The sequence below is a fragment of the Roseibium album genome (genome assembly GCF_965233825.1).
Lineage (GTDB): Bacteria > Pseudomonadota > Alphaproteobacteria > Rhizobiales > Stappiaceae > Roseibium > Roseibium album.
In genome coordinates this window covers 5605685-5662409 of the sequence record NZ_OZ247583.1, presented here as the reverse complement: position 1 = coordinate 5662409, position 56725 = coordinate 5605685, and the positions used below count along the sequence as shown (strand labels likewise).

Below are 56725 nucleotides of genomic sequence, written 5' to 3'. Positions count from 1 at the left end.
AGTTTCCTGGACTGGAGCCCTAGCCAGAGGATCGGACAGGCGGAATTCATCGGATTTCGCAACTACGTCAATCTTTGGGGGGACGAGGCGTTCCGCGAAAGCTTCTGGGTGACAATTCGTTTTGCCGCAATTGTCGTCACGCTTGAAATGGTGCTGGGCGTTGGTCTGGCCTTGCTGCTGGACCGGAACATCAAGGGCATGGCGATGCTTCGGACGGTTTTCATCCTGCCGATGATGATCGCACCGATCGTTGTCGGCCTGATGTGGCGCTACATGTATCACCCGACCGTCGGTATCTTCAATCGAACGCTCAAAAATTTCGGTTTCGAGGGAATTCCCTGGCTCTCCGACAGCACGTGGTCGTTCATTGCCATTGTGATCGCCGATGTCTGGCAATGGACACCTTTCATTTTCATTCTGGCCCTGGCCGCCATGCAGTCGCTGCCGCGCTCGGCTCTTGAGGCTGCCGAGATCGACGGTGCGAACGAATGGCAGAAGATTGTCATGATCAAGCTGCCCCTGATGATGCCGGTTCTGATCGTCACGCTTTTGTTGCGGCTTATCGATGCGTTCAAGGTGCTGGAAGTTATCCTGGTGCTCACAAACGGTGGGCCAGGCCTTTCAACGGAAATTCTTGCGCTCAGGATTTTCCGTACGGCGCAGGAGTTTCAGGAACTGGGCGAAGCTGCAGCCATGTCCAACCTCCTTCTGATGATGCTGATGGCGTTGACCATCGGAATGTTCGCCTACAGCCGTGTTCAGGAAGCCCGGCTGGCCCGGCAACGTGCCGCTGTTGAAAAGGATGCCGATTGATGGCTGTTCAAAAGGAAACCCAAAACCCGGCTTTCTATGCGCTGATCGTCGCCCTGGTGGTCATGAGCGTTGGTCCGATCGCCCTAATGCTGGCTACATCATTCAAGACGAATGTCGATGTCTATGATGTATCCGTACCGGCATTCTTCTTCTCGCCGACCATCAAGAATTACGAAACAGTCCTTTGTAATTTTCTCTGGTACGAGCCGGCACATGTGGACTACTGCGATCCGACCTTCGGGCGCGCACTCGTCAATTCGCTCATCGTCGGACTGATCTCGACCGGGTTGACCCTGACAATTGGCTGCATGGCTGCCTATGCGCTGGTACGCTTCCGTTTTATGGGGCGTGGAACAGTCTCGATGACCACTTTGCTGATGCGCATGGTTCCGCCAGCGGTTCTTCTGGTGCCGGTGTTCGGAATCTGGACGTTTCAATACGGGCTTGATCAGACCTACACCGGGATCATTTTGATCTATACGGCGATGAACCTGCCTTTCGTGATCTGGATCCTGCAGAGCTTCATCGTGCAGGTGCCCATACAGCTGGAAGAAGCAGCGCGCATGGACGGGGCCAACCCGTTTCAGGTTTTCTTTCTGGTTGTCTTGCCGATCATCCAGCCGGGTCTTGCTGCCGCTGCAATCTTCACATTCCGCATTGCCTGGAATGAGTTCCTGCTGGCCAACGCCTTGTCCGGCCGATCCACCAGAACGGTGCCGGTCACGATCGTCAATTCGATCACGGAATACGACATCAACTGGGGTGTCATCATGGCGACGGGGATGCTGCTCGCCATTCCGCCGATCCTGTTCACTTTCGTTGCGTCGAAGCAGATCATTACGGGCATGACCGCCGGAGCCGTGAAGGGATGATACTGGAGTGGCTGATATCCCCCCTTGATCCGGCGCGACCGCACGAAGTCGGCATGGCATTGTCATGGCACGCCCGGTTCATGGTTCTCGGATGGGGCGTACTTGCGCCACTAGCAGTCATGATAGCCAGATTTTTCAAGGTTCTCCCTGGTCAGAACTGGCCACGCGACCTGGACAGCACCCTGTGGTGGCGAAGCCACTGGATGACACAGACACTCGTTCTTGTTCTGTCTGCTGTGGCGCTGACCCTGGTTTTGATCTCGCCGCAAAACAGCGGGACAGCGGTTGTGCATCGTCTCTTCGGCTACGCCGTCCTGGTCCTGGCCGCAATCCAGGGGCTGTCAGGAATTTTCAGAGGGACGAAGGGTGGTCCGACCGACCCGGGTCCCGACGGGTCCCTGCACGGTGATCATTATGACATGACGCCTCGCCGTCTGCTTTTCGAGCGTTTTCACAAAAGTTGCGGGTACCTGGCACTGGCGCTTATGGTTGGGGCAATCGCGACCGGCTTGTGGAATGCGAACGCACCCAACTGGATGTGGTTGTTCCTGACTGCCTGGTGGGCTGTTCTGATGAGCTTTTCCGTTTATCTGCAACGGCGGGGATGTGCGGTGGATACCTACCAGGCGATCTGGGGCCCGGACCCGGAGCACCCGGGGAACAGGAAGAAAAAGCAGGGGTGGGGTATGACGAGGCCCGAATTCCCTCAACGGTCATTTGATAAGCAACGGGAAACATGATGTTTGGCGTTTTGGAAGGAACCGGCTTCGAAGTCATTGAGCCGGAATTTGAAGCCTGTTTTGTCGGGCATGCGCGGGTTGAACGCCTGTGGACCGGAGCACGCTGGTCGGAAGGGCCCGCCTGGTTTCCCGCCGGGCGCTACCTGGTCTGGTCGGATATACCGAACAATCGCATAATGCGCTGGGATGAAACCGACGGCTCGGTTTCGGAATTCCGGGCCGGTTCCAACAATGCCAATGGCAACACGGTCGATAACCAGGGCCGCCTGGTAACCTGCGAGCATCTGACACGCCGCGTCACGCGTACCGAACATGATGGATCAATTTCGGTAATCTCGTCGCACTGGAACGGCAAGCGCCTGAACTCTCCGAATGACGTGGTGGTCAAATCCGATGGATCAGTGTGGTTCACGGATCCTTCCTACGGCATTTTGATGGACTATGAAGGAGAGCGGGCAGAAAGCGAAATCGGTGCGTGTCATGTCTACCGAGCCGATCCGGAAACCGGAGATGTCACTGTCGTAGCCAGGGATTTCTACAAGCCGAACGGTCTGGCTTTTTCTGCCGACGAGGAGTGGCTGTTTGTCTCTGATACAGGCATTACGCATGACGAAGACGGTCCTGCGCATATCGAAAAAATCAAGGTCGGCGCTGACGGAAAATCCCTGGAAAACCGGAGTGTGTTCGCGACCTGCACCAGTGGCATTTTTGATGGTTTCCGGTTTGATCGCGACGGCCGGGTCTGGAGTTCTGCGGCCGATGGCGTGCATTGTCTCAATCCCGATGGCGTCCTTATCGGCAAGGTTCGCATTCCGGAACTGGTCGGCAATGTCTGTTTCGGCGGCCCCAAGCTCAATCGCCTGTTCATCGCCGGCACGAGCTCGCTCTACTCGATCTTCCTGAATGTGAATGGTGTCAAATAGACGGTAATTCTGAAACAAGCTGCCAAAGTCGATCAGGTCCGGGAAACAGGATCCTGCAAGGGTCTTGGAGCAGCCTGTTGCCTTGAGAGACGGTCGGATTTGCGGGCTATTGCGACCGGCGGGTGTAGAGCATTCTTTCGCGGTAAAAGATGATCAATCCGGACAGCACAATGATTGCGGCTCCAGCCACGGTCCATTGATCCGGCAATTGATCGAATACAAGGTAACTGGAAACCGTCAGATACAGAATGAAGACATAGCCGAATGGCATGAGCAGGTTGGCGGGTGCGAAACTCATGGCATTTGTCAGGAACTGGTGTCCTACCCAGCCCAGAACGCCCAGTCCGACCAGAACACTCCACTGGAAACCGGTTGCAGGGTTCTGCCATTCGGCGATAGCGAACGGTGCCAGTGCAACCGTGCCAACAAGCCCGGTATAGAACTGCATCGTGTCCGGTACGACGACCCCGGCCAGCTTCCGGGTCAGTACCGAATAGAGTGCGAAGCAGAAAGCTGCCGTCAGTGACATGAAAACAGCGACGTGAAATTCGTCATCAAACGGTTTGATGGCGATTGCCACCCCTGCAAATCCGAGGGCAACAGCCGACCAGCGCACCAACCCGACCCGCTCGCGCAACAAGGGCCAGGACAGTACGCAGACCATGATTGGCGCGGAAAACAGAATGGTCGAGGTGAGGGTCAGCGGAAGGTAGCGAAGAGCTGCAAAGTTGAAGACAGTGGATGCGGTCAGAAGGGCTCCCCGCAGTAGAACCAGCCAGATTTTTTCGCAGCGCAACTGTCTGAAGTCGAACTCGCTCGCTGCGAACAGTCCCATGGAAATTACAAAATGCCCGAAATACCGCATGAAGGACAGTTGCAGGGCACCCAGTCCCAGGATGCCCAGCCACTTCGAGCTCGTATCGATGCATGCAAACAGAAGATAGGCGACCAGTATCAGCAGGATGCCGGCAAATGGCTTGTCCTCAATGGCCCTGGATGCAAATCGCGCCATCTCCTTCGGGCTAGTCTTTCTTGCCGGTCTTGAAAAGATCGACGAAGAAATCGACCTGCAAGGGAACAAACTCGTCTCCCCGCCCGGCTGCAATCGACATGTCCAGCGCCTGCTTTGCGCCGTTCGCCATCAGGGAATCAACACCAAGGCTCTCGGCCATGTCGGTATAATATCCCACATCCTTTCGGGCGTTCCTGATCGAAAAGGCGAGCTTGTTCGGATCACCGTCGATCGCATAGGACTTCACAAAGTCCATCATGCCGGAATGGAGTGGACCGGCCGCCATCACATCATAGACTTTCTGGCGGTCGACACCAGATTTGTCAGCCATTGCGAACGCTTCGGCCATGCCGTTGGCGACGGTCTGCGCGAAGAAATTGTTGATCAGCTTTACGGTGTGCCCCGTTCCAAGGTCTCCGAGGTGAAAGACATTTTCGCCGAGGTCCTTCAGGACAGGTTCAACACGCGCATAGGTGTCCGCATCGCCTGAACACATCAGATTGAGTTTGCCCTCCAGGGCGTGGGAAGGCGTGCGCCCGATCGGACAATCAAGATAGATCGCACCGGCATCTGCAACTGCGGCACCGATGGTCTTGGTAGACGCGGGCAGGGAGGTCCCGAAATCGATGACAATCGCATCCTTTCCAAGGCCGGCAATGACACCGTCCGGGCCATACATACGGCTTTCGACCGAGGCGGATGTGTCCATGCAAAGCATGACGATATCGCTCGCCCCGGCGATTTCCCGCGCGGTTTTCACTTCGCTTGCCCCACGCGATACCAGGGCATCAACCCGTTCGCGCGAACGGTTGGCAACCACAGTCACCGTGTATCCAAGGTCCAGCAGGCGATTGCACATGGCGGCACCCATAAGTCCGATGCCGATAAATCCGATCTTCGGTTTCGTCATTTCGAAGTTCCTCAACTTTAGAATTTTCAAACTGCGTTTGACGTCGATAATGTTTGATCGACGAAAAATGGTTGACCTGTCCGGGCTGCGGTGCGAACCGCCTCCACAAGGCGCAATGCCTCGAGACCATCTCGACCCGAGATCTTGGGCTTGTCCACCTGGCCTCTTATGAGCTGTGCAAAATGGGTGAGTTGTTCGTGCAGCGGGTCGACTCTTGCCGTCTCGATTGTTTCATTTTTCAAGGGGCGGGACCAATCACCTTCGTCACCTTGTGCATCGGTCCAGACACGCAGGCCCGGAAACTCGAAACTGCCGGCCGTGCAGCCGATCCGCCAGGACGAAATGCCGGTTTCCGCGATTGTCGGGTTCTCTCCGCTTGCGCCTTCAAAACTCCAGGGAGAAAGCGCGGCGTCCGTCAGCATAACGGTCGCGATAACTCCACTGGCAAAACGCACAAGGATGGCGGCGCTGTCTTCAACCGTGCTTCCGCGGGCGTGGCTGGAAACCATGGCCTGGACTTCGTCAACAGGTCCGAAGAGACCAAGCATCAGGTCCGCTTCATGAATGAAATTGATCAGAAGCGGGCCGCCGTCACTGTCTCTGCGCCAGGCGCCGGCCTTGAAATAGCTGTCAGGCTTCCGAACCGCCCAGATCAGTGAAGCAGAAATCAGCGGACCAAGCGCCGCCGAGGAAATCATCTCGTTGGCCTTGTCAAACGAGGGATGGTAGCGGCGATGGTGACCAACCAGCAGGGGGAGACCTGCAACCTCGAAAGCGCTGACCAGCTTTTCACCGCTTGCAATTGTTTCGGCGACGGGTTTTTCAACAAGTGTTGCCCAGTTTCGGGCCAGGCAAGTCAGACCGCTCGGCAAGTGATCGGCATTTGGTGTCGCGATGATTGCCGCATCGCAGTCTCCTGCTGGTACGTCTTCGAGACTTGCTGCCCACCGGCACTCCAATTGTTGCGCCATTTCCTGTCTGGCTTCATTCGGATCGACAATCCAGGCCAGGTCGAAATCCTGATGGGAAAAGGCGTGGCGTGCATGGCGCTGACCGACAAGGCCCGCACCGATGACCACAAGGCGTATGGGATCATTCCGGCTCAATTCCCGACTCCAGGCTGGACAGTTCTTTTCATGCAATGTTCAGGCGCAATAGGGTGCGTCGTTGCCCCAGCGATGCTGCGGAATATGTGTGCTATGTGCCAGGTGATGGCGCGTGTCTTCCCACATCTGTTTCCAGAGGCGCCAATCCTTCAATTCCGACCCCGGGTCGGTTCGCGAACGGGCGACGAATTCCGGAAAATGGCTTCTTCCCGAAGGTTGCCCGGTCACGTGATAACGCAGATCGAATGACCAGCGATAGCTGTCACTCTTGTTGGCAAGCGAACCATGTGGTGTCAACGGATGAAAGATGATGGCGCCACCGGCTTTCACCGGCGCCGGTGTGGCGTTGTCCTTCGGCAGAAACTTCTCGGCGATACCGACCTGGGATCTGGAGCAGTGCGGCAGCATTTCCTCGTAAGCGCCTGATGCGACCTGCAAACAACCATTTTCAACTGTAGCATCCGTGATTGCCAGCCAGACGGTGACAAACGTGGTGTCGTCAGCCTCCTGCAGCGTGACACCCTGGTCCTGATGCCAGTCCGTCGCAACGACGTGGGCTCGGCTTTCGGAGGCCGCGACCGCGCGCTGCGGCGGCTTGATACGCACATGCTGGATCGGATTGGAGGAAATCTCCGGTCCGATGAGGGCTTCGACGCAATCCAGGATGTTCCGGTGTGTCGCCATTGCGAAGACGGCCGGACCAAAATGCATGGGCGTTTCATCCGTGATGCCATCGTGGGGAAGGCTGATATCGAAGGGTTGGTACCAGTCAAAACCGCCTTTGTAGCAATGGTCCAGCTTGTCCCAGAACCCCATATCCGCGCCTGCTTCGGGTACTTTGCCCTCTTGCAGCCAGCCGTCGTAAAGTTCGTCCATCAAGGCACTGTATTCACTGCGGATATTTTCCAATGCCACGTCGTCCAATAGATTCTCGACGACAAGATAGCCTTGCTTTTGAAACAGATCGATATCGCTTTGTTTCAGCATCTTTCCAGTCCTCAGAGCAGCAGGGTGACGATTGTCGGCCAGATCAGCAGAACTGCGAGCGCGACCAACTGCACCCCTATGAACGGTAGAAAACCGCGGAAAATATCGGTCAGCGAGATATGCGCAGGAGCGACCGATTTCAGATAGAACGCGGCGGGTCCGAATGGTGGCGAAAGGAAACTGACCTGCATGTTCATGCAGAACAGGACCCCGAACCAGACTGCGACATGCTGGGGTGACAAAGTGCCGATGAATCCGATTTCGTCGATCGGCAATCTTTTCACGATAGGCAGGAACACGGGAATGATGAGCAACACGATGCCGACCCAGTCCATGAAGGCACCCATGAACAGCAGGATCAACATCATCGTGAGGATCACCAGCATGGACGGCATATCTGCGCCGATGATGAGCTGTGCAATATAGGTTGGACCGCCAGCAAGCGTATATGCACCGGCGAGCGTTGCCGCGCCGATTGTCACCCAGATGATAGTGCCTGTCGAACGCAGTGTGCGCATCATGGAGACCCAGAGCAGGTCAACGGACGCTTCGCCGCGGAAAACGGCAATCAGGAAGACCGCAACCGCACCCATGCCGGCAGCTTCGGTGATCCCGGTGACACCACCATAGATCGACCCAAGGACGATCCCGATGACCAAAAGCGGTGGAACAAGTCCCTTGCCATGTTCCCACCCGGAGGCGGTTCTCTGTCGCCCTGCAACCAGGAATATGAACGCAAGGGCGATCACTGCTATCCCGATAAGCCAGGGGAGGTCATTTGTCATACCTACAAGGGGCGCTTCGAAACCCTCAACACTTGGATCGTTCCGCCCCATTACCGTCAGGAACGCGGTCCAGGCGATCAATACCGCCATGATACCGGTCGTGACGACGCTCACGAAACCGCCGAACATAAGCAGCTTTTCGCCGCCCTCAGGATCACCTTCCCGAGGTTCGGGCAGTGGCGCCTGCGATGGGTCCAACTGGGTACGGACGATGATGTAGAGCATGATGAAACTGGCGAGCATGAAGCCCGGAATGAATGCACCGGTGAACAGGGCCTTGATCGACGTTTCCGTGATCAGGCCGTAAATGATCAGGACAATCGACGGTGGGATCATCGTGCCGAGCGAACCGGACGCACAGATGGTGCCGATTGCGAGGTTCTGATTGTAGCCTAGGCGCAGCATCTGCGGCAGGGCGATCAAACCCAGCAGCACGACCTCGCCACCGATGATGCCGGACATGGCCGCCATCAACACCGCCATTATGGAGGTTACGATGGCAACACCGCCACGCGCCCGGCTCAGCCAGAAATCGAGACTGTCATACATTTGCTTGGCGATGCCGGAGCGCTCCAGAAGCGCTGCCATGAAAATGAACAGGGGCACCGAAATCAGGACATATTCCGTCATCAGGTCGAAGATCTTCTGAGTGAGAAGATAAAGAGGACCTGTACCCGGATTACTTGTCAGCAGACCCGTGCCGAAACTTGCCGGATCAGTCAGAAGAGTGGGTTCGAACTTCATGATCATGACCAATGCGGCCAGTATCGCCGAAGCAAACCCGAGCGGCATGCCTATGCCGAGCAGAAACAGGAGCCCGAAAACCAGGACAATTGAGATCGTGCCGACATCCATTATTTCGCACCCACGCTTTTCTTGATTGCTTCCAGCTCTTCTTCGTCGATGATATCCGGCTCTTCCATTTCCGCAGGTTGCTTGTTCCAGTCGGCAATAAGATTGGCAACGGATTGCAGGGCGACGAGCACGACGACAATGAGGATCATCGGCTGGATCGTTGCAGGGATCGGTGGGTCAAACGCTGTTCCGAACATTTCCCAGCGATGAAACTTGATGCCGAACACCTGATTGTAACTGCCGAAAACCAGCAGAAAGGCGAACAGGCAGATCAGAGCAACCGAAATGACGTCGCAGGCATGGCGCAGCGGTCTCGGCAGGAAGTCATAGAGAATGAAGATGCGGATGTGACAACGCTGCTGCATCGCGTATAGGCCTGACAGCAGGAACACGAATCCGGCGATCCAGAGCGTCAGCTCGTTGGCCCATTTGGTTGGCGCTTCAATGACATAACGCAAGAACACTTCGTACAGCATGACCAGCGTCATGATGATGATCAGCAGCATGACAACGCGGCCGATGAACAGCGCAAAATAGTCAAATCGCGTGTAGTCGGCGTATTCCATCTGGGCATGAACGACGCTGCGCATACCGACCACCAGCAGGACGGGAAGAAGTAACAGGGCCGCCCAGTCGATGAAATCCATGGTGCCGCCGAACAGGCCTGACATGCCGGAAGACACATCCTTTCGCTGGTGAAGCTCCGTGATCTGAGCCGTCATGCTTTCGTTTGCGTGTGGAAAGAAATCGAGAATGTAAGCCGGGCCGTGCCAGATGACCCAACCTGCACAAATAGCGAAGGCGACCGGGATCACCCATTCCCGCAGTCCGCCGGGTTTTTGCTTCGCCATCATTTCCCCCCTGGAGACAGACACCGATGCGCAATCGTTGCCCTGACCATATTGTTTGCCTCGTTCCCATCGACGGCGCGCAGGACAGCTGCCACGCTGATTGTGTCTGGGGTGCAATTTCTCTGCGACCTGCCAGTTCAATGACAATTCGCTTTAGCCCCGCGTGCCGACAGACAATGGAATTCATCTTACACGCCGGATGCGGAGTTGAAAGTGGCGGCAAGAACCGGGTCTTGCCGCCATTGTTTTTCATACGAGCGCTATGGCTTACTGCATTGCGCCAAGATCACGCAGGAAGTCCAGGTGGCTCTGCAGCAGCTCCTTGGATTCCGGGGTTGTCGCGAATTCAACCCAAGACTCCTGAACAGCCTGGCGATAGACAGCAAGATCTTCATCAGACCAGGTGTTCAGCTTGATGCCTTTTTCGCGAAGCTCTTTCGCTGTCTGGGCATTCTTCACTTCGTTGATAGTGGAGTTTTTCAAGCCAAGAGCCTGCATGCCGACTTTCAGGATCGCCTTGTGGTGATCCGGCATGGCTTCCCAGACGTCCTTGCGGCAGGCAAGGTGGTCGGCTGGCATCGAGTGGAAACCGGGGTAGTTGGTTTCGGTCGCGATGTCATAGAGGCCGAGGCCGACATTGTTGGTGATGTTGGCGGCGTCTGCGCCGTCAATGATACCTGTTTCGAGCGCCGTGAAGATTTCGTTGAAGTCCATCACGATTGGCGATGCACCGAGCTTTTCGAAAATCAGAGTGATGACGCCTGGAGGTGAACGGAACTTCCAGTTCTTCAGATCGTCAACGCCCTTGAAGGACTTTGTGGAAGACAGGGACTCCGGACCAGGGATCCACCAGCCGATGAACTCCATGTTGTTCGCGTTGTAGAGTTCGTTCAGCTTGTCGTAGCCGCCACCGTGCAGCAGCCAGGCATATTGCTGATAGGGGTTCTGATAGCCACCGGTCAGATCGCCGGCGAACTGGAAGGCCGGGTTTTTACCTGTCTGATAGGCACCACCGGTCATGTCGCAGTCCAGAATGCCGGTCGCTGCCGCATCGAAGGTTTCTGCCGACTTGACAACCGAAGACGCAAAGAACATCTCGATTTCGATTTCACCATTGGACATGGCGGAAACGTCATCAATGAATTCCTGCGCCATCTGTCCGGAAAGTGTTTCCGTCGAGAAGTGCGTTTGAATGCGCAGTTTGGTCTTGTCGCCATCAGCGGCATTTGCATCGATCGCAGTGCCCATGGACATGGCAAGACCGACTGTCGCGACCCCTGCAAGCATGTTTCTTGTCAGTTTCTTGAGCATACTCTTTATCCTCCCAAGTTGCTCCAAAGGCCGGCAGCCAAAAATAGCGTCCGGCCCAATGCGCTGGTTTTCCAGCCATTTCATCCGCCGCGCCCGTAGGCGATGGCGGATCTTCAGTCCCCTCCGACGTTGTTTCCCCGGGCGGTCACGACAGCAAGGCCTTCTTGCTGCAGTTACACCGCGATCAGGTCAAGCAGCTCCCCGCGTCTCTCTGGACAGCAGATCTTCTGCTTCCAGTTTCTCCCAGTCGAATGTTACTCCGATGCCCGGCTCGTCCGGTGCAATCGCCAAAGCGTCTCTCACTTCCAGAGGGCGCCTGGTGTAATGTTCGATCGGAAATGAATGAACTTCAAGCCAACCTTTGCTTCCAAGTCCGGCAAGAAGGCTGACATGCAGTTCCTGCATGCCGTGACTGCAAACCGGAACCCCGAATTCGGCGGCCATTTCGGCGACCTGCAGGAAACCGGTAATTCCGCCGCAATTGGAAGCATCAGGCTGTATGAAACCGAGTTTGGACTGCTCCAATGCGTAGCCGAACTCATGAATAGTGTGAAGATTTTCGCCCATGGCGAGCGGAATGCCGATGATTTCGGCGATTGCCGCATAGCCCCGATAGTCGTCCGGAATGGTCGGTTCCTCAAACCAGAAAATGTCATATGGCCTGAATGCATTTGCCGCGGCGACAGCTTCGTCAACGCTCATCGAATAATTGGCATCGACCATGAAGGTGACATCGGGGCCGATCAACTTGCGGACGGCTGCGACCCGCTCGACATCTTGTTCGAGTGTCGGCTGACCGATCTTGATTTTCACACCGTTAAAGCCGCGATCCAGATATCCCTGGATGCTGTCTAGCAGTTTGGGCAGGGAAAATCCCAGATCGATACCGCCGCAATATGCATTGCAGGTCCGCCCCTTGCCTCCAGCGAGTTTCCAAAGCGGCTGATTGGCCGTCTTGCCGCGGATATCCCAAAGGGCGATGTCCACCGCGGAAATCGCGAAAGAGGCTATGCCGCCACGCGCGACATAGTGCACATGCCACTGCATGGCGTCATAAATCGCTTCCACATCGTCAGGAGCTTTTCCAATCAACATGGGTGCGAGGTCGTGACGTATCATGGCGGCGATGGCATGTCCGCCCTTACCGCCCGTATAGGTATAGCCCGTGCCCTCCCGGCCGTCGGCAAGTGTGACAGTCGCCGTAATCAATTCGAAATGGGTATGATCGCCGTGCTTGGCATCCACCAGAATTTCGGCGAGCGGAATGTGAAACAGATTGACGGATACACTGACGATGGTTGTCAAGGTACCCCTCCCAAAGATGCCAAGAACAATTCGATTACAGTTTTTTGGTTCGACCAAGTTGGCTGAGCAGAGCGCGATTTGAAATGTGAGTCAAGGGCATTTGCCGTTCAGTTATCTAAATCGATTTAAATGGCTGGATAAATATCTGTTTTAAAGGGATTTTTCTTGTGAAAATTGGACGAGTTTTTAGAAAAACTTGCCTCAGGCAAGCCTCGCAAGTAGCATCGCTGGTCGAGGCAAACCCCAATTTGGTACAATCAAATTGTCAAATTCCGAAACTCCGGATCAACGAAGCGCAAAACGTGCGGCAGACGCAATCGTGTCTGCTCTGGAGGCGCGCATTACGCGTGGCGAGTTGGAGAACGACAAGCCGCTGCCGCCGGAACGCGACCTCATGGAGGAGTTCGGGACGTCCCGGACGGTCGTTCGCGAAGCTATTTCCGCACTTGCAAACCGCGGCCTCATAGAGCTGCGCCCAAGGTTCAGGCCGATTGTGCGCAAACCGGACTACGGGACGTTGATCAATGCGACGGGAACTATTGTCCGCTACCTGCTGAATGAGCCGTCCGGTGTGCAGAATCTCTATCAAAGCCGGGTGTTTATCGAACGTGGCCTGGTGCGAGACGCGGCGCTGAACGCGACAAAGGAGCATATTTCGGATCTCAAGGCAGCACTTCTTGCCAACAGCAATTCGATCACGAATTCAGAAGAATTCTTCCAGACGGATATCGACTTTCATGGCGTTCTGTACCGGATAAGCGGCAACCCGGTTTTTCCGGCAATGCACAAGGGGTTCACTTCGTGGCTTTCGCCGAACTGGGCGCGCATGAGGAGATCCATTGAACGCAACGAAACGGTCTATTTCGCTCACAAGGAAATTTACGACGCCATACTGGAAAGAGATCCGGCGCGCGCCGAGGCTGCCCTGATCGAGCATTTGCGCGTTGCGTGGGGGTTTGTGGAGGAAACATTCTGAGTGGGCCGTTGTATTCTCGGCTCACATTGACATCGAATTGGCTGCAAAACCGGGCGAGGTTTTTTGCAGGATCTGTGCGAACTGCGACGTGACTGCTGATTGATTAATGGGCAGCGGGTGTCTTCCGGACCCGCCCGGCGGTGGAGGTTTAATCTGCCATCGCTTGAAATCCCGCGCATAGGAGCTGGTGAAACTATCGTTTTGCCAGAGGATCTTGTCGTGCAACCGGAGAAAAATGCATGAAAAAAACGGGTGTTATCGGACTGGGAGACATGGGGTCCGGACTGGCCAAGAACCTGATTGCCAACGGATTTGAAACGAAAGGCTTCGATCTGTCCGGCGAGCGTATGAAAGCGTTTGTCGCCATGGGCGGGACTGCTGCGCAGAACGCGGGCGAAGTGGGCGCCGGAACGGACGCAGTCTACGTGATGGTCATGAACGGCGATCAGGTGAAAGACGTCATTTTTGGTGATGGAGGCTTGTGTCAGACGATGTCACCGGGCAGCGCCATTATCCTGAGCGCGACCATCAAGCCACGGGAGGCCCGTGAAATCGGCGACATGATGGAAGGCTCGGGCCTCCATTTGATCGATACGCCCGTCTCAGGTGGGTTCCCGGGCGCACAGGGTGGAACACTGACGATGATGGCGGCGGCGCCGGCGAGCGTGCTCGATGAGTTCGCACCGGTCATGGAGGCGGTTTCAGCCAACATTCACCGCGTCGGTACTGCACCCGGCGATGGCCAAACCGTCAAGGCGTGCCTGCAGTCACTGATCGGATCGCAGTTCTCGGCGACATTCGAGGCCGCGGCGCTGGCCGCCAAGGCCGGTGTGCCAGGGCAAGTGATCCTTGACGTCTTTTCGACATCCTCAGCCGGATGCGGGGTCGTCAACAATGCGCTGCAAAAGATCATCGACCGTCAATTCGAGGGAACGGGCAGCCACATAAACACGATGCACAAGGATCTGACGATCTCGATGAACCTTGGGGAAGAACTTGGTGTACCGTTGCACACCGCGGCGGCAGCGATGCAGGTCTTCCATGCAGGGAAAACCAGGTATCCGAACGGCGACAACTGGATCTGCACCCGGGTCATAGAAGAGATCATCGGGGCTGAACTCCACCGCGAAGAGGCCAAAAAGTCATGAAACTTGGTGTTATCTGCGATGGGATCAGCCGGGACCTGAAGCATGCGCTGACGGTTATGGACGAGTTCGGCCTGGACTATGCCGAACTGCAGTTTGTCGGCGAGAAGGAAGTCGGTGACCACACGAAGGAGGAAATCGCCGGGATCAAGGCGCTGCTCGACGGGCACGGCAAGCCGGTCAGTTGCCTGTCGCGCCATGTCTTTGCCGGCATGACGACCGCCAACAGGGCCGGGGACGAATTGCACACGAAGCACATGGATGCCTTGAAACGGGTCATGGAAATGGCCCATGCCGTCGGCTCGCCGCTGGTGCGGATCATGACCAACAAGAAGGAGCAGATCCTGTGGGGCAAGGGCGGTGCGGAAAAGTGGAACGTCGCCAAGGGTGCCTGGGACGCGAGCCTGCCGTTGATCGCTCCGGCCGTCGAGCTTGCCAGGTCAGAGGGCCTGACACTGGTGGTGGAGACCGGCAACGGCACCATGGTCAATTCAAACTACACGGGCCGCAAGCTGATCGACGACCTGGACGCAAAGGATACGCTGAAGGTTCTGTGGGACCCAGCCAACAACTGCTGGTGCCATGAGCGGGCCTATCCGGAGGGCTACGAGGAACTGAGGGGCGGTTATCTCGGTCATGTCCATATCAAGGATGTTCTGGTGGACACGCCGCGCGCGACCTTGGAAGTCCGGCGGATGGGGGAGGGCCAGCTGGCCGACCAGTTCCAGCCGATGGCCGAAGCGCTGCGGGCCGATGCCTATGACGGGGTGATCTCCTTCGAAAGTGTCTATCACCCTGGCAACGGCGATTTCGAGGCCGGTTTCCGGCTCTGTATCGACCGGTTCAGGGAAATCTTCGGGTAGGACCTTTCAGCGAGCACAAGAAAAACTCGGCTCCGGGAAACGGAGCCGGGTTTTCTATGGATTGCGATTGATCCAATCGAGATCGCCAGCTTGTGGTTCCTGCGGCTTCATCGGTTCAGGCTCTAGGCCGATATGGCGAGAAACAGGAGTTCCCTTCTGATATTGCGGAACCACCTGTCGCTTGAGGGGCCTTCTCCGGCTTCCCGTTCGCCGGGACCGTTGTAATTCAGCCGATCATTCATAACCCGGGAACCATCCCAAAAATCAATATGATCGCCGGCAGATCCGTCGGAGCGTTCGAAACAGTCCTCAAAATAGATGATGCCCGGCCGGCCGCTAATGGCGCGCTGGATCTGGTCCGCCGTCATGGCGTTGGAGCCGGCCTTGGAATAGCGCTGAAAGGTCCAGATACCCCGCAGATAGTCAATCAGTCGGGATGCGCTCGCATTGTGGGCGGCACCTGTCCCGCAACGCCGGTTGGAGGCGCTGTGGGTGTAGCGGATACGTGTCCGGTCGAAGTGAAAACCGATATCGGAGCGCATCAACGCGACGCTCATGCGTATCGCGCACTGGTTGGTGATATCCTGACCGCACGGCATCCCGTTGACCTCCCTGAACCGGCGGTATTCGCGCAACAGAACAGCCGCCGTTGGCGGGCGAATGGCGCCGGGGCCCAAGGTTTCCGTCGTTTCTGCCCTGGGGGTCACATTCGGTGCGGCGGTTACGCTGACAGGCACAGGCTCGTGTGGCGCGCGTTCGTCAAGGGCCCGCCACGTGAGGCGTCCGGCAACACCGTCGCCCTGACGGCCTTCTTCGGCCTGACCTGCCATTGCCTGGAACCTGGCGACGCCTGCAACGGTCTCACCGCCATAGTCTCCGTCCAGCGTTCCATCGGGGCGAATGGATCGGCGCATCGTCGCCGCATTCACGGCGATCAATGCGTTTTGAAGAATTCGGACTGCCTCGGTATTGCGTTCGCCTCTTCGCATCGGGGGCGCGTTTTCCGCAGCGTCGCGAATTCGCGCGTTGTCGCGAAATTGTGGATTGGTGAGTGGCATCTTCAAGTTCCTCGAATACAAGACCGGCCCGCATTAAATCAGGTGCGGCCATGAAGTCGTGATTCCTGTCACCTTTCAGCGCATTTGATCGAAAGTTGCGCGCGTCTCAGTATCCGGCTCGAAGTTCGGCATTTCAATTGGCAAAAATGAGTGTTTTGGGTTTCTGCGATCAGATCTCAGATGCCGGAAACTTGCATGACGGCATCTTTCTTTGCTGATGTCCCTAGCGACCGAGTTCCGAGATCAACTCATCAGTTGTGACTTGCCTGCAGTAGCCCTTGATGGTTCTCAACGAGTGGTCGTGGCGTTCCTGTGAATAGGTGAGGCAGGCGTCGGTGACCTGGGTGACGAGGTACCCGAGGTCACAAGCGTCGCGGATGGCGCTTTCAACGCATTGATCTGTGATGATGCCGCTGATGACCAGCTGCTTGACACCCAGATTGCCGAGCACATAGTGAATGTGGGTCGATACGAACACCGATGAGGAAGATTTCGGAAAGACGATTTCGTCGTCACCGGGGGTCAGTTCGTCAATCATCTTGCCGTCCCACGAACCCTTGGGGACGTTGAATCCCGTAATCTTGTAATCAAGGCTGCGGTCGCGGCCGTCTTTGGTCAGGCTCTCGATGGTCGTATAGAGGACTTCGACGCCATTGTTCCGGCAGGCGGCCTGGAGCCTCTGCATGTTGGGCACGACCCGGCTCTGCATTTGCGAAAAGAACCAGCCGTATTTGTCTTCGAATTCCGCATCGGAAAGGTCGGTGAATTCAGCACCCTTTCGATGGGCGGCAAAGTTCTGGACGTCGATGAACAAGAGTGCGGATTGCTCCGGAACGAGGGGAACTTCGCGTGTCAATGTCATTTTGTCTGCTCCAGAACCTCAAGAAAGGCAGCCGTCAGGTGGTCTGCCCAGATTTTTTGCCCTTCGGGTGTGTCGACAAGATCATTGCGGATCTCGACCAGGCAATGTGCCAGTCCACGCGCTTCCGCGTGGTGCGGTATGAACCAGTCGCCGTCTTCCTCGATCATGTAGGGGACATTCATGCCGACCAGCAACCTGTTGTCGCGATGGCGGATCGTTTCCGCGATGATCTCGGCGCTGCGCGTATCCTTGCGGGACAACAGCCCAAGGTGCCAGGGCCTGTGCATGCCGAGATAGACGGGTGTGAAGGAATGGATTGAAAAGGCGGCCCGTTTCGGGGTCGCTTCCAAAAGACATGTCAATGCGGCGTCATAGGGTTCGAAAATGGATCGCCTGCGATCCATCCGTTCCGCATCGCTCAGGCTCTGATTTCCTGGAACGGCAACGTCTTCGCTGACTTCAGGTATCGCATCCGGCGATTCGAATGGGCGGTTGCAGTCATAGACCAGCCTTGAATAGCTTTGTTGAATGAGGTCGGCGCCGAGATTTTCGGCGACCCGCTCGGCGACGGCAAGCGCTCCAATGTCCCAGGCGATATGGCGATCCAGCTCCGCCTGGGAAAGACCAAGCGTTCCGAGAGATGCGGGAATGGCCCGGCCAGCGTGTTCGCAGACAAGAACCACTTCCGCACTCTCTTTTCGCCTGGTGCAGAGCACCGGATCCGGATCGTCGTTTCCAAGCAGGTTTCTGCCTAGATTTTCCGCGGAATATGCTGCTTCCTTGAGCATGCAGACCTCCAGAGACGTCTGATAATTTTTTTTCATATCGGCACAAATGTGAAAACTTGACAAGAAATTTTTATAAGCACACTCTGAAAGGCATGATGTCGCACGGAACAATTCGTGATCTGATTACCGAAACGTCTCAAGCCCTGACAGGGACTGAGCGAAAGCTGTCGACCACGCTTCTCTCGGACTACCCGTTCGCAGGGCTGGAGCCGATCCAGGTCCTTGCCGACCGGACCGGTGTTTCCTCGCCGTCGATCTCGAGGTTCGTGTCGAAGCTCGGCTTTCAGGGGTATCAGGACTTCCAGAGAAAATTGATCCAGGAACTCAAGGCCAGTCAAAGGTCTCCAATCGAGCTGATGGTGGAGGAGAGAGAGGTCGACGGATCTTTTCTGGGAGATTTCACCAGGCGTGCGAGCGCGCTGATGGACGAGATGTCAAATACCATAACGGACGCGCAGTTCGAGCGGGTCTGCAGCCTCGTGAGTGATCCTAACCGCCGCGTCTTCGTACTTGGCGGAAGGGTGAGCGATCTGGTGGCGCAGCATCTGAGCCGCCATCTGAAGCGGCTGCGTGATGACGTGTTTCATATGGAGTCCGATCCGGAAACCTGGCCCGACAACTTGTTGAGAATGCGTGGCAAGGATGTTCTGTTCGTAGTCGATTTCCGCCGCTACCAGAAATCGATCGATGATCTGGCGAACCTGGCGGCGAATGAACGGAAAGCCAATGTTGTCGTTCTGACGGACAAGTGGATGTCGCCATCGGTTGCCCACGCAAGCGAAACACTCGCGGTTCCGGTGGAGAGCGGCACTGTCTGGGACAGTTACGCCGCCGGTTTCACGCTCATGGAAGCAATCATGACGAGGGTCGCGGAGACGGACTGGAAAAAGCACAGCAGGCGCGTGTCTTCGTGGGAAGCACTGGCACACGGGAGGCAAGAACTCGGGAATGATAGCTAAACCCATGATATTTGCCGCTTTGTCCGATCTTTCAGGCAAGACACGCGGCAAGGCCTTTCCTGCGGACCAGCTGCAAAAGCGGCTTGAAAGTGGCATGGGATGGGTGCCGACCAATGTCCAGATCACGTGTTTCGACACGATTGCCGACAGTCCGTTCGGATCGTTCGGTGACCTCGCACTGGTTCCCGATCAGTCGGCGGAAGTTGCCGTCGATTTTGAGGACGGGTCTCCCAGGGAACACTTCATGCTGGGCGATATCCGAACGCTCGAGGGCGCGCCCTGGGGATTTTGTACCCGGTCGATCCTGCGGCAGGCGCTGACACGTTTGAACACGCTCACCGGTGCGCGCCTGCAGGCGTCCTTCGAACATGAATTCCAGTTTGCCAGGGGGGCTACACTGGTCCACCAGGGCTTCGGTCTCCAGGGGCATTCGGAACATGCGCGGTTCGGGGAAGCCTTGATGGCGGCACTTGAAAAAGCAGGCCTGAAGCCCGACAGCTTCATCTGCGAATATGGACCGGACCAGTTCGAGGTCACAATAGCACCGGAAGTGGGTGTGAGAGCAGCAGACGCGGCGGTCATCACGCGCGAGTTGACCCGGATGACGGCGCGAAGGGTCGACCAATGCGCCACTTTCACACCTATCCGGGACGTCGCAAGTGTCGGCAATGGCGTCCATATTCACATGAGTTTTCTGGGAGAGGCGGGACCGATCACCTACGATGCGGCAGGTGAGCACGGCATGTCTGCGCTGACGGCAGCCTTTTCGGCTGGGGTGCTGAAATATCTTGAAAGCATTCTGGCTTTGACCGCGCCGTCGGTGATTTCCTATGAAAGACTGACGCCGCACCGCTGGAGTGCCGCCTTCAACAATCTCGGATTGCGGGACCGTGAGGCCAGCTTGCGCATCTGTCCGGTGACCGCGAAGGATCCTGAAGGGATAGCCCGCCAATTCAACATCGAATACCGCGCGGCCGATGCGGCAGCCTCACCACATCTTGCACTGGCCGCGATCGTTCATGCCGGATGCCAGGGGATTGAGGAAAAGCTCGCCGCGCCAAAGGTTACTGAAGAGGACCTGTCACTTCTGGACGAAGGTGATCTGGCGGCGAAGGGTTTCGTGCGCTTGCCAAAGACGTTGGATGAGGCACTGGATCGCTTTGCCGCAAACAGGACCGTCGCCGGCTGGTTCGATCCGTTGTTTGCCGAAGTCTACGTCTCGCACAAGAAGGCGGAAGCCGCTTTCCTTGAGGAAATGGATACCGGTCAGAAATGCGCCGCCTACGAGGAGGTCTACTGATGCTGGTTCTGGAAGACATCTCGAAGCAGTTCGGTGGTGTGCGGGCTGTCAGCCATGTCAGCTTCGAAGTGGCCGCGGGCGAGGTTCGTGGTTTGATCGGCCCGAACGGTGCCGGCAAGACCACGGTGATCAATCTCATTTCCGGGTTGCTGACACAAACGAGCGGCACCTTGTTCCTGGATGGTGAACTCCTGAACGGGCAGGGATCTGCGGATCGCACACGAAAAGGCATTGCCCGCACATTCCAGAACCTGCGGATCTTCGAGAACCTCTCCGTTGGACAGAATATCGAAGTCGCACAGATCACGGCGCAGTCCGAAGGACATGCAGACAGTCCGGCCATTTCAGAAGCGATCGAACGTTTCGATCTTGCAGGCAAGCTGGCAATGCCTGCAAACGCGCTGTCATATGGACATTTGCGGCGGTTGGAAATCGTGCGCGCGCTCGCACTCAACCCGAAGGTTCTGATGCTTGACGAACCGGCCGCGGGCATGAACGAGCAGGAAACCGCGGAGCTGGCCGCAGGTCTTGAATGGGTCAAGACGCGCTTTGGCTGCGCAACACTGGTCATCGATCACGACCTGAAATTCATCATGACGCTTTGCGACAGGATAACGGTCCTGAACATGGGAGCCGTGATCGCTGAGGGAACGCCCCGGGACATAACAACAAATCAAGACGTAATTGATGCCTATCTGGGCGAGGACCATTCAAATGCCGCCTGAGGCGGCGCAATAACAGGAGAGGGACAGTGAAAAAAATCGGACTTACTCTCGCCGGGCTCGCCTTTGCGGCCGCGCCGGCATTCGCCGCCGACACGGTCAAGATAGGCCTGGCAGTACCAATGACCGGCGACTACGCGCCTTATTCGGAATTCCAGGGTGCGCGTTGCATGGCGGAGAAAATCAATGCGGAGGGCGGCATCAATGGCATGCCGATCGAACTGTTCGTCCAGGACACAGGTTCGGACACGCAGACCGCCATTTCTCTCGCCCAGAAGTTTCTGGACGATGGTGTCGTCATGCTCGGAACGATCCCGTTTTCAGACACGATGATCCCGGTCGCGCAGGTCGCGGCCGGATATGGTGTGTCGATCTTCCAGCCCCAGTCCACGCAGGTGGAAATGCATGCCGGCATAGTGGACAACTTCTTTACCGGCGTTTCACCTGATCCGTTTACCGCCACGGCGGCCGCCAATCACGCCCTGAAACAGGGTGTGAAGAACGTTGTCCTGTTCACATCGGATGAAGGCGGATCATGGTCCGCGCGCACACCGCTCTGGTTCGGCGAAGTGATCGAGGAGAACGGCGGCAAGGTTCTTGCCAAGCTGAATTTCAGCTTCGGAACGTCTGACTGGTCGCCGCAGATCGCGGAAATCAAGGCACTCGATCCTCAACCGGATGCTGTCTACATCTCGTCGATCATGCCGGATGTCGGAGTTCTTGTCCGCCAGCTGCGCAGTGCGGGTATCGATGCCTGGGTGGTCGGGTCCGACGGATTTGATGATCCGTCTTTGGATGCGATCGGCTCCGACGACCCGAGTCTTCTTGACAAGGTTTTCTTTGCAACGCTGGCGCCTTCTCAAGAGGACAGCGCGGTCGTGAATTTCATGAAGGAATGCAAGGAAATGGGCCATGAAGTGAACGGCCTCTTCCCGGCAACGGGTGCGGACACAATCATGGCGGTCAAATTCGGTGTCGAGACCGCGGGCAGCACCGATCCGGCAGCGGTCGCCGATGCAATCCGTTCCGCCGACAGCCTGCCGGTTCTGACCGTCGACTCGATCTCGTTCAAGGATACGAAGACCTATGCTCAGCGCACCATTCCGGTGATCGGCTACAAGGATGGAAAGCGCGTTCTTGTGACCAATGAAATTCCCGCCAATGTTCCGACCGACTGGAACTGATAACTCCGGCGCGGCCCTTTCAACGGGCCGCGCCGCAGGACCTATCTGATGCTCACCATCCAGGATCTACACGTCTTTCATGGTCCGATTGAAGCGGTCCATGGCATTTCCCTTGAAGTTGAAAAGGGCAAGTGCATCTCGCTTCTGGGACCGAACGGTGCCGGAAAGACATCGACTATCTCGGCGATTACCGGGATCGCCCGCTCGACCGGCCTCATTCGTTTCGAGGGACGGGATCTTTCACGCGAAAGCGTGGAAGCCCGCATAGCCGCCGGAATTGCCGTTTCTCCGGAGGGGCGGCGCATCTTTTCCAATCTCACTGTTCTGGAAAATCTCACGCTCGGTGCAGCCCTGCAGAAGGATGCAGCGGAGAAGGCAAAAGATACCGACCACTGGTTTTCTCTGTTTCCGATCCTTGCAGAGCGCCGGGACCAGTCCGCCGGAACACTGTCCGGCGGTGAGCAGCAAATGCTTGCGATCGCGCGTGCCCTTATGGCACGCCCGAAGATACTATTGCTGGATGAACCGAGCCTGGGTCTGGCGCCCAAGATTGTGCGGCAGATATTCGATCTGATCGCCGACCTGAAAGCCCGGGGCATGACGATCCTTTTGGTCGAACAGAATGCGACGCAGGCGCTCAAGCTTGCGGATTACGCCTATCTCATGAGTTCCGGCCGGATCGTCGCACACGGAACGGCCGATGACCTGGGCAAGAGCGACAAGCTGATGGCAGAGCTGACGGGGGTTGCCTGAAATGGAATACATAGTCCAGCAGGTATTGAATGCGCTCAGTTTCGGCGCGGAATATGCGCTTCTTGCGCTTGGCCTTGCCATCGTGTTCTCGATCATGGGACTGGTGAATTTCGCTCATGGCGAGATCATCGCAGTCGGCGGATACACGATGGTCGCCTTTGCCTCGCTTGCCATCGGCAATCCGATGATTGTCATGGCCGGGGCCGTGCTGGCGGCGATGCTGGCTTCGTTGACGCTGGAAAGAGTTGCTTTCCGACCTGTGCGAAAGGCGGATCCGACAACGGGCCTTTTGACTGCCTTCGGGGTTTCCATCGTGCTGCAAAACCTCTTTTTGCTGTTCGTGTCGCCCCGGCCGATAGCTGTGACATCTCTGTATTTTCTCGACTGGTCGATCGAGATCGCGGGTATCCGCCTGGCGTCGCTTCAGGTCTTCGAAACTCTGACGACCATCATCGTCATTATTGCCCTGATGCTGTTTTTGAGACGAACGGTGCTTGGGCTCGCGGTGCGTGCGGCATCGCTCGATTTCGAAATGGTGCGGCTGACGGGTATCCGGGCCAACAGGGTCTTCGCCATTGCCTTCCTGATTTCCGGCCTGCTGGCGGGTCTTGCCTGTATCTTCATTATGGCGCGGCGCGGCAGCGTCGATCCGCATCTGGGTTTTGAACCGGTCCTGAAGGCCTTCGTCGCCTGTGTTGTGGGCGGATTTGGCAGTCTTCCCGGAGCTGTTCTCGGTGGTTTCCTTCTTGGAGCTGTGGAAGTTGCCATGCTTGTCATGCTGCCGCAGAGCCTTGGAGGCATGACAGATGCGTTTGTATTCATGATCGTTGCGATGATCCTGATCTGGCGACCCGACGGAATCCTGTCTCCTGCCGTTGAGAAGGGAGACAAGTTGTGATCCGGTTGAGTTCAAGTCAGAAGTCCGGACTAGTCGGCGCTGCCTTGCTCGCCCTTGTCCTTGTCGTGATCGGTTTGCTGACCACCTATTTCGGTTCGCGTTATCAGGTTCGGCTGGTTTACTCGGCCTATGTCAACCTGATCGTGGTGCTGGGGCTTCAGGTCTTCATGGGCAACGCGCGGATCACCAACCTGTCGCATAGCGCCTTCATGGGAATAGGTGCTTATGCAGCCGCGCTCTGCGTTACGCCGGAAAACATCAAGAAGATCTCGCTGCCCGATGCTCCCTGGGGCCTGGCGCAGTTTTCGCTCGACCCGGTGCTGTCCGCGCTGATTGCCGTCGTGATCACGGCTGTGCTTGCCTTTCTGCTTGGCATGCTGATTGTCCGGCTCACCAGCATCGGCGCGACAATCGTCACGCTGGCTATTCTCGTTATCATTCACGCCATCTTTCTTTATCGAACCGATATCTTCAAAGGTAACCAGGCATTCTTCGGCATTCCGCAGGTTTTCGATCTGACCTCGGTGATTGCGATAGCGATCCTGGTGGTGATTGTCTGCCGACTGTTCAGGGAGAGCCGTTGGGGCATTCAGCTCAGGGCGAGTGCGGACGATGAGGTCGGCGCTGCCGCAATGGGTGTCCAGATCTACAGACTTCGCCTGATCGCCTGGGTGCTGGGGGCCGTTATCCTGGCCGTCGCGGGGATCTGTTACGCCTACTTTCTCGGGACAATTTCGGCCCGGCCCTTCTACTTCAACCACGTTTTCCTGACCCTTGCGATGCTGATCCTGGGGGGGATGCGAACCGTCACCGGCGCCGTCCTCGGCACCTTCCTGATTTCCTTCGGGCTTGAAGGGGTCCGATATCTGGAAACGGGGCCTGTATTTCTGGGCATTGATCTGCCGGAAGCGCTCGGACTATCGGGTATCGCGCTGGGAGCCGTGATTGTCTTGACTATGGCGCTCCGTCCGACTGGTATCATGGGAAACCGGGAAATCGAGACGCTGTTCGTCCGGCAAAGACACTAGGAGAAAGACGTGGCTTGCAATCACACGATCCACAAACATGCGCATCATTTCGGCTGGGACAATTCGATCGAGCCGATCCTGACCGTTACGCCAGGCGAAACAATTGAAGTCGAGACGATTGACAGTTCCGGGGGGCAGTTCAACCAAACTTCGACAGTGGCGGACCTGGGCAATCTGAGTTTCGACAAGGTCAATCCGGTCACCGGTCCGATCTATGTAGAAGGTGCCGAACCGGGGGATGCCGTCGCAATCACCTTTCTGGACTTCAAGCCGTCCGGCTGGGGCTGGACCGCGAATATTCCCGGGTTCGGGTTGCTGACGGACCAGTTTCCCGATCCGGCGCTGCATATCTGGAAATATGACGCGGTTGCGATGAAACCCGCACTCTATGGACCAGGTGGCGCGGTTCCGTTGAAGCCCTTTGTCGGCACGATCGGCCTCGCAGTTGCTGAACCTGGTCTTCATTCAGTTGTTCCACCCAGGCGCGTCGGCGGCAATCTCGACATTCGCGACAACACGGTCGGGACAACGCTTTATCTGCCTGTCGAGGTCGCGGGGGGGCTTCTGTCGCTCGGGGACACCCATGCCGCGCAGGGAGACGGCGAGATTTGCGGCACGGCGATCGAAAGCCCCATGGATGTTGCGATCAAGGTGGATCTCCTCAAGGGCGCGAATTTCGCTTTTCCGAGATTTGAGACGGATGGCCCGGTAACCAGGCATTTCGACACGATGGGATACCAAGTCACGACCGGTATTGGCGAGGACCTGATGCAGGCAGCCCGCGACGCGGTTTCGGGCATGGTCGACTGGGTCTCGTCCAGAACCGGAATGAGCGCGCTCGACGCTTATATGCTGTGCTCTGTCTGCGGAGACCTGCGGATTTCGGAAATCGTCGACATGCCCAATTGGACGGTGTCGTTCTATTTTCCGAAGAATGTTCTGGGGTAGTGCCGCGAGCAGATACAGGTCAGAAAGTTGATCCACAAGGTTTGAAAATGTGGTGAGAAGGCAAAAATTCGGTTTGTCGAAACTTTCTGTATGTGCGTCAGGGCAAAAAAATCCTGTTTAACGTCGTGCCGTCTGCGTCAATTCCAGGCCCGACTCTGATACCATCCTTCAGCGCTGCTGCAACCTATGCGATTGTGGTGGTTGTTGAGCAATGCGCAACATGACATTGCGGGTGGCGTAATCGGGCGCCGGTCAGGCTGGATGGTCTATGCAGAGACTGGATTTTGAGTTGGACAAGGCGCAGGTCAAGCGCGCTTGGGGCGTGATTGATCGTGAGTTCCAGAATCTCGGTCTGGTACTGCGCCGCGGGTCCGACTTCGACGTCGTCGAGGCGATGGCTGCCTCCAGCGGTTTTCCGCCGCTCGAAGGGCATTTCACACCGACGCTCAATACCTATACGCCTTCCCAGGCCTTCTGGCTTGCTCTTACCGATCAGGATGGACGGTTGGTCGGGCGGGTCTGTGCCCGGTTCGACAAAATGGAATATCCCATGACGCTCACGGATTTCTGGCGCAAGTATTTCCATCGCTGCTATCCGAATGCCGTGGGCGGCAAGGTTGAGCTGGCTGCAGAACAGCCGCGTGTCGGTCGGCGGATAACCGGCGACGTTGTCTATCTGGGGGGGACGTATGTTGCCCGCGATTGGCGCAGACACAAGCTGGGTGGTCTATTGAACCAACTCGCCCAGATCGAGGCTCTTCACGACTGGGGAGCCGGTTTCTACTATGGATGGATTCAGGGCCACACGTTTCTTGACGGGTTCTGGCGCGAATGCGGCTTCACCCGATGCGCGCACAACGCTCTGACATGGGCGGAACCATTGCCTGGTACGCTGGATGCCAATCTGGTTTTTGCGGGCAATAGTGTGGATGACGTGTGTGATCTGATAGATCGCGTTGCTCGTGGATTTCCAGTAATTCCATCAGACAGAATATTCGAACAATCCCCGAACGGGTCTCGAACCTGACAAGCAATCGCTGCAACGTCATGTCGGGAACGCCGGCACCAAGCCGATTGCCTGTCCTTTGAATATCCAGCCAGGGTTCTCCCCTGATCGCTGTCTGGTAGGCATCCGCAACACCTTTTCGATAGACGGATGGCAGAAAGCTCGTGGCCGGTTTTTGCGCCTCTGAATCCAGCGCATGCGGAAAAAACCGCCGGAAAGTGGTCTGGTTGCCGGCGAAGGTGATTTTGGGAACGTCTCCAGGCTCGGCTGACGGCAACGTCAGGAGCAGCCAGGGACTCAGCTTGGTCATTCGGCTGTCCCGGATCATGACGCCGCTGTTGTCTTTCCATGTGTTGAGCAGGAACTGCGCCCGCTCGCCGGCCAATCCGCTTTCCACATTCGAAAGGGGAAGTGGCTCAACAAAGGTATTGTTGCTCATCGATCTGTCCAAACGGCCCCGGGTTGGGCTGGAAACCACGCTGGATCGCTTCTGCAAAGATATCACCTCTTGCTTCCACGGCAAGTTCGGCACGTTCCGCATCCGTCAACAGACTGGTTTGGTCGTGGTTGAACATGTTGAAACAGTGAAAGTCCAGCAGGTACAGACAGTCATACCTGGCGGCTATTTCAAACAGTTCGAGGAACTCAAGTTGTTCCTTTGTAAAATCCTGCACACTCATGATTTTTTTACCGTTTACTGTTTATTTTTTCAATTTGACGAGGGCCTCATAGACGAAGAAAACGCTCTCCAGAATTTCGAATTGGTTCATGCGCTGGGGCTCCGGTTTGCGATTGTTCTGTTCAACCACGCTCTCCAGGGCCTTCAGGTAGAGATCCATGTCCAGACCCCTGGAAACCTGCTCGGGTTCCTGAGGTGCTTCGCCGGGAAGGGGTGCTTTTAGTTCCCGGGACAACAACAGCATGTGTTCTGCGCTGAGTGCCTGTTTTCCCTTGCGGATTCGCGAAACTGATGCGGGTGTCAGACACAGAAGACTGGCAACCTCGGTATTTTTCATGCCACTGGCTTCGATGGCGTTGTCCGCCCAGGTTGTGACATCAATGCCATTTTCACCCGCAGGTGATTCCATGTTACGCGTCCCGTAAGAAACATTAATAAATTATGAACGATAATTACGCGATATGATATAAATTGCAACTTAAGAGTCTGTCACAAACTGTTGTTTCCCGTACAATCTGGGATATTGCTTAACGCACAAATCAGGTGAGTTCGCACTCCATAAAAAAGCAAGACAGCCCGGGATTGTCAGCATGTCGGTTGACCGGTAACGGCACCCGATCTGCCAATTCCACTCCCGACCTGACCCTGTGTTGTTCTTTCGGGTTGCATGTCGGAGAAACGTCCGGTGAAATATCCTTGGAAGCAGTACGAATGAACTTCGTACCTGACCGGCTGCATTCCGCAAGCATGAGATGGCGTTTGGGAACATGTTCAGTGGCATCCACCTGCAAGGCTGCTGCGTATTGTCTCTGGAACCGACACAAGCAGATTCGACCGAGAGATTTGATGATGAATGCCGATGACAACTGGAAGCGAAACTGGGTCAATCGGGGTGTCGCTGGATATCTGGCCGTTTTTATCGTCGGTCTGCTCGTCAACCCCAGCTTCGTTCGCGCGAATGAAATTCTGGAAAATGTCCGATGGCTTTTGTCCGATCCGGAGCGGTTGCCTCTTATCGTGGAAAAGCGACGCAACGAGATTGCTGCCTTCTACAATTCCGACCAGGGTGAAGTCCTCTGGTTGAACCAGCCTCGCAGTCTTGAGCTCACCAGTCACATGGAAAACGCCGATCGTGAGGGATTGCGGCCGGAAGACTATCCGGCCGAAGTGCTTGTGAAGGCGACGGCCTCGCTAAACAGTCTTTCCTCGGCTGCGGACGTTGCGTGGGTCGAACTGCTTCATACCGGGCACTTCCTGGACTACGTGCATGACCTGCGCGCAGGTCGTGTCTCGCCGAGGGTTCTTTATCCGGATGCCTACATGCCGTTCAACTCGATCGATGCGGTTGATGCGCTGTCACGGCTGGTTGCCTCGGAAGACATGGACATATTTATCGCGGACTGGCAGCCGCAAGACGACACCTATCGACGCTTGAAAGCGCATTTGCAGCAACTTCATGAGGTCCGGAAATCCGGCGGCTTCACCTATCTGGAACCCGGGGAGGCAGTCGAGGCAGGACAGAGCGCTCCAGAAGTACCTGCACTCCGCAAACGTCTGCTGGAAGACGGCCTGATTGCGGATGCGTCAGACGACGAGTTTTTCGACAAGCGTCTCGCTTTTGCAGTCGGACAGGCGCGGCAGCGCTACGGGCTGGACGTTTCCGGGCGGGTCACACCGGAGCTGATCCGGGCACTGAACATACCGGTCGGAAGGCGCATCGAGCAGCTTACCAATGCCATGGAGCGGATCCGGTGGCTTCCAAACGAATATGCCCGCCTGCAGCTCTATATCAACAAGGGCGAAAACACCTATGTGTTTCTGGACAACGGGCGGGTCGTCCAGGAAGGCCAGGCCTATCCAAACTGTCCTGACAGGAACCATACGACGATGGCGACCACCATCGAGGCAGTGACATTCCATCCAACCTGGCAGGTGCCATGGGAATTCTTCGGCAAGGAGCTTCTGCCGCGATTGCAGCAGGATCCGGAACAGGTCGAAGCCGCAGGCTATTATCTGAAGCGCAGCGGGGCCGACGTTCCACTTGATGCGCTTCCCTGGAAACAGGCAACCATTCGGGACCTGGAACGGGCAAGCAACCGGGAGCAGTATGCGTTGTACCTGCCTGCTTCCAGCGAGAACCCGCTTGGGAAATATGCCTACAGGTTGAGGCAGGAACACCGGTTGTCGCTCTTTGACCTGGACGCTGCGCCGGAAGACGGACTTTTCTGCAATCCCTACCTGCCGAAAACGGCATTCGGGATCGTTAACGGCCTCGACATCCTGGACAAGATCATCGAACCGCGCGTTTTGCCGGTCGATGGTATCGAAGACCGGATTTCACGGCGGGACACAGTGACTTTTCCGGCTCGTGGCGGATTGATGGCAGTTGTCTCACACCAGTCGGTCTGGGTGCAGCGCCAGGGGTTGATCCGCTTCGGACATGATCCTTATCTGGAAGATGCGCGATTGACAGCAGCGCTTTCGGGCCGGCCGAAACCTTAGACATCGATCCGGCAAATCATCGGTATCGCAGTCTTGAGGCGGGACCTTGCACGGGCGGGCAGCAGCGGTTCAGAAAATTCAGAGCAGCATGATCATGGTGCCGGCAAGCGTCAGGAGCACGTTCGCCAGCGCATAGGTGCCGGCGTAACCGAGTGCAGGCACGGTGCTTTTGGCCGCCTGCTGGACAATGCCGAGGGCAGGGGTGCTGGTCATGGCTCCCGTAAGTGCTCCCAGTAGCAATGCCGGGTTCATGCCAAGGGCAAGCCGTCCGAATGCGTATCCACACAACAGAGGCAGGCACGTCACGACGACACCCGAAACAAACAGCACCGGTCCGACGGATCCTATCGCCTCTGCGATACCGCCTCCCGCATTCAGTCCGACGCCGACCATGAACAGAAGCAGACCAAGTTCCATCAGGATAAATCTGGCGGCCGCCGGCATGCGCCCGAAGGTCGGCCGATTTGCCCGCAAGAAACCGACACAAATCCCGGCAACCAGCAAACCGCCTGCGGTTCCTATTCCGACATTGATATCGCCGACCTTGACGGTGATCTGACCGAGCATCAGGCCGAAGACAATCCCGGCAGCGAACGTCAGCAGGTCCGTTTCAACGGCCTTGCGGTCTTCAGCGCCAAGTTCGGCAATCGCACGGTCGAGCGCACGTCTTTCTCCGGTCAGGATCATGACGTCACCGCGCTGGACAACCGTCCCGGGCGCAAGGGGCAGCTGAATCTGGGAGCGGGTGATCCGCGTCAGATAACAGCCGTGCCGTTCGTAGGTACCGATCTGTTCCAGCGATTTGCCGACCGACATCGGGTTGGTCACCACGACTTCGGCAACATCAACGACCGCATCGATCAGATCCCTGTCCAGAACTTCCGCTCCGAGCCCATAAAGATCTCGCGCCTTGGCGTGCTCTTCCGGTGTCGCGAAGACCGCAACCTTATCGCCGGTTTCAATCACCGTTTCGGGCTGCGGATCGATAAGCTCTGCCCCCCGTTTCAGCCTATAAAGAGACTTGTAGCTGATTTCCTTGGTGGTGCGGGCCGCCAGAGCTTCGGCAATGGTCATGCCGTTCAGGCCCGGGTCATCCAGTTCATAGGCTCGCAAGATCGGTCTTTCGATCTTTTCTTCCACGTTTTCCGCCTTGAACCCGCGCTCGTTGGCGAAGGTTTCCGCTGCTGCGGCAAGGTCTGTCCTGAGCAGGTTCGGCAGCAGCTTGACGACCAGCAGCAGACCGACCGTTCCGAAAATATATGTAATGGCATAGGCAACGCTGATGCTCTCGATCAGACTGTTTGCCGTTTCTCCTGTGGGAAGGGAGACAAGGCCCGATGAAACGGCATTCTGGGCGCCGACGAGCGTGGGGGTGCTGGTCAGGCTGCCTGCCATAAGGCCGGCGGCAAAGGAATTGGAGAGGCCGGTAAGCCACGCCAATCCAAGAACGAGCAGAAAGGAGCCGGCGGTCATGAACAGTGTCAGAACAAGATACTTCGGACCATCCTGACGCAAGACGTTCAGGATCTGCGGTCCGGCCTGCCAGCCGACGGAATAGATAAAGAGCGTGAAACCGATCGACTGGACGATAGGATCGATCGTGTAACCGTAGTGACCGAACAGCAATGCACACAGAAGCACGCCACCGGTGACACCGATTTCGAACCGGGCGATCCGAATGTTGCCGATCAGGTAACCGATGGCAATGATCGTGAAGATCACAAGCACGGAATCCTGATGGAAAATACTGGAAAAGTCGATCGTCATATCGCGGTCTTGTCAGCTGTCTTGAATAGGTGAACAGGCGGTATCAGTCCATTTTCGAAAGACCTGCAGCGGTATTTCTCAAGCCCGGGCGTCCCCATGCGAGACTGATGCGTCAAAATCATGACCTCACCGCGTCAAATCCATCCAAGTCTCCAATTGATGCAAAAACAAAGGCCGGTCCCGATGTTTACGGGCCGGCCTTTCAGTTCAGATTGTTTTTTGGGATTCAGTTCTGCTGCATTAGCGTCACCGATACCAGATCCTTTCCGACAATCGTTTCTCCTTCAAATCCGCTGTCAGCGACTGCCGAGCGGTAGTCGTCGTCCGTCAGGGCCCCCTTCGGGAGCTTGTAGGGGCCCTGACGGGGGGCACCAACCGGCGGGATCAGGTGGGTTAGCATCAATTGCTTGACGCCAGCCCGTTTAGCCAGATGACCTAGATCCGTCGCGTTGCTTTGCCGGTAGTAAATCGGAGGCGGAAAGCCTGTGCCGCCGTCCGGCCCCATGACCGGGTGAATTGTGGAATGAACGATGATGTCGGCGTCTTTTGCCAGTTTTTCCACCTGATCCGAAGTCGAGGTCTCGCGCGGAGGCTTGCGGACATCATTGCCTGCGTCGCCACCGATCACGACACTTCCGGCTGGCGTGTCGACCCTGTAGGACGCGTGACCGGCAATGTGTGTCGACCTGATCGCGCTCACCTTGACGTCACCCTTCGACCAGACTTCGCTTGCCTCGTCTTTGGGTGAAAAGTCCCTGACCTGAAGCAATTCGGCAGGTCCGCCAGGCAAACGTTTCTTGTTTTCAGCAAGGCGCTGGGCGATCTCGCCGGAGTTTATCAAGGGGTCGCCGATATGGGTGGCAAAACGTTGGCAACTCAGTGCGAAGCCGAGCGGAGACTTGGTCTCCTCGCTGCAGACAAGGTCAACTTTCGGCCCCTGAGAATTGAAGTGCCACCGCAATTGCATGATATCGGCGAGACCTTCGGAATGATCTGAATGCAAATGCGTGAGAAACACCGCATCGAGTTTGCCGACCGGCACGCCGGCTTCACTCAGGCGCTGCGTCGTGCCGCGTCCTGTATCGAACTGAAGCCGCACGTCATCACATTTGTTTTCAACCGAACCGTATTGAACAAGCGTTCCCGCACCTGCCTGTCCCTTGAATACGGGAGGTCCACCCTGGGTGCCGGTCAGCGTGACTTTGAGGCAATTTTCTGCCAGTGCTCCGCTCGCAGCGATCACACCGGCGCCGAAAAGAGCCGCTTTCAAAAGCGTTCGCGACATTCTCTCCTTCTCCAATCGATTTAAATGTTTTTCTTTTAATAATATCGATTTTTAAAAATTGTTCAATTCTTCATCGATTAAAAATCGGAAAAGTGATCACTCTGCGGCTGACAGAAATGTCAATTGGCGACCGGCTCGCTTTCGGAACGCCTGAGATCCAGCTTTTTCGCTGAGGCATCCAGACCGCGGATTTCCGAAGACGCCGTGATTTCTTTTGCGGTGGCAAAGCGCTCATGGTTTTGCGCCACCTTCGGAAGGTCATAAAGATAGTTGACCATTGCACCGGCCGACTGGGCCTGTCCCTTTGGAGACAGGTCGGCCTCTGCATGAACGGCATGGATCATTGCACCGTTGCCGAGATGAAACCGGGCAACCGGATCCAGCGGAAGTCCGTCAGGCCGCTTTGCCGACATCAGGTAATGGGCGGCAAGTGTCCTGATCTGTTTTGCATCTGCATCCTCGAAAAGGATGTCCTCCGACTTCAGCCAGTTTGTCAGCTCCGGAATGGGGGACAGGGTCACGAAGGTCTTCAGGGCAGGCAATTCGGTTGCCAGATCCGCCGCCACCTGCTTGATCAGCGAATTGCCGAAGGAAATTCCCGCCAGACCCGGCTGACAGTTTGATATTGAATAAAATGCCGCCGTTCGGGCCTCGTCTGCAGCAAGCGTTTCCCGGTCTTCCGCCAGAAGATCCTGAATGGACCCGGGGACGGCGCTCGTCAGGGCGACCTCAACGAAGATCAGGGGCTCGTCCGGCATTGTGGGGTGAAAAAACGCAAAGCACCTTCGGTCACCCGGTACAAGCCGGCGTCGCAGGTCTTCCCAGCTGGCAATTTCATGAACGGATTCATAGGCGATGATCTTTTCCAGGATATGCGCCGGGCTTTCCCAACTGATCGGGCGCAAAACGAGGAAGCCCCGGTTGAACCAGGAGAGAAACAGATGGCGGAAGTCCTGATCAAGCGCCTGGAGCCGGGGATCGCCCCTGCCAAGCCTGAGCAGATCGGCACGCATCTGTACAAGGGCTTCGGTCGCACCGGGAATCTGGTTCAAACGGCGGATCAGTTCCTGTCTGTCCGGCTCGACTGATGACATGAATGCGCGGTAGCTCTGCTTGCTCGGATCTGCTTCATAAGCTTCCAGCGCGCTGCGAACCTTGTCCGGATCGATATTCATATTGCTGGAAAGATGACGGAAAAAAGCGAGCTTTTCCTCGTCATTCATCTCCCGGTACCGCTTCAAGATATGATTGGCGGCGGACAGCCCCGAAACCTCTCCTGTTGCCCCGACAAGGGCACTTATCAGCTCTTCCATCGAGCGGGCGTCCGGTTTGTCCAGCGCTGCCGTCAGGTATCTGCGTTCAAAGATCGTCGACAGCAAGTCACCGAGAATCGTCATACGCCTCTCCAAGAACCAATAACTGCCAGACTGCTGCCAGGCACCAGAATTGGACAGTCTCAACGCAATTCCGCGGCAATCGGTTTCACCGGATGATGATTTGCCGCCTGTCCAATAGACATAGAGCAGTGTCACCGGTCACCCAATTGGCTTTAAGACGTAAAATCAGACCGATGCACCGCCAGATCAGGACAGATCGATCCTGTTTCCGGACAGGCCGACCGAAAGCGTGAAGCTGCCTTCATTGATAAGCCAGCGCCTGATCGTGAAAGTTCGCACACCCCTTTTGTGCATCGGGTCTTCCTCGGCAAAACGCCTGGCTTCCTCAAGAGAACCGGCGCGATAGACAATCATGCCTTCGCCGTTCAGGTCTTCCCCGGTGAAATCGGACACAGGGCCGGCAAATGCCAGCTTGCCTTCGTTTTCCAATCTTGCCTGATAGGCAAGATGGTCCGGCAGTGTTCCGGGCAAATCGACGTCCGGCCCGGCCGGGGTTGTGTTCACGACATAAAGCTCAAGTGCCAGAGCTCCCCGCTCCTTGGCAATGCGTTTGTAGTCAGACCATTTTGGCATGTGTCACCTCCAATTTTACCTAGAATAAAAAAATCGATATTATTTGACAATATTAAAAATAGTCGTCAAAGTAACAAAAAAATTGGAAACACCGAGGCTAGCATGCGATTCATAGTGGGAACAGGAGTGTCAGGTAAGGGTGTCTACCTCGTGGATGGCGAGTGGGCCTGGAACCTGACAGTGGTCGACAGCGCCGTCGGAACCGAATTGAGCGCGTTGATCCAGGGAGATGTCAACCTGGGGGATGTCATCGCGTCAAAGGACAAGACGGACGCTGAGCCGCTGTCATCGCTGACGCCCGGCCTTCCGGTGGATCGTCCGGGAAAGATCATTTGCCTCGGCCTGAACTACGTCGATCACATCAAGGAGGGGGGCTACGACATTCCTTCCTATCCGGCGTTGTTCATGCGCTGCACCACCTCCATGATCCCTGCGGGCGCACCGATGATCCGGCCCAGTTGTTCAGAGCAGCTGGATTACGAGGCGGAGTTGATGGTGATCATCGGCAAGGGTGGCAAGCACATACGCGAGCAGGACGCCCTCGAGCACGTATTCGGGTATACGATATTCAACGATGGTTCGGTTCGCGAATATCAGCGCAAGACGCATCAGTGGACACCCGGAAAGAACTTTGATGGAACCGGCCCGGTCGGTCCTGTTGTCGTCACCCCGGATGAATTGCCCGATGGGGCAGATGGATTGAAGATCGAATCAAGGGTCGGGCAGGAAATCCTGCAGAGTGCGACCACATCCGACATGCTGTGGAGCGTCGCCAAGACCATCGCGACAATCTCCGAATTCACGACGCTCCAGCCGGGCGACATGCTGGCGATGGGAACACCGCCGGGCGTTGGGCACGCCAAGACGCCTCAAAGATGGCTGCGGCCTGGTGAAACTGTTGAAGTGGAAATTGAAGGTATCGGCATCTGTGCCAATCCGGTCGTTGCCGAAGAGGACATCGTTGCAACGGAGGCAGCGGAATGACCATGGCCGTGTCCAAGGCTCCAACCGGTGAAACTCTGGAGAAACTGCGTGCCGAAGCACACGCCCAAATTCGGGGCTTGCGCGAACGGATAGGCAGGCTGGACAACAACGGTATCGATCTGATCCTGCGCGGTGCCAGATCCCATTACGCCTGGCAAGACAAGCCGGTGCCGCGTGAAATGCTGGAAACGATCTACGACATTACCGCTTCCGGCCCGACCAGCATGAACACCTGTCCGGCAAGGTTCTTCTTCATTGAGACGCCAGAAGCCAAGAAACGCCTGACAAAGGCTCTCAAGGACAAGAACATCGACAAGATGATGTCGGCGCCGGTGACCGTGATCATCGCCCACGATGTCGAGTTCTGGAAGGAGTTGCCCTACCTGTTTCCGCATGAGGACCGGCGACCTCACTTCGAAGGCAAGGCAGAACATTCCGAGGCGACCGCCTTTCGAAACGGGACCTTGCAGGGCGCATATTTCATGATTGCCGCGCGCGCACTCGGGCTCGATGTCGGAGCCATGTCAGGGTTTTCCAACAAGATTGTCGACGAGGAGTTCTTCTCTGGCACGACCTTGAAGTCGAATTTCCTTTGCAACCTCGGTTATGCGGATGAAACGGCGCTGTTTCACAAACTGCCCCGTTTGCCGTTCGACAAAGCCTGCAAGTTTCTGTGAGGTCTGGACCGTGGCCCTGAGAGAAAAAACAATCGTCAAGCTCCGTACACAGGGTGACGGTCTCAGTCATTCCAGAATGGACGTGACCATCCGGGATTTGACGTTTTCCATTGATGAACCGGAGGTGCGCGGTGGCACCAACATGGGTCCGGCACCCACCGAAGCAGCGCTTGCTGCGCTTGCGGGATGCACGAATGTCATCGGCAACAAATGTGCCGGCAAGCTGGGTGTCGATATCGGACATCTATCGATTGAAATAACCTGCGAGTTCGATCGCCGCGGCGTTACGCTTGAAGAAGAAATAGACGTCCCTTTCGTCGCGCTGCGACAGGTGGTGACAAGTGATGGAACCGCAACGGAAGAGGATCTTTCGCGGGTTGCGTCAAACGTCGCCAAATTCTGTCCCTTGTCCAAACTGTTTGAACAATCCGGGACCGCACTTGAAACGATCTGGCAAAAAGCCTGATCGGTCACTTTTCTTTGGGAGGAGAATGCCATGATTGGAAAACTGACAAGACGGAGTGCTCTTGCGCTGGCGCTCCTGAGCGCCACGTCACTGCCTGCGTTTGCAACCGAAACCATCAAGGCGGTGGTCATCGACGGCTATCCCGCACGGGCCTTGTGGGTTAAAGAGTTCACGAACTTCTTCATCCCCGAGGTCGACAAGCGCCTGGCGGAAACCGGCAACTATGAAATGGACTGGCAGGAAAGCTATGGCGGGTCCATCGTCAAGCCGAAGGGTGTTCTGGAAGGAATAAAGCTGGGTCTCGGTGACATCGGCATCGTTACGACCATATTCCATTCCTCGAAACTGCCGACCCAGGCGATTTCCGCAGTGACCCCTTTCATCGCGCCTGATTCCAGGGCGGTTGCCAAGGCAGTCGACGAAATCGCCAAAGAATATCCGACCATGCAGAAGGAATTCGAAAGTCAGAACCAGGTTTATCTGGCGACCGGCGTTGTGCTGGACACATATCAGGTGTTTTCGAAAGAACCGATCAGCAGCATTTCGGACCTGGAAGGCAAAAAGGTCGCGGGTGCAGGCATGAACCTGCGCTATCTTGAAGGCATTGACGGCGCTGCTGGAGTGCGTGGCGGTCTGACGGATTTCTACAACATGCTTCAGACAGGGCTTGTCGACAAAGCGATGCTGTGGCCGGAGGCGGCGAGTACATTCAAGATCGCAGAGGTCGCACCCTACATGTTGAAAGCCGACCTTGGAGCGGTCAACTCCAAGACGATCACGGTCAACAAGGACTATTGGGACAAGCTTCCCGATGAGGTCAAGGACGTGTTGCAGGAGGTTGCCGTCGAATATCGGGACCATGTTGCCGGTCTTGCCATGGATCGCGCGCAGGCCAGCCGCGACAAATACGTCGAAGCGGGTGGTACCATCGTTGAAATGGACGCAGCCGAACGTGAAGCATGGGCAGCAGCCATGCCGAACCTTGCGGTGGAATGGGCCGCTCAGCTGGACTCCAAGGGTGAACCGGGCAGCGATATGCTGAAAGCCTACATGACCAAACTACAGGATGCAGGTTATTCTCCGACCCGTGACTGGTCGGCTGAACTGTCCCAGTAGCCGGACCGTAAACAGCGGGAGCGCCAGTATGCTGCGTCCAATACTTACTGGCGTTCGCGCCTTGTCTCGACTTGCCAACGGGGTTGCGATCGGCGCCAACGCCGTTGGTACACTCATCGTGCTCGGTCTGGTACTGATCGTGAATTACGACGTCGTGGCGCGCGGCTTCTTCAATGCCCCCTTCAGAGGGGCCTATGAAGTCGTCCAGTTTTCCATGGTGCTGATCGTCTTCCTTCAGCTTCCCGACGTCGTGCGCATGAACAGGTTGACGCGTTCGGACGGTTTTCTGACCCTCCTGTCAACAACACGTCCCAGGCTGGCCGACACGATCAGGCGGACAATCAACCTCGTTTCGGCAGCTTTCATGGCGTTGGTGGCTTATGCCATTTGGCCGGAATTCGTCGAAATGTATGAAACCAAGGACTTCTTCGGGGTTCCGGGAATCTTTACCGCTCCCTGGTGGCCGATCAAACTCGCCATCTACCTCAGTGCGTTTTTGTGCACCATCCTGTTCTTCATCAAGGTCGTCAGGCCGGATCAGAAGATTGAGCCTGTCCGCCTCGACGAACATGCAGAGGAAAACTCGTGACACCCTTTGAAATCGGCATTCTATCGGTCGTTGCGATTGTCGTTCTGGTTTATCTCGGCGTCTACATTCCGATTGCGCTCGGTCTCGTTTCCTTCGTATCCATTCTGCTGATGCGGGACAATTTCGATCTGGCCGTCAACCTTCTCAAGATCGCAATCGGCGACAGCGTCATGGAGTATACCTTTGCGACGGTGCCGCTCTTTACCTTCATGGGACTGATTGTCTCCAAGGCAGGGCTGGGATCGGACATATACACCGTGATGAACTCGGGGTTCAGGAAGGTCAAAGGCGGGATCGGCATGGCAACGGTCGGTGCCAACGCCGTGTTCGCCGCAGTGACGGGGTCTTCCATCGCATCTGCCTCGGTTTTCTCGAAGGTCTCCGTGCCGCAAATGCTGGCCTTCGACTACAACCCGCGATTTGCCGTCGGTGTTGTTGCCGGATCCTCTGTCCTGGGGATGATCATTCCGCCGTCAGCGATGCTGATCATCTATTCCTTTGTTGCGGAGCAGAGCGTCGGCGACATGTTTCTGGCCGGGGTGATACCCGGCATCCTTCTGGCAATTGCCTATGTGGTCGCCATCTTTTTGATGGGACGGCTGACGCCCTCTTATGTGGGTGGCCGTTCGGCGGATGAGATGGAATGGATGTCGCCGATGGAAATCGCCGACAAGACCCTTCCAACACTGGTGCTCATTGTCGCCGTGCTTGGCGGAATTTATACCGGCTGGCTAACACCGGTCGAGGCTGGAGCCACGGGTTCCCTGCTGGGTCTGATCATTGCCGTATTCAGAAAGAAACTCACCCTGAAAACGCTCTGGCATGCTCTTCTTGAAACCGGCCACATCACAGCATCGATCCTTTTCCTGATCACTGCAGCGTCGATCTACAGCCGGATGCTGGGACTTGCAGGACTGCCCAATGAACTGGGTGACTTGCTCACCGACACCAGGCTGACCTTCTTCTGGATCATGTTCATCTATGTGTTGTTGATGATCTTCCTCGGCACGATACTGGATACCGCCTCCATCATCCTGATTGTCGTGCCGTTGTTCCTGCCGCTGGTCGAGCCCATGGGACTGTCGCTCGTCTGGTTTGGCATCGTCACGGTTGTCGGAGCCGAGATAGGGCTTCTGACACCCCCGCTCGGCATTTCCTGTTTCGTCATCAAAGCGACTTTGAACGATCCGCGCATATCGCTGAAGGATGTATTCATCGGTGCGTTTCCATTCGCGCTGGTGATGCTGGTCGTTCTGATCGCTCTCATCCGCTGGCCGTCGCTCAGCCTGGCCATCCTGAACTAAAAGGTGTTCCATGCGTCATGTCACCAAAGACAACATAACCGATGTCTTCATGGGTTACTTCGGTCCGGACACGGACCCGCGACTGAAGGAAATTCTGAAGGGCCTCGTCACGCACCTGCATGATTTTGCAAGAGAAACGAACCTGACGCACGAAGAGTGGCGCAAAGGCATCGAGTTCCTGGAATGGGCAGGCAACATATCGGACAAGGAACGGCACGAGTTTGTGCTCCTTTCCGACGTTCTGGGCCTTTCATCCCTTGTCGATATGCTTCATTCCAGTCCGCAGGGCACATCTTCCAGTGTCCTGGGGCCGTTTCACATCACCGGGTCGCCGCCGCTGGCTTTCGGGGGTGACTTGCGCAAGGACTTCAAGGAGCAGGTCCTTTTGGCGACAGGCACGATCAGGGACGAAAACGGCACCCCTGTCGAAGGGGCTGAGCTCGATATCTGGCAGACTGCACCCAACGGCCTTTATTCCAGTCAGGATCCGGGACAGGACACTTACTCGTTCCATGGCATTCAAACGACAGGAGCAGATGGCCGCTACGGTTTCACAACAGTCAAACCGGTCAGTTACACGGTTCCAGGTGACGGTCCGGTTGGAGATATTCTCAGGGCCAGCGGAAGGCATCCGTGGCGTCCATCGCACCTGCACTACATCGTGAAGGCTTCGGGCTTCAAATCACTGGTGACCGAAATCTTCCCGGACGACGATCCCTATCTCGACGAGGATACGGTGTTCGGCGTTCGAGAGGATCTGGTGATGACATATGTGGAAGAGCCAGCCGGTTCGTTTCCGGCAGAAGGATATGAACTCTCCGGAAAAGTGGAGGGGCTGTATCTTTTGGCGGATTTCGATCTAGTGCTTGTGCGGGAAGACAGCTGACATGGAACTGCTTGCGAACAGATCAGACAAGCTGGAGGATTCCGGCCTGTCCGGCCTGTCCGGGCTGCGTACGGCTGCCGTTCGCCGAAATGTGTCTGAAGGTCTGTAACGCGCACTATGCCGTTGGGCCAATGACCGTTTTGCGGTGCTCAGAGCAAATGGGCCGTCTTCCATCTGTACAGGGTTTTCTCGTATTCGGTAGTGGACTGAGAAAGCCATCGCATGAAATGCACCAAGGCCGGTCGACACGTCCCGGGGAGCGTGGCCAGATAGTAGCCGATTTCAGGAATGGGATCGTCGAACAATGCCACGAGTTTCCCAGACTTCAGTTCATCTGAAATGAATGCGGGTACCGTCGCACCAATACCGTCACCCCTACGAATGCCATCCAGCAGCATATTACCCGGTAATCGGATGACCTTTCGTTTTGCACTCGGCGAGATGCCCACTTTCTCCAGCCACAAGTCAAACTCGACCGAGGCATGCTCCTGCAGCAATGGAAAGTCCAAAAGGTCAGAGGGGTCGGAGAACGTTCGATCACCAATCAACTCCCTTGCAGCGACAACCGTCAAACAGCCTGGTAGCAAAAGCTGCGATTGAAGCCCGGGCCAATGCCCGGTTCCATAGCGGATCGCCAGATCAACACCTCCGGGCTTCAGGTCAACCGCCTCGATCGTCGACTCGATCCTTAGCTCGATATTTGGGTTATTGTCCATGTAACCAGACAGGCGGGGCATCAGGAAGGCACTGGCAAACATCGGCGTGGCGGACACCAGAATGGGTCTCATCGTTTCCGCATTTGACAGAGTTTCGGTCAAGGCGGCCATTGCGGCAAAGGCCTCAAGCACCCCTTTGGAAAGGTGTTCGCCCTGCGAGGTCAATGAGATTCCGTGTTGGGTGCGCGTGACAAGCCGGGTTCCGAGTCGCCGCTCAAGGCCGCGAATTTGTTGGCTGATTGCGGAATGCGTGACATTCAAAGCTGCTGCAGCCTTTGTCAGGTTTCGATACTCTGCGGCGGCGGCAAAAGCCCTGAGCGACGTCAGCGAGGGGAGCGTATGCCAATCCATACGTTAGATGATCTAACAACAAAGAAAAATTTACAACTAAGAAAAATCTCCGTTCCGTTGCATGCTGGGCGGTATAGCCGTTACCTGCTGATGGAGGAAAGATTGACGAAACTTGCTGTGCTGGGTCTCGGCTCAATGGGGTCTGCGCTGGCCCGATGTCTGCTGGAGGCAGGTTACGACGTCCACGTCTGGAACCGTACGCCCGGCAAGTCGGAGGCGCTGGCCAATGCAGGTGCAAAGGTCTGCACCTCGGCGGACGAAGCTGTCGGCGCTAGCAACTTTGCAATTGTCTGCATAAAGAGTCACAAGGAAACAGTGGCGTTGGTGGAAGAGTTAAGCACTTCCCTTGGGGGCAAGACCATCTGCGACATGAGCACCGGCGAAACATCCGATGCAGATGCGCTGGTTTCGATTCTTGGCGAGAGGGGCGCCGAATACATGTTGGGCATGATCAATGCCTATCCGTCCGGAGTTGGCAAAGAGGACACAACAATTCTGACGGTCGGGAACGCCGGTACATGGGAACGATACGGTGACATCATTCGAGTTTTAGGTGGAAAATCGGCCAATGTCGGCGAGCGACCATCTGCTCTTGCCGCGCTGTTTGCCGGGTTGTTCACCGTGCGCCAAGGGTTCATGTTCGGAATGATCTTTGGCGCGCTTGTCTGCCAAAAGGCAGGTATTTCCCTGCAAGTCTTTTCGGACCAGCTTCCCGCAACACTCAAATTGGTCAATGACTATCACAATCTCTTTGCCAGGACTGTTCCCGCCGAAGACTATGACAATGCAGAAGCATCAATGAAGGTCTATGCTATGGCACAAGAAGATGCCTTGAAAACCTTTGAGTCTCTGGATGCCCCGGCAGAATTCATGCAGCTTATGTACAAGCGGACTAAGGCTGCTTGGGACGAAGGTTTCGGCGACAAGCAATTGACCGCGCTGGTTCAACACATGGCGGATCAGTGATCGCGGCAACCAGACCATCAACCCAGAAAGACCATTCCGTCGCGGCTACGTAGCAGCCATCGGTCTTGTTTCGTGGACGTGGGAGAAGGGCTCGAAGCCGACCTTCTCTGCGCTTTCAATCAAAGTCCGGATTGGCGCTGTCGCACTATGTTGCTTCGAGACGCATGTGGTCCCTGTACTTCCTGTCTGACCTATTCGGCGGCTTCCGTGGAAAAGTGCTTTTCCAGGAACGCGCCTGTGTTGCGGTAATGGTCCAGCAACATCCGGCAAGCGGCGTCCGCATCCCTGTCAACCGCGGCATTCATGATATCGGTATGTTCCTTGCCGATATCGCGTTTGGAATAGTCGATTGCCCGGCCGGCCAGATAGCGGTAGCGAATATTCAAATCATAGAGCTGATTGCAGAACTTCAGGAGTACCGGTGAATGGCAGGCACTCAGAAGGTTCATGTGAAAGGTCTTGTGGAGTTCCTCGAAGCGTTCGACGTTTGTTCGGGGCTCGCGCATCATCCGGTGATGGGTGATGACAAGCTTGTCTTCCCAGGCGTGGTCAGCGTTTGAAAGGCTCTCTCGGAGCGCCATTTCTTCCAGGTGGCATCTCAGGTTCAGGATCTCGGCAAAATTGGACGGACTGATTTCAGCGGTCCGGAATCCCCGTTGATCAAGGCGTTCCACAAGCAGGTCGGAGACAAGCAACGTCAGGGCTTCGCGGATAGGGGATCCTCCCATCTCGAGGATGGAACGCAGTTTTTCGATCTTCAGCTTTTCGCCTGGTGGCAAATCACCGATCAGGATCATTCGCCGGATAGCAAGATATGCGCGCTGTGTCGCGGATGGCTCTTGCGCCGGATCCGTATGCATTTTGATAGCCATGTCTAATAATATCGATTTTCTATTATCTTTTCCAGTTTTAACTAAGATGAAGCGCTCATTGTCCGAGTCAAATTGAACATTGAATAGTCAACAGATAATTTCGTGCCGTGACGATGCCTGCAAAATGTGCGTGAGTGCACCCGACCCAGGCGAAACTTGCGACATTGGAGACTGGATTTGCGGAAAGTGTGAATTCAATTGACCAATTCAGTTTAAATTAATAAAAAACAATTTTCCAATCTGGAGGCGAGATGTCCATAACCCCGCTTGTTCAATTCGGCACAAGCCGTTTCCTTCAGGCGCATGCCGATCTCTTCGTGTCGGAGGCGCTTCAACGGGGCAACGCACTGGGACCCATAACCGTTGTCCAGAGCAGTGGTGACAGGAGCCGTTCCGGACGTCTTGCCGCGCTTGCGGCCAAGGACGGTTTCGAGATCAGGATCAAAGGAGTGGATCAGGGACGACTTGTCGACCGCGAGATCCGCGTATCCAGCGTAAGCAGGGCGCTGTCCTTGCCGCATGATCTGGAGATCGTGAGCGATATCGTGTCCGGTGAGGCTCGCATAATCCTGTCGAACACGGCGGACGCCGGTTTCAGGCCCTCCGAAGCCGACAGTCAGAGGCAATATTCGCAGGACATGTCCTATCCGGCAAAGCTGACCTGGCTGCTTTTCAGACGGTTCAGCAATCACGGCGAGCCGATCCAGATCATGCCCACCGAACTTGTCCCTCAAAACGGCGCGGTGCTGCGCGAGCTCGTCATTGGTATTGCAGAATGCTACCCGGCCGAATTCCGGCGTTGGCTGGAAACTGATGTCATCTGGGTCAACTCACTTGTCGACCGGATCGTTTCCGAACCCCTTGAGCCTGCGGGAGCTGTTGCCGAACCTTATGCGCTGTGGGCGATCGAGGATCAGCCCGGACTGGTGTTGCCATGCACACACCCAAGCGTTCGTGTGGTTGCCGATCTGGAGCAGGTTGAAACGCTCAAGCTGTTCATTCTCAACCTTGGACATACCTATCTCGTGTCCCGTTGGATGAACAATGAAGTACCGGAACACGAATTCGTTCGCGACATGCTTGGTGATCAGGCCGTCGCTGCAGATCTGGAAGACGTATATGCCCGCGAAGTCATTCCCGGGTTTCAATTACATGGGAGGGAAGCGGAGGCTGATGCCTATGTGAAAACCACCCTCGACCGGTTCAGGAACCCGTTTCTGGACCACAGGCTGTCCGATATTGCGCAAAACCATCGCGACAAAGTCAATCGCAGGATCGCATCCTTCCTTTCCTGGTCACGACAAGAAAATCCGGATTTCTCGGCACCACGCCTTGAAGCGATCGTCGAAAAGACGGCTTCGTAGCGTCTCTGTCGCGCAATGAACATGGCACCAGGTTCCTGTGACTGCTGCAAGGCTGTCACCCAAGCTTGTGGTTCTTCAGGGATGCCAGCAGCGTTTCCTTGGAACGACGAAGGTGATTGAGGGCGGCCTCCTCCGACCTGGCCCTGTCTTGCGCAAGCATGGCGTCGATCCAATCGAGGTGCTCTTCGATTGCTGCCGCGTTGCGTTCCTGTTCGTCGCGTTTGTCCCACATGTAGTGATAGTGAAAGATGAGCGAGATCAGCTTCTGCGCTTCGAGTACAAATCTGTTTTTTACAACACTGTTTATGGTCGTATGGAATTTTTCATCCAGTGTCGAAAAGTCGTGGTAGCGATCCTTCAGATCCCGCCGAAGGTCTTCATGTTCTTTCCTTATTTCCTTCAATTTGCCCCAGATCTGATGATCCTCCGGCAGCGACAAGAGGTGCCGGACGGCGTTCATTTCCAGCACAAGACGGAAATCGGACAATTCGACAGCAAACTCGGCCGTAAAACCTGAAAGGATCCAACCGCCTTTCGCCCGTCGTTCAACCAGACCGAAGCGGCTCAATCCGGACAGGAACGCCTGCAGGCTGTGGGCCGGAACACCGAATTGCCGCGACAATTGCGCAATATTGAGGGATGTTCCGGCAGGAACATCAAAACGCAAGATCCACTCCAGGAACCGCCTTTCCAGCTCTTCTCCGGTCGGCAGACTTTCAGATTGTGACAGGCGGTGCCGTTTGTCCGGCCGCTTCACAAGCGTTTTCCGTCTGCCTTCCCAGAGAATTAGATTTTCGGCATCCAGCTTGTGCAGTGCGGAGCGTACAATTGTGCGGCTCACTTCCATTCGCTCGGCCAACACGACTTCCGCCGGCAATTGTCCGCCAACTTCCATGTTGGTGCAAATGTCCAGCAACTTATTGTAAGCGCTTCGGAATCGGTCGTCAGTTCGAGCCATGCCCGTGAAATTAGCATATTCGGTTCGGATAACAATTCCCACTTTTTGTACAATTTAATAAAAAACAATTGACGAAGGAGATGAGGACTGCCAGTTTGTATTTAATAATTAAAATCATTTTCGCCCGGGAGGATGCATGGCGAATCTTGAAAGGGAGGCATTACCGTTGCCGACGGGTTTCAGGCTTTCAACCGGCTCGTTCCACAAGCTGTCGGCCTTGCTCACGCTTGTGGCGCTTGCGATCGCATTCTCGTTTGGCAACGACGCTTTCCTGACGGTCAACAACGGCCTGACGGTCCTGCTTCAGACCTCGGTAATCGGTCTGCTGGGCATCGGCATGACCCTGGTCATCATTACCGGCGGTATCGACCTCAGTGTCGGATCGGTTCTGGCACTGTCCGGAGTTGTTACAGGGCTTGCGGTGAAGGCGGGTGTCCCGACTGCCCCGGCGATGGCGCTTGGAATTGTTGCCGGTGCTGCATGCGGCCTCGTCAATGGTTTTGTCGTCACCAAAATGCGGATCACCCCTTTTGTCGCGACGCTGGGCATGATGCTGATTGCCCGTGGTGTCGCGCTCCAGCTTACCGGTGCGGCTCCGATTTCCAGGCTGGGGGAGGCCTTCGGCATCCTGGGAAACGGGTCGCTGTTCAGGATAGTCGAAAAGACGGGGGGCATCTTTCCGAAAGTCGTTTTTCCCGGAATTCCCTATCCGGCAATCCTGCTGGCAGCCGTTGCGATCGCAGCTGCCTATCTTCTGAACCGGCGCCAGATCGGCAGACATATCTATGCGACCGGCTCGAACGAGGAGGCCGCGCGGCTTTCCGGCGTGCTCGTCGATCGCACCAAGATCTTTGCCTACACGCTTTCCGGTGCCCTTGCCGGTCTGGCGGGCAACGTCCTGATGTCCAGGCTTGTAACGGTGCAGCCTAACGAAGGGGTGATGTACGAGCTCGATGCGATCGCGGCCGCCGTGATTGGTGGCGCGTCGCTCATGGGCGGCGTCGGAAACATCTCCGGCACCATGATTGGTGCGTTCATCATCGGCGTTCTGCGCAACGGGCTGAACATGGCGGGCGTTTCAGCATTCATCCAGCAAATCGTGATCGGCGTGATCGTCATTGTGGCGGTCTACATCGATCAGATCCGCAACCGGCGCTGACAAGCCGGATAGCTATCACAGCAAGTCTTCAAACGGAGGAGAACATCATGAAGAAGCTGATTTCGACCATGGTAATGGCTAGTGCGCTCGCGCTCACGGCCGCCGCGGCACATGCAGGTGAGATTGCAGTCATCGTGAAGACGACCAATTCCAACTTCTGGCAAAACGTGAACAAGGGCGCCAGCGCCGCGATCGAAGGCCAGGAAGCGCATTCCATGACCTTCAACGGGCCGGCTTCGGAATCTGCGATTGCAGATCAGGTGAACCTTGTTGAAAACGCCGTCAACCGCGGCGTCTCGGGCATTGTGCTTGCGCCTTCCGATCCCGAAGCACTGGTGCCGGCGGTCAAGAAAGCGTTTGAAGCTCAGATACCAGTTGTCATCATCGACTCCGGCCTCGCCGAAAACGGCAAGGAATTTTTCCAAGCGTTCCTGTCGACCGACAATTGTGCGGCCGGTCAGCTTGTCGCCGACAAGATGCTGTCTGAAGTCGGTACGTCCGGCAAGGTTGCCGTCATGTCCTATGTTGCCGGTGTCGGATCGGAAGTCGGTCGTGTGGGATGTTTCGTCAAGCGCATAAACGAAAAGTCCGATATTGAAATCGTCGGTCCATTCTACTCGCAGTCCCAAATGGCGACCGCGCTCAACCAGACAACGGATGTGCTTGCGGCCAACGATGATCTGGTGGGCATTTTCGGCGCCAACGAGCCGACTGCAATCGGTATGGGACGCGCAATCGTTCAAGCCGGCAAGGCCGGCAGCATCACGGCCCTCGGGTTCGACGGGAACGCCGACCTTCAGGATTTCGTGAGAGACGGAACACTTGCAGGGACTGCGGTTCAGGGCTCATTCCAGATGGGTGAATTGGGCGTTCAGGCGATCATGAAACTTCTGAACGGCGAAAACGTCGCCGAATTCATCGATACGGGCGTCGTGTTGGCCACAAAGGAAAACATCGACCAGCCAGAGGTTCAGAACGTCCTTTACTGACAGGTCCTAACTTGCCGGGAGCTCATTTCTTCCTCGGGTTCCCGGCGTTTTTTTCATAAAGGGGCGCTTCGCGATGGTACAGCAAGGCGAATCGGCACCACTGGTGCAGATGACCGGCATTGAAAAGCACTTTGGTGGTATTCGCGCCGTTGACCGGGTCTCGCTGGATCTTCATGCCGGTGAGGTGGTTGGTGTGCTCGGGCACAATGGTGCGGGCAAGTCGTGCCTGATGCGGATATTGTCGGGGGCGATGATTGCCAATGAAGGCACAATCAGGGTGAACGGGGAAATCGCGGATATCCAGAATCCGCATCAAGCCCGAGACCTTGGTATAGAGACTATATATCAGACACTTGCGCTTGCAGATCATCTCAATGCGCCTGCAAATCTCTTTCTGGGGCGCGAACTGAAGACGAAACTCGGTAACCTGGATGACCGGAAGATGATGGGCGAAGCGATAAGCGTCTTGCGCAAGCTCAACCCGAATTTCAAGAACCTTGACGATCCTGTCTCCAGGCTCTCGGGCGGGCAACGTCAGGTCATCGCGATTGCCCGGGCGATTTACTTCAATGTGAAAATACTGATTATGGACGAACCGACCGCAGCGCTGGGACCATCGGAAACGGCGATGGTCGCGGATCTGGTCAAGAAGCTGCGATCCACGGGAATAGGAATACTGCTTGTCAGTCATGACATGCACGATGTTTTCGAATTGTGTGATCGTGTGGTCGTGATGAACAAGGGCCGGAACGTCGGCTCGCACGGGATCGAAGATGTTACAAAGGATGATGTGCTCAGCCTTATCATCAAGGGCGAATTGCCGGGCGACTGGGTTCCGCGCGGCAGGGAAATGGTGCAATGACGCTTGAAACGGCAACAGTAGATGCAGGCACGGTCAAGATGGCCAGCGGTGTTGTCGTCGAGCCGGGTGTTTTTCAGCTTCAAACGCGCGATCTGCCAGTTGAAACGCCAGACGGCTGGGTTCTTGTCGACATATGCGCGGTTGGTATTTGCGGCACGGACTACCACATTTTCGAAGGCAAGCATCCCTATCTGGAATATCCCCGCGTCATCGGTCACGAGCTCAGTGGACGAATTGCGGAAGCGTCTGGAGAATGGAAGGCCGGGGAACTGGTCGTCATAAATCCGTACCTGTCGTGCGGGGAATGCCGTGCCTGCAAGAAGGGCAAGCCCAACTGCTGTGAGCGCATTGAAGTTCTGGGTGTTCACCGGGAAGGGGGCATGTGTGCAAGGATCGCGGTGCCATCCGGCAACCTTTATCGAGCAAACGGCCTGAGCGAACTGCAAGCCGCCATGGTGGAGTTTCTTGCGATCGGCGCGCATGCCGTCAGGAGAGCGGGGGCCCTGGAGGGCGAGCGAGTTCTGGTGACGGGTGCCGGCCCGATCGGAATCGGAACAGCCCTGTTTGCGCGAATCCGGGGCGCTGACGTTCACCTTCTCGATCTCAGCGAAGCACGGTTGCGGCAGGCTTCGTCCAAATTCGGTTTCGACAATCTTCATCTCGTCGGAGACGATATTCTCGCAGGATCGCTGACGGACGGTTTTGACGTCGTATTTGACGCAACCGGCAGTGCTCGGGCGATCGAAGCCGGTTTCCCGCTGCTTGCGCATGGCAGCCGGTACGTGCTGGTGAGTGTGGTCAAGGACCAGATCCGCTTTGATGACCCGGAGTTTCACAAGCGCGAAGCGCAGATCATCGGGAGCCGCAATGCTACGGCAGAAGACTTCGAGACTGTGATGCAGGCCATCCGCGAGGGGTTGATCGACACGGACGCCTTGTGTTCCCGGACCATTCCGATCCATGAGATTGCCGACCAGTTTCAACTTCTTGCAAACGACCGCGACACCCTGATCAAAGCTGTTGTCACACTCTGAAGGCGTCTTTGCGGTCGTTTGATCAGACGCCTGGGAGCGTGTTCGCGCAATGTCTCTGCGTGTCTTTGCACCCGTTCGATCGGTGTCAGAATTACTGCGGACTTTTCAGACGGGGCTCTATCGCTGTATAGAAGGCGCCAGTCGGTCCCGAATGGACCGGGACGCCTCCATGTCGGGGCGTATGCCACAAAAAAAGAACAAGCCCGATGAACGATTTTCTGGTTGCCGCCCTTTATCTCTTCACGCCCCTCGATGACTTTGAGGAGATGCGCGATCCTCTCAAGTCCTTTTGCGTTGAACACGACGTGCGCGGCAGCCTGCTGCTTGCCGCCGAAGGCATCAACGGAACGATTTGCGGCCCGGAATCCGGAGTTCAGGCCGTGCTTGCGCACTTGCGCGCCGACCCGCGTCTGGAAGGGCTGAAACACAAGGAAGCCTGGACGCATCGCCACGTTTTCAAAAGGATGAAGGTGCGACTGAAGCAGGAGATCGTGCGTCTGGCAGTCGACGGTATCGATCCGAATGAAATCGTCGGTGAATATGTCAAACCGGAAGACTGGAACGACCTGATTTCGGAGCCTGATGTTGTCGTCATCGATACCCGGAATGACTATGAATTCGCATTTGGAACATTCGAGAATGCGCTCAATCCGGAAACACAGTCCTTTCGCGAGTTTCCCGACTGGGTGCACGAGCAGGAGAACCTGAAGAAAAAACCGAAAGTCGCCATGTTCTGTACCGGCGGCATCCGCTGTGAGAAGGCGACTGCCTGGATGCTGAAGAACGGTTTTGACGAGGTCTATCATCTGGAAGGCGGCATATTGAACTACCTGGAAAAGGTGCCGGAAGACCAGAGCCTGTGGAAGGGCGAATGTTTTGTGTTTGATGACCGGGTTTCCGTCGATCATCAACTGCAGCCGCGTTGGGGCGAATGGGTGCCGGAAGAGGCCCGCCACATCATCAACGAGGATACGGATTACGAGACGGGCACCAGGGAGCAGGCTGTCGCCGAAGAACTGAAAACGGCAACTTCTTAACGAAAATTAACATTTTCGCTTTAATGCCTTGGTAAATTTCCCTAAAGTCAGGTTGCAGGTCATTTTCCTGCACCAGACAAGGGTTCGGACCCTTTAGTGCGTCCCGACCCCGGGGGACAAGTTCATGCGTTACATTTCCTGGAGCGCGGTTTTCGCGCTGGCAATTACTCCATTTCTAATCACTTCGGCAATGGCAGGCGGCAAGGCAATCGCCTGCTATCAGCAGGCAACTGTGCCCGCAGTCTACAAGACCGTGCAGGAGCGTGTACTGGTCAGGGCCGCCAGCAACAGGGTCGTCAAGAAAGCCGCAGTATACGGCTATCAGAAACGACGGGTTCTGGTGCAGCCGGAGCGGGTGTCCTATCGCAAGACGCCTGCCGTCTACCAGACCCGCCAGCGCCATGTTCTGGTGAAACAGGCCAGCATCGGCTGGGAATACCGGATGATCAAGGGCCGCAAGACGCTGTGCAAGGTCAAGCACCCACCGGTCTATCAGGCGGTCAGCGAACGGGTAAAGGTCCAGGCAGCGTCAAAAGTCGCCGTCCGGCATCCTGCGATCTACAGCATGGTGAAGGAGAAGGTGATGCTGCAACCGGCCTCCAACCATGTGATCAGGCAACCGGCCGTCTACAAGACTGTCAACCGCCGGGTGCAGGTGCAGCCGGCACGCACAGTCTGGCAGCCGGTGAAAATCAAGGGCTGCCGGTATTAGGCTTGCATAGCTTCGGGCTGGACGAGCGGTTTGAAGTTTGCCGGCATCCGGTACATCGAGCAGCGACGGAGAGTTCACATGCACAAGGCGCTCGCAGCAGGCCTCTTTCTGGCTCTGTCGAATTCCGCCAATGCGGGCGAAGCGTTTTCGTGGACGGGCAGCTATGAAGGCTTTGTTGCTTGCGATCGTGTGATGAACGGTGCGCCGTCTACATTTGGCCGGGCGCTTGAGTTGCACTTTGTGCAGGACGGAAACGTCCTGCACATTGCAACAGAGATAGATGATCCCAGCCTTGGCAACAAAGCGTCTCTATATAACGGCTTGGTAATGGCAAGTCCTGCCGGTGACTTTACAAGTGGCTATCTGGAAGCCTGCCAATCCAGGTTTCCATACAAGGAGTTGATCCGTATTTTCCCGGCGAGCACGACGAGTGACAAATTCGGTTTTTCCGCCAGCACGGCGTTTGTCACTGACAGTCTTCCCGGTGCGGAAGGTGCCCTCCTGGTGGAAAATTGCAGGTGGTCGGCAACACGCGTCAGCCGCGAGGTACCCAAGATCAAAAAATGCGAAACGCCACCATCCGCGAATTAGTGTACCTGCGCTAATGTATGATCCAACGCTCGTAGTGGCGGCTAGGGTTGACCAGGAAACTGCTGTCTTTTTTGAAACTAAGCAGCTTTCGTCTTAAACCGTTCCGCCTTCAGCCCCGTTTTTCCATGACCTTCCACCAGGAACAATCCGCCTGACAGCGTGTCCGGTTCGATGGCCGTCGGGTCGGTGGGCTGCTTGATTGTGGTGACGATCAACTGGTCGAGGTCAGGACCACAAAAGCAGGGCATTGTCGGCTTGGGGACCGGCATCCTGATGGCTTCCAGAAGATTTCCGTCGTGCGCAAAGCAGTTGAGCAGCCCCGCAGAAACACCGGCGCTCCAGTAATTGCCGTCTGCATCCACGGTTGCTCCGTCCGGGCGTCCGGTTTCGTTGGTCTGCTGGGCAAAAAGCATTTTCGAACCGAGTGCGCCCGTCGCCGGATCGAAGGCGTAGCACTCGATCCAGCCCGGCGTTGAATCGGCGTGATACATGTAAGTGCCGTCTGCGCTCCAGGCGAGACCGTTTGAACATTGCAGTTCGTCGCGAATTTCCTCGACTTCACCACGGCCGTCGATCCTGTAAAGACCGGCGATCGGTTCGCGCGGGGAGGCGGTGTCCATGGTGCCGATCCAGAAGGCGCCGTCCGGACCGATCTTGCCGTCATTGAGGCGCGTTCCAGGTTGGTCCGCCTGGACTTCGGCAAGGACCTCGCTTTTTTCCGTACTCGGATCGAACAGCAGGATCTTGTCCCAGACACCGACCACCAGACGGTCATCGTCGGTCAGGCCGAACGATCCGACCTCGTTGTCGAAGTACCATGTGGTGATGTTGCGGCTCTCCCAGTCCATCGACTGGATCGAGCGCCCCTGAATATCGACCCAAAGCAGCCGGTCGTGCCTGTCATCCCAGGTCGGGCATTCGCCAAGTTGATAAGTTGTGTCGAGAAAGCGGGTAATCGTGTGGGACACCGAGGAAGGTTCCTTGAAAAGCCAGGCAATTGACGGATGCGGACTATATAGCCGACTTCCTCCGCCGTCGAGACTGCAAAGATCCGTATCAACCTTCCTAACTTGAATGGCACGATTCCGGTTTCAGGGTCAGAATTCAGCCTGAAGAGGGATTGCGGTTCGCTTCACGATCGGGCGGATGGCGAATGACGACTTCATTCTGAGAACGCCGGGCAACTGGGACAGGTGATCCCTGTGGATTCGTTCGAAATCAATCGGATCAGCTGCGCTGAGGCGCAGGATATAGTCGGCGTCGCCCGCCATCAGGAAACATTCCATGATTTCATCCGAGCGTGCGACGGCACGTTCGAAACTCTCAAGGGTCTCCTTGGATTGTCCGGTCAGCGAGATCTCGACAAAGACATCCATCCTCCGCCCCAGCTTGCGCTGGTCGAGAAGAGCAACGTAGTTCTCGATGATGCCGACTTCCTCAAGTGCACGGACCCGGCGAAGGCAGGCAGAGGCCGACAGTCCCACAATTTCCGCCAGATCCGCATTCGCGATCCGGCCATCCTTTTGCAAGGCGTCCAGGATTTTCCTGTCCAGACGATCAAGTTTCATTATGTTGCACCGCACATATTGCAGGTTTATCGGAGCTTTGCGGCACTATATTCGAGAAAAATCCAGATTGACGCAACAATATTGTGTCAAATGCCTGTTCAGCCCCTCGGAACGCAAGCACATTCGACCGCGGAAAGCGTAGACTTGGAGGCAATCAAATCGCTTCCAGAGGAGACGTGGTTATGCGTATTGGTGTGCCCAAGGAAATCAAGAACCATGAATACCGTGTCGGCCTGACGCCGGACAGTGTTCACGAAATGATCGCACACGGCCACGAAGTGGTCGTTGAAACAAATGCTGGCGCCGGCATCGGTGCAAACGACGCTGACTATGAAGCCGCCGGTGCGAAAATCCTTTCGACCGCGAAGGAGGTCTTCGACGCCGCACAGATGATCGTGAAGGTGAAGGAGCCGCAGGCTGTCGAGCGCGCCATGCTGCGTCCCGACCACATCCTCTTTACCTACCTGCATCTGGCTCCGGACGCCGATCAGACCGCAGATCTGGTGAAGTCCGGTGCCACCTGCATCGCGTACGAAACGGTTGTCGATTCCGGGGGTGGCCTGCCGTTGCTGGTGCCGATGTCACAGGTTGCCGGTCGTCTGTCCGTGATTGCCGGTGCCAAGGCGCTGGAGAAGGCCCATGGCGGCTCCGGTACCCTGGTCGGTGGCGTTCCGGGTGTTGAACCGGCAAAGGTTGTCGTGATTGGCGGTGGTGTTGTCGGCTCTCACGCAATCACCATGGCAATCGGTCTCGGTGCAGATGTTACCGTTCTCGATCGGAACACTGCGGTTCTCGGTCAGCTTGCGCAAACCTTTGGCCCTGCACTGAAAACGGTTTACTCGACCAGATCCGCGCTTGAAAAACATGTTCTTGAGGCGGACATGGTCGTTGGTGCCGTGCTGGTCGCCGGTGCCGCCGCACCGAAACTTGTGTCGAAGGATCTGGTCAGCCGCATGAAGCCGGGCTCGGTTCTGGTTGATGTTGCTATCGATCAGGGTGGATGCTTTGAAACCTCCAAGGCAACAACTCATTCCGATCCGACATACATTATCGACGAAGTTGTTCATTACTGCGTCGCCAACATGCCGGGCGCCGTGCCGAAAACCTCTACCTATGCTCTTAACAATGCGACGCTTCCGTTTGCACTGGCACTGGCCGACAAAGGAGCGAAACAGGCGCTTCTCGATGATCCGCACTTCCTGCCTGGCCTGAATGTGATCGGCGGGCAGGTGACCTGCGAGGCCGTCGCTGATGCGCTCGGCTACGACTATGTTGATCCGGCGACCGCTCTTGAGCAGAATGGTCAAAGCCAGGCTGCCTGATCCGGCATATCAAAGCGTTCGAGATTTAACGGCCGGTCCCTGGTGACCGGCCGTTTTTTTGATCCGCATCATCATTCCCTGCCTCCGCGAGGATTGTGCGGAAGCACGAGGCCAACCGATCATTGGACACGCCGCCGGCAACACGGTGGCGGCCGATATAGACAAGCTCGTTCAACTGCTTAATATTGCCGGAGTTTTTAAGGGAGGTGTCTGGATGAATGGTGCAGAAGCGCTGGTCGAAACAATGTTGGCATCGGATGTTTCGGTTTGCTTTGCCAACCCAGGCACGTCTGAAATGCATTTCGTGGCCGCCCTCGATACCCATCCGGAAATGCGGTGCATTCTCTGCCTGTTTGAAGGAGGTGTGACTGGCGCCGCGGATGGCTATGCCCGAATGAGCGGGAACGTTGCCGGCACGCTCCTGCATCTGGGGCCGGGTTTCGGCAACGGCTGGGCCAATCTGCACAACGCGCGCAAAGGGCATTCCGGCATTGTCAATATTGTTGGAGATCACGCAGGCTATCATCTGAAACATGATGCCCCCTTGCAGGCAGATCTCGACGGTGTTGTCGCATCGGTTTCTCAATGGGTGCGGCGGGCAACAGACAGTTCCACGGTTGCGGGCGCGGGCGCGGACGCCATCCGGGTTGCACGCGGTGGCCAGATTGCGACCGTTATCCTACCGGCCGACTGCGCCTGGGGCGAAAGTGGAGCAGGTGCGCTGACAGCTCTGCCACCCGTCGCGAAGCATCGTCCGGATGCGGATCGCGTTGCCGCATCGGCGGAGGCTCTTACTCTGCCGGGAGCCGCGCTTCTGGTGAGCGGACCCGGGCTTTACGGGCAGGGGGCGAAGTTGGCCGGGCAAATTGCCGCGCGGACCGGTTGCCGCCTGCTGGCGCCATTCTTTGCACCGCGCATCGCCCTCGGCGAGAATGCCGTTGCCTTCGAAATGTTGCCTTACAGCCCCGATCACACAATCGAGTTTCTTTCCGACCTGTCCCGCATTGTTCTTGTTGGTGAAGATCCGCCGGTGAATTTC

57 protein-coding genes (2 of these 57 cut by a window edge) are annotated in these 56725 nt (G+C 56.3%); 35 read left to right on the top strand and 22 right to left on the bottom strand.

Annotated elements, in window-relative coordinates:
• The 4 genes in view from ACO6TI_RS26005 to ACO6TI_RS25990 are tightly spaced (each overlapping or abutting the next) and all read left to right on the top strand, a layout consistent with a single transcriptional unit that may run on beyond the window.
• Positions 1 to 813, top strand: partial view of a carbohydrate ABC transporter permease gene (locus ACO6TI_RS26005; RefSeq protein WP_108873742.1) — the 3' portion only. Its footprint begins 111 nt before the window's first position; only the last 813 of its 924 coding nucleotides appear in the window; the start codon falls outside the window, past its left edge; the stop codon is at positions 811 to 813.
• Positions 813 to 1685: a carbohydrate ABC transporter permease gene (locus ACO6TI_RS26000; RefSeq protein WP_029063215.1), complete on the top strand. Its 873-nt coding sequence runs from the start codon at positions 813 to 815 to the stop codon at positions 1683 to 1685. The genes ACO6TI_RS26005 and ACO6TI_RS26000 overlap by 1 nt, the downstream gene beginning before the upstream one ends.
• The gene (locus tag ACO6TI_RS25995) at positions 1682 to 2425 is read left to right on the top strand and encodes a cytochrome b561 domain-containing protein (RefSeq protein WP_422383658.1); all 744 of its coding nucleotides are present in this window, start codon (positions 1682 to 1684) and stop codon (positions 2423 to 2425) included. Before ACO6TI_RS26000 ends, ACO6TI_RS25995 begins: the two co-directional genes overlap by 4 nt.
• Positions 2425 to 3348, top strand: coding sequence for an SMP-30/gluconolactonase/LRE family protein (locus ACO6TI_RS25990; RefSeq protein WP_422383657.1), 924 nt, complete (start codon positions 2425 to 2427; stop codon positions 3346 to 3348). The genes ACO6TI_RS25995 and ACO6TI_RS25990 overlap by 1 nt, the downstream gene beginning before the upstream one ends.
• Before the next feature lie 106 nt (positions 3349 to 3454).
• Here the strand turns inward: ACO6TI_RS25990 and ACO6TI_RS25985 are convergent, their stop codons facing one another.
• From ACO6TI_RS25985 to ACO6TI_RS25950, 8 genes are all read right to left on the bottom strand, one after another.
• Positions 3455 to 4360: a DMT family transporter gene (locus ACO6TI_RS25985; protein WP_104703736.1), complete on the bottom strand. Its 906-nt coding sequence runs from the start codon at positions 4358 to 4360 to the stop codon at positions 3455 to 3457.
• A 10-nt stretch (positions 4361 to 4370) separates the two neighbouring features.
• Positions 4371 to 5270, bottom strand: coding sequence for an NAD(P)-dependent oxidoreductase (locus ACO6TI_RS25980; RefSeq protein ID WP_196895525.1), 900 nt, complete (start codon positions 5268 to 5270; stop codon positions 4371 to 4373).
• Positions 5271 to 5296: 26 nt separating this feature from the next.
• Entirely contained in the window at positions 5297 to 6376 is a 1080-nt protein-coding gene (locus tag ACO6TI_RS25975; protein WP_422383656.1) for a Gfo/Idh/MocA family protein, read from the bottom strand.
• A gap of 39 nt (positions 6377 to 6415) precedes the next feature.
• Complete coding sequence (locus tag ACO6TI_RS25970; RefSeq protein ID WP_104703739.1) at positions 6416 to 7363, bottom strand: phytanoyl-CoA dioxygenase family protein; 948 nt, start codon at positions 7361 to 7363, stop codon at positions 6416 to 6418.
• A gap of 11 nt (positions 7364 to 7374) precedes the next feature.
• A complete protein-coding gene (locus ACO6TI_RS25965) occupies positions 7375 to 9003 on the bottom strand; it encodes a TRAP transporter large permease (protein WP_422383655.1) in 1629 nt (542 codons plus the stop codon).
• The gene (locus tag ACO6TI_RS25960) at positions 9003 to 9854 is read right to left on the bottom strand and encodes a TRAP transporter small permease subunit (RefSeq protein ID WP_422383654.1); all 852 of its coding nucleotides are present in this window, start codon (positions 9852 to 9854) and stop codon (positions 9003 to 9005) included. The genes ACO6TI_RS25965 and ACO6TI_RS25960 overlap by 1 nt, the downstream gene beginning before the upstream one ends.
• A gap of 267 nt (positions 9855 to 10121) precedes the next feature.
• Positions 10122 to 11165, bottom strand: coding sequence for a TRAP transporter substrate-binding protein (locus tag ACO6TI_RS25955; protein WP_422383653.1), 1044 nt, complete (start codon positions 11163 to 11165; stop codon positions 10122 to 10124).
• A gap of 189 nt (positions 11166 to 11354) precedes the next feature.
• Positions 11355 to 12470: a mandelate racemase/muconate lactonizing enzyme family protein gene (locus ACO6TI_RS25950; protein WP_055117965.1), complete on the bottom strand. Its 1116-nt coding sequence runs from the start codon at positions 12468 to 12470 to the stop codon at positions 11355 to 11357.
• Positions 12471 to 12789: 319 nt separating this feature from the next.
• Here ACO6TI_RS25950 and ACO6TI_RS25945 point away from each other — a divergent pair, with 319 nt between their 5' ends.
• The 3 genes from ACO6TI_RS25945 to ACO6TI_RS25935 all read left to right on the top strand — a co-directional run bounded on the left by ACO6TI_RS25945 (position 12790) and on the right by ACO6TI_RS25935 (position 15454).
• Positions 12790 to 13446, top strand: coding sequence for an FCD domain-containing protein (locus ACO6TI_RS25945; RefSeq protein ID WP_235808867.1), 657 nt, complete (start codon positions 12790 to 12792; stop codon positions 13444 to 13446).
• 239 nt (positions 13447 to 13685) lie between these two features.
• Positions 13686 to 14594 (top strand): NAD(P)-dependent oxidoreductase, encoded by a 909-nt coding sequence (locus ACO6TI_RS25940; protein ID WP_055117044.1) that lies wholly within the window; start codon positions 13686 to 13688, stop codon positions 14592 to 14594.
• On the top strand, positions 14591 to 15454 hold the full coding sequence (locus ACO6TI_RS25935) for a sugar phosphate isomerase/epimerase family protein (protein ID WP_422383652.1): 864 nt from the start codon (positions 14591 to 14593) through the stop codon (positions 15452 to 15454). Before ACO6TI_RS25940 ends, ACO6TI_RS25935 begins: the two co-directional genes overlap by 4 nt.
• Before the next feature lie 122 nt (positions 15455 to 15576).
• Here the strand turns inward: ACO6TI_RS25935 and ACO6TI_RS25930 are convergent, their stop codons facing one another.
• The 3 genes from ACO6TI_RS25930 to ACO6TI_RS25920 all read right to left on the bottom strand — a co-directional run bounded on the left by ACO6TI_RS25930 (position 15577) and on the right by ACO6TI_RS25920 (position 18162).
• Positions 15577 to 16512 (bottom strand): T6SS effector amidase Tae4 family protein, encoded by a 936-nt coding sequence (locus tag ACO6TI_RS25930; RefSeq protein WP_055116782.1) that lies wholly within the window; start codon positions 16510 to 16512, stop codon positions 15577 to 15579.
• A 223-nt stretch (positions 16513 to 16735) separates the two neighbouring features.
• Positions 16736 to 17374, bottom strand: a complete 639-nt coding sequence (locus ACO6TI_RS25925; RefSeq protein WP_108873750.1) for an isochorismatase family cysteine hydrolase — start codon at positions 17372 to 17374, stop codon at positions 16736 to 16738.
• Positions 17371 to 18162: an N-formylglutamate amidohydrolase gene (locus tag ACO6TI_RS25920; RefSeq protein WP_422383651.1), complete on the bottom strand. Its 792-nt coding sequence runs from the start codon at positions 18160 to 18162 to the stop codon at positions 17371 to 17373. The genes ACO6TI_RS25925 and ACO6TI_RS25920 overlap by 4 nt, the downstream gene beginning before the upstream one ends.
• 95 nt (positions 18163 to 18257) lie before the next feature.
• Between ACO6TI_RS25920 and ACO6TI_RS25915 the strand changes: the two genes are divergently transcribed.
• From ACO6TI_RS25915 to ACO6TI_RS25875, 9 genes are all read left to right on the top strand, one after another.
• On the top strand, positions 18258 to 19121 hold the full coding sequence (locus tag ACO6TI_RS25915) for a MurR/RpiR family transcriptional regulator (RefSeq protein ID WP_104704133.1): 864 nt from the start codon (positions 18258 to 18260) through the stop codon (positions 19119 to 19121).
• Positions 19111 to 20421: a glutamine synthetase gene (locus tag ACO6TI_RS25910; protein ID WP_422383650.1), complete on the top strand. Its 1311-nt coding sequence runs from the start codon at positions 19111 to 19113 to the stop codon at positions 20419 to 20421. The genes ACO6TI_RS25915 and ACO6TI_RS25910 overlap by 11 nt, the downstream gene beginning before the upstream one ends.
• The gene (locus tag ACO6TI_RS25905) at positions 20421 to 21146 is read left to right on the top strand and encodes an ABC transporter ATP-binding protein (protein WP_055116774.1); all 726 of its coding nucleotides are present in this window, start codon (positions 20421 to 20423) and stop codon (positions 21144 to 21146) included. Before ACO6TI_RS25910 ends, ACO6TI_RS25905 begins: the two co-directional genes overlap by 1 nt.
• A 26-nt stretch (positions 21147 to 21172) precedes the next feature.
• Complete coding sequence (locus ACO6TI_RS25900; RefSeq protein WP_055116772.1) at positions 21173 to 22327, top strand: ABC transporter substrate-binding protein; 1155 nt, start codon at positions 21173 to 21175, stop codon at positions 22325 to 22327.
• A 48-nt stretch (positions 22328 to 22375) separates the two neighbouring features.
• The gene (locus tag ACO6TI_RS25895) at positions 22376 to 23080 is read left to right on the top strand and encodes an ABC transporter ATP-binding protein (RefSeq protein ID WP_104704063.1); all 705 of its coding nucleotides are present in this window, start codon (positions 22376 to 22378) and stop codon (positions 23078 to 23080) included.
• A gap of 1 nt (position 23081) precedes the next feature.
• Positions 23082 to 23978 (top strand): branched-chain amino acid ABC transporter permease, encoded by an 897-nt coding sequence (locus ACO6TI_RS25890; protein WP_055116768.1) that lies wholly within the window; start codon positions 23082 to 23084, stop codon positions 23976 to 23978.
• A complete protein-coding gene (locus tag ACO6TI_RS25885) occupies positions 23975 to 25006 on the top strand; it encodes a branched-chain amino acid ABC transporter permease (protein WP_209003726.1) in 1032 nt (343 codons plus the stop codon). The genes ACO6TI_RS25890 and ACO6TI_RS25885 overlap by 4 nt, the downstream gene beginning before the upstream one ends.
• A gap of 9 nt (positions 25007 to 25015) precedes the next feature.
• Positions 25016 to 25954 carry an acetamidase/formamidase family protein gene (locus ACO6TI_RS25880; protein WP_108873753.1) on the top strand — a complete coding sequence of 313 codons (939 nt, stop codon included), beginning with the start codon at positions 25016 to 25018 and terminating at the stop codon, positions 25952 to 25954.
• A gap of 268 nt (positions 25955 to 26222) precedes the next feature.
• On the top strand, positions 26223 to 26981 hold the full coding sequence (locus ACO6TI_RS25875; protein WP_104704061.1) for a hypothetical protein: 759 nt from the start codon (positions 26223 to 26225) through the stop codon (positions 26979 to 26981).
• 395 nt (positions 26982 to 27376) lie between these two features.
• On the opposite strand, the gene ACO6TI_RS25870 is transcribed toward ACO6TI_RS25875, so the two are convergent.
• Entirely contained in the window at positions 27377 to 27640 is a 264-nt protein-coding gene (locus tag ACO6TI_RS25870; RefSeq protein WP_029063193.1) for a hypothetical protein, read from the bottom strand.
• A gap of 21 nt (positions 27641 to 27661) precedes the next feature.
• On the bottom strand, positions 27662 to 28048 hold the full coding sequence (locus ACO6TI_RS25865; RefSeq protein WP_104704060.1) for a helix-turn-helix domain-containing protein: 387 nt from the start codon (positions 28046 to 28048) through the stop codon (positions 27662 to 27664).
• 437 nt (positions 28049 to 28485) lie between these two features.
• Between ACO6TI_RS25865 and ACO6TI_RS25860 the strand changes: the two genes are divergently transcribed.
• Positions 28486 to 30141 (top strand): hypothetical protein, encoded by a 1656-nt coding sequence (locus ACO6TI_RS25860; protein WP_159100707.1) that lies wholly within the window; start codon positions 28486 to 28488, stop codon positions 30139 to 30141.
• A 78-nt stretch (positions 30142 to 30219) separates the two neighbouring features.
• Here ACO6TI_RS25860 and ACO6TI_RS25855 read toward each other — a convergent pair whose 3' ends face one another.
• From ACO6TI_RS25855 to ACO6TI_RS25840, 4 genes are all read right to left on the bottom strand, one after another.
• Entirely contained in the window at positions 30220 to 31908 is a 1689-nt protein-coding gene (locus ACO6TI_RS25855; protein WP_196877027.1) for an aspartate:alanine exchanger family transporter, read from the bottom strand.
• A 226-nt stretch (positions 31909 to 32134) separates the two neighbouring features.
• Positions 32135 to 33193: an MBL fold metallo-hydrolase gene (locus ACO6TI_RS25850; protein WP_196917233.1), complete on the bottom strand. Its 1059-nt coding sequence runs from the start codon at positions 33191 to 33193 to the stop codon at positions 32135 to 32137.
• 119 nt (positions 33194 to 33312) lie between these two features.
• A complete protein-coding gene (locus tag ACO6TI_RS25845; RefSeq protein WP_422383649.1) occupies positions 33313 to 34590 on the bottom strand; it encodes a malonyl-CoA decarboxylase domain-containing protein in 1278 nt (425 codons plus the stop codon).
• A 186-nt stretch (positions 34591 to 34776) separates the two neighbouring features.
• Complete coding sequence (locus ACO6TI_RS25840) at positions 34777 to 35163, bottom strand: YciI family protein (RefSeq protein WP_422383648.1); 387 nt, start codon at positions 35161 to 35163, stop codon at positions 34777 to 34779.
• A gap of 102 nt (positions 35164 to 35265) precedes the next feature.
• Here ACO6TI_RS25840 and ACO6TI_RS25835 point away from each other — a divergent pair, with 102 nt between their 5' ends.
• From ACO6TI_RS25835 to ACO6TI_RS25805, 7 genes are read left to right on the top strand one after another with little or no spacing between them, the layout of a single operon-like run.
• Positions 35266 to 36147 carry a fumarylacetoacetate hydrolase family protein gene (locus tag ACO6TI_RS25835; protein ID WP_055116747.1) on the top strand — a complete coding sequence of 294 codons (882 nt, stop codon included), beginning with the start codon at positions 35266 to 35268 and terminating at the stop codon, positions 36145 to 36147.
• Positions 36144 to 36824 carry a malonic semialdehyde reductase gene (locus ACO6TI_RS25830; RefSeq protein ID WP_104704056.1) on the top strand — a complete coding sequence of 227 codons (681 nt, stop codon included), beginning with the start codon at positions 36144 to 36146 and terminating at the stop codon, positions 36822 to 36824. Before ACO6TI_RS25835 ends, ACO6TI_RS25830 begins: the two co-directional genes overlap by 4 nt.
• Before the next feature lie 10 nt (positions 36825 to 36834).
• Positions 36835 to 37290 (top strand): OsmC family protein, encoded by a 456-nt coding sequence (locus ACO6TI_RS25825; RefSeq protein ID WP_422383647.1) that lies wholly within the window; start codon positions 36835 to 36837, stop codon positions 37288 to 37290.
• Positions 37291 to 37320: 30 nt separating this feature from the next.
• Positions 37321 to 38406 (top strand): C4-dicarboxylate TRAP transporter substrate-binding protein, encoded by a 1086-nt coding sequence (locus ACO6TI_RS25820; RefSeq protein WP_055116745.1) that lies wholly within the window; start codon positions 37321 to 37323, stop codon positions 38404 to 38406.
• A gap of 28 nt (positions 38407 to 38434) precedes the next feature.
• Positions 38435 to 38995: a TRAP transporter small permease subunit gene (locus tag ACO6TI_RS25815; RefSeq protein WP_055116744.1), complete on the top strand. Its 561-nt coding sequence runs from the start codon at positions 38435 to 38437 to the stop codon at positions 38993 to 38995.
• Complete coding sequence (locus ACO6TI_RS25810; RefSeq protein ID WP_055116743.1) at positions 38992 to 40299, top strand: TRAP transporter large permease; 1308 nt, start codon at positions 38992 to 38994, stop codon at positions 40297 to 40299. Before ACO6TI_RS25815 ends, ACO6TI_RS25810 begins: the two co-directional genes overlap by 4 nt.
• Positions 40300 to 40309: 10 nt before the next feature.
• Entirely contained in the window at positions 40310 to 41185 is an 876-nt protein-coding gene (locus ACO6TI_RS25805) for a dioxygenase (protein ID WP_422383646.1), read from the top strand.
• Between the two features lie 149 nt (positions 41186 to 41334).
• Here ACO6TI_RS25805 and ACO6TI_RS25800 read toward each other — a convergent pair whose 3' ends face one another.
• Complete coding sequence (locus ACO6TI_RS25800; RefSeq protein ID WP_368681474.1) at positions 41335 to 42183, bottom strand: LysR family transcriptional regulator; 849 nt, start codon at positions 42181 to 42183, stop codon at positions 41335 to 41337.
• Between ACO6TI_RS25800 and ACO6TI_RS25795 the strand changes: the two genes are divergently transcribed.
• A complete protein-coding gene (locus ACO6TI_RS25795) occupies positions 42079 to 43218 on the top strand; it encodes an NAD(P)-dependent oxidoreductase (RefSeq protein ID WP_281929540.1) in 1140 nt (379 codons plus the stop codon). The genes ACO6TI_RS25800 and ACO6TI_RS25795 overlap by 105 nt on opposite strands.
• 191 nt (positions 43219 to 43409) lie before the next feature.
• Here ACO6TI_RS25795 and ACO6TI_RS25790 read toward each other — a convergent pair whose 3' ends face one another.
• Positions 43410 to 44090: a GntR family transcriptional regulator gene (locus tag ACO6TI_RS25790; protein WP_196877023.1), complete on the bottom strand. Its 681-nt coding sequence runs from the start codon at positions 44088 to 44090 to the stop codon at positions 43410 to 43412.
• Between the two features lie 251 nt (positions 44091 to 44341).
• Between ACO6TI_RS25790 and ACO6TI_RS25785 the strand changes: the two genes are divergently transcribed.
• Entirely contained in the window at positions 44342 to 45454 is a 1113-nt protein-coding gene (locus ACO6TI_RS25785) for a mannitol dehydrogenase family protein (protein WP_422383645.1), read from the top strand.
• 55 nt (positions 45455 to 45509) lie between these two features.
• Here the strand turns inward: ACO6TI_RS25785 and ACO6TI_RS25780 are convergent, their stop codons facing one another.
• The gene (locus ACO6TI_RS25780) at positions 45510 to 46349 is read right to left on the bottom strand and encodes a GntR family transcriptional regulator (RefSeq protein WP_409855624.1); all 840 of its coding nucleotides are present in this window, start codon (positions 46347 to 46349) and stop codon (positions 45510 to 45512) included.
• A gap of 199 nt (positions 46350 to 46548) precedes the next feature.
• Here ACO6TI_RS25780 and ACO6TI_RS25775 point away from each other — a divergent pair, with 199 nt between their 5' ends.
• The 7 genes from ACO6TI_RS25775 (at position 46549) to ACO6TI_RS25745 (ending at position 52796) form a co-directional block, all read left to right on the top strand.
• Complete coding sequence (locus tag ACO6TI_RS25775; protein ID WP_104704051.1) at positions 46549 to 47571, top strand: ABC transporter permease; 1023 nt, start codon at positions 46549 to 46551, stop codon at positions 47569 to 47571.
• Positions 47572 to 47618: 47 nt separating this feature from the next.
• Entirely contained in the window at positions 47619 to 48560 is a 942-nt protein-coding gene (locus tag ACO6TI_RS25770; protein WP_422383644.1) for an ABC transporter substrate-binding protein, read from the top strand.
• 73 nt (positions 48561 to 48633) lie between these two features.
• Entirely contained in the window at positions 48634 to 49422 is a 789-nt protein-coding gene (locus tag ACO6TI_RS25765) for an ATP-binding cassette domain-containing protein (RefSeq protein WP_055116731.1), read from the top strand.
• A 38-nt stretch (positions 49423 to 49460) separates the two neighbouring features.
• Positions 49461 to 50456: a zinc-binding alcohol dehydrogenase family protein gene (locus ACO6TI_RS25760; RefSeq protein ID WP_055117034.1), complete on the top strand. Its 996-nt coding sequence runs from the start codon at positions 49461 to 49463 to the stop codon at positions 50454 to 50456.
• Between the two features lie 206 nt (positions 50457 to 50662).
• Positions 50663 to 51493 carry a rhodanese-related sulfurtransferase gene (locus ACO6TI_RS25755; protein WP_055116729.1) on the top strand — a complete coding sequence of 277 codons (831 nt, stop codon included), beginning with the start codon at positions 50663 to 50665 and terminating at the stop codon, positions 51491 to 51493.
• A 124-nt stretch (positions 51494 to 51617) separates the two neighbouring features.
• A complete protein-coding gene (locus tag ACO6TI_RS25750) occupies positions 51618 to 52205 on the top strand; it encodes a hypothetical protein (RefSeq protein WP_055116728.1) in 588 nt (195 codons plus the stop codon).
• 78 nt (positions 52206 to 52283) lie between these two features.
• A complete protein-coding gene (locus ACO6TI_RS25745; RefSeq protein WP_422383643.1) occupies positions 52284 to 52796 on the top strand; it encodes a hypothetical protein in 513 nt (170 codons plus the stop codon).
• A gap of 77 nt (positions 52797 to 52873) precedes the next feature.
• On the opposite strand, the gene ACO6TI_RS25740 is transcribed toward ACO6TI_RS25745, so the two are convergent.
• Together ACO6TI_RS25740 and ACO6TI_RS25735 are read right to left on the bottom strand one after the other, a co-directional pair.
• On the bottom strand, positions 52874 to 53764 hold the full coding sequence (locus ACO6TI_RS25740; protein WP_422383642.1) for an SMP-30/gluconolactonase/LRE family protein: 891 nt from the start codon (positions 53762 to 53764) through the stop codon (positions 52874 to 52876).
• Positions 53765 to 53893: 129 nt separating this feature from the next.
• On the bottom strand, positions 53894 to 54364 hold the full coding sequence (locus ACO6TI_RS25735; RefSeq protein WP_029063169.1) for an Lrp/AsnC family transcriptional regulator: 471 nt from the start codon (positions 54362 to 54364) through the stop codon (positions 53894 to 53896).
• 182 nt (positions 54365 to 54546) lie between these two features.
• Here ACO6TI_RS25735 and ald point away from each other — a divergent pair, with 182 nt between their 5' ends.
• Complete coding sequence (gene ald / locus ACO6TI_RS25730) at positions 54547 to 55686, top strand: alanine dehydrogenase (protein WP_409855611.1); 1140 nt, start codon at positions 54547 to 54549, stop codon at positions 55684 to 55686.
• Positions 55687 to 55900: 214 nt separating this feature from the next.
• Positions 55901 to 56725: the 5' portion of an acetolactate synthase large subunit gene (locus ACO6TI_RS25725; protein WP_196895573.1), read on the top strand. The gene runs 717 nt beyond the window's last position; the window shows 825 of its 1542 coding nt (coding positions 1-825); the start codon lies at positions 55901 to 55903; its stop codon lies off the right edge, out of view.

Bases quoted from the DNA above. Each gene is read 5' to 3' on its own strand.
- ACO6TI_RS26000 (WP_029063215.1), top strand. From the start codon at position 813: ATGGCTGTTCAAAAGGAAACCCAAAACCCGGCTTTCTATGCGCTGATC.
- ACO6TI_RS25995 (WP_422383658.1), top strand. From the start codon at position 1,682: ATGATACTGGAGTGGCTGATATCCCCCCTTGATCCGGCGCGACCGCAC.
- ACO6TI_RS25990 (WP_422383657.1), top strand. From the start codon at position 2,425: ATGTTTGGCGTTTTGGAAGGAACCGGCTTCGAAGTCATTGAGCCGGAA.
- ACO6TI_RS25985 (WP_104703736.1), bottom strand. From the start codon at position 4,360: ATGGCGCGATTTGCATCCAGGGCCATTGAGGACAAGCCATTTGCCGGC.
- ACO6TI_RS25980 (WP_196895525.1), bottom strand. From the start codon at position 5,270: ATGACGAAACCGAAGATCGGATTTATCGGCATCGGACTTATGGGTGCC.
- ACO6TI_RS25970 (WP_104703739.1), bottom strand. From the start codon at position 7,363: ATGCTGAAACAAAGCGATATCGATCTGTTTCAAAAGCAAGGCTATCTT.
- ACO6TI_RS25965 (WP_422383655.1), bottom strand. From the start codon at position 9,003: ATGGATGTCGGCACGATCTCAATTGTCCTGGTTTTCGGGCTCCTGTTT.
- ACO6TI_RS25960 (WP_422383654.1), bottom strand. From the start codon at position 9,854: ATGGCGAAGCAAAAACCCGGCGGACTGCGGGAATGGGTGATCCCGGTC.
- ACO6TI_RS25955 (WP_422383653.1), bottom strand. From the start codon at position 11,165: ATGCTCAAGAAACTGACAAGAAACATGCTTGCAGGGGTCGCGACAGTC.
- ACO6TI_RS25940 (WP_055117044.1), top strand. From the start codon at position 13,686: ATGAAAAAAACGGGTGTTATCGGACTGGGAGACATGGGGTCCGGACTG.
- ACO6TI_RS25935 (WP_422383652.1), top strand. From the start codon at position 14,591: ATGAAACTTGGTGTTATCTGCGATGGGATCAGCCGGGACCTGAAGCAT.
- ACO6TI_RS25930 (WP_055116782.1), bottom strand. From the start codon at position 16,512: ATGCCACTCACCAATCCACAATTTCGCGACAACGCGCGAATTCGCGAC.
- ACO6TI_RS25925 (WP_108873750.1), bottom strand. From the start codon at position 17,374: ATGACATTGACACGCGAAGTTCCCCTCGTTCCGGAGCAATCCGCACTC.
- ACO6TI_RS25920 (WP_422383651.1), bottom strand. From the start codon at position 18,162: ATGCTCAAGGAAGCAGCATATTCCGCGGAAAATCTAGGCAGAAACCTG.
- ACO6TI_RS25915 (WP_104704133.1), top strand. From the start codon at position 18,258: ATGTCGCACGGAACAATTCGTGATCTGATTACCGAAACGTCTCAAGCC.
- ACO6TI_RS25910 (WP_422383650.1), top strand. From the start codon at position 19,111: ATGATAGCTAAACCCATGATATTTGCCGCTTTGTCCGATCTTTCAGGC.
- ACO6TI_RS25905 (WP_055116774.1), top strand. From the start codon at position 20,421: ATGCTGGTTCTGGAAGACATCTCGAAGCAGTTCGGTGGTGTGCGGGCT.
- ACO6TI_RS25895 (WP_104704063.1), top strand. From the start codon at position 22,376: ATGCTCACCATCCAGGATCTACACGTCTTTCATGGTCCGATTGAAGCG.
- ACO6TI_RS25890 (WP_055116768.1), top strand. From the start codon at position 23,082: ATGGAATACATAGTCCAGCAGGTATTGAATGCGCTCAGTTTCGGCGCG.
- ACO6TI_RS25875 (WP_104704061.1), top strand. From the start codon at position 26,223: ATGCAGAGACTGGATTTTGAGTTGGACAAGGCGCAGGTCAAGCGCGCT.
- ACO6TI_RS25870 (WP_029063193.1), bottom strand. From the start codon at position 27,640: ATGAGTGTGCAGGATTTTACAAAGGAACAACTTGAGTTCCTCGAACTG.
- ACO6TI_RS25865 (WP_104704060.1), bottom strand. From the start codon at position 28,048: ATGGAATCACCTGCGGGTGAAAATGGCATTGATGTCACAACCTGGGCG.
- ACO6TI_RS25860 (WP_159100707.1), top strand. From the start codon at position 28,486: ATGATGAATGCCGATGACAACTGGAAGCGAAACTGGGTCAATCGGGGT.
- ACO6TI_RS25855 (WP_196877027.1), bottom strand. From the start codon at position 31,908: ATGACGATCGACTTTTCCAGTATTTTCCATCAGGATTCCGTGCTTGTG.
- ACO6TI_RS25850 (WP_196917233.1), bottom strand. From the start codon at position 33,193: ATGTCGCGAACGCTTTTGAAAGCGGCTCTTTTCGGCGCCGGTGTGATC.
- ACO6TI_RS25845 (WP_422383649.1), bottom strand. From the start codon at position 34,590: ATGACGATTCTCGGTGACTTGCTGTCGACGATCTTTGAACGCAGATAC.
- ACO6TI_RS25840 (WP_422383648.1), bottom strand. From the start codon at position 35,163: ATGCCAAAATGGTCTGACTACAAACGCATTGCCAAGGAGCGGGGAGCT.
- ACO6TI_RS25835 (WP_055116747.1), top strand. From the start codon at position 35,266: ATGCGATTCATAGTGGGAACAGGAGTGTCAGGTAAGGGTGTCTACCTC.
- ACO6TI_RS25830 (WP_104704056.1), top strand. From the start codon at position 36,144: ATGACCATGGCCGTGTCCAAGGCTCCAACCGGTGAAACTCTGGAGAAA.
- ACO6TI_RS25820 (WP_055116745.1), top strand. From the start codon at position 37,321: ATGATTGGAAAACTGACAAGACGGAGTGCTCTTGCGCTGGCGCTCCTG.
- ACO6TI_RS25815 (WP_055116744.1), top strand. From the start codon at position 38,435: ATGCTGCGTCCAATACTTACTGGCGTTCGCGCCTTGTCTCGACTTGCC.
- ACO6TI_RS25805 (WP_422383646.1), top strand. From the start codon at position 40,310: ATGCGTCATGTCACCAAAGACAACATAACCGATGTCTTCATGGGTTAC.
- ACO6TI_RS25790 (WP_196877023.1), bottom strand. From the start codon at position 44,090: ATGGCTATCAAAATGCATACGGATCCGGCGCAAGAGCCATCCGCGACA.
- ACO6TI_RS25785 (WP_422383645.1), top strand. From the start codon at position 44,342: ATGTCCATAACCCCGCTTGTTCAATTCGGCACAAGCCGTTTCCTTCAG.
- ACO6TI_RS25780 (WP_409855624.1), bottom strand. From the start codon at position 46,349: ATGGAAGTTGGCGGACAATTGCCGGCGGAAGTCGTGTTGGCCGAGCGA.
- ACO6TI_RS25775 (WP_104704051.1), top strand. From the start codon at position 46,549: ATGGCGAATCTTGAAAGGGAGGCATTACCGTTGCCGACGGGTTTCAGG.
- ACO6TI_RS25770 (WP_422383644.1), top strand. From the start codon at position 47,619: ATGAAGAAGCTGATTTCGACCATGGTAATGGCTAGTGCGCTCGCGCTC.
- ACO6TI_RS25765 (WP_055116731.1), top strand. From the start codon at position 48,634: ATGGTACAGCAAGGCGAATCGGCACCACTGGTGCAGATGACCGGCATT.
- ACO6TI_RS25760 (WP_055117034.1), top strand. From the start codon at position 49,461: ATGGCCAGCGGTGTTGTCGTCGAGCCGGGTGTTTTTCAGCTTCAAACG.
- ACO6TI_RS25755 (WP_055116729.1), top strand. From the start codon at position 50,663: ATGAACGATTTTCTGGTTGCCGCCCTTTATCTCTTCACGCCCCTCGAT.
- ACO6TI_RS25750 (WP_055116728.1), top strand. From the start codon at position 51,618: ATGCGTTACATTTCCTGGAGCGCGGTTTTCGCGCTGGCAATTACTCCA.
- ACO6TI_RS25745 (WP_422383643.1), top strand. From the start codon at position 52,284: ATGCACAAGGCGCTCGCAGCAGGCCTCTTTCTGGCTCTGTCGAATTCC.
- ACO6TI_RS25735 (WP_029063169.1), bottom strand. From the start codon at position 54,364: ATGAAACTTGATCGTCTGGACAGGAAAATCCTGGACGCCTTGCAAAAG.
- ald (WP_409855611.1), top strand. From the start codon at position 54,547: ATGCGTATTGGTGTGCCCAAGGAAATCAAGAACCATGAATACCGTGTC.